Annotated in this window: 48 protein-coding genes and 2 pseudogenes (1 of these 50 running past the window's edge); 20 read left to right on the forward strand and 30 right to left on the reverse strand. The window is 72.3% G+C overall.

Going from position 1 to position 57059, the window contains the following annotated elements; genetic code table 11:
* Positions 1-62 precede the first annotated feature (62 nt).
* The 3 genes and pseudogenes from AB0903_RS20755 to AB0903_RS20765 all read right to left on the reverse strand — a co-directional run bounded on the left by AB0903_RS20755 (position 63) and on the right by AB0903_RS20765 (position 1832).
* Entirely contained in the window at positions 63-656 is a 594-nt protein-coding gene (locus tag AB0903_RS20755) for a TetR/AcrR family transcriptional regulator (RefSeq protein ID WP_366704805.1), read from the reverse strand.
* A 50-nt stretch (positions 657-706) separates the two neighbouring features.
* Positions 707-941, reverse strand: a pseudogene (locus AB0903_RS20760) (long-chain fatty acid--CoA ligase); the annotation flags it as partial.
* A 126-nt stretch (positions 942-1067) separates the two neighbouring features.
* The gene (locus AB0903_RS20765) at positions 1068-1832 is read right to left on the reverse strand and encodes an SDR family oxidoreductase (RefSeq protein ID WP_366704807.1); all 765 of its coding nucleotides are present in this window, start codon (positions 1830-1832) and stop codon (positions 1068-1070) included.
* A gap of 185 nt (positions 1833-2017) precedes the next feature.
* Between AB0903_RS20765 and AB0903_RS20770 the strand changes: the two genes are divergently transcribed.
* From AB0903_RS20770 to AB0903_RS20780, 3 genes are all read left to right on the forward strand, one after another.
* The gene (locus tag AB0903_RS20770) at positions 2018-3256 is read left to right on the forward strand and encodes a DUF1343 domain-containing protein (protein ID WP_366704809.1); all 1239 of its coding nucleotides are present in this window, start codon (positions 2018-2020) and stop codon (positions 3254-3256) included.
* A gap of 274 nt (positions 3257-3530) precedes the next feature.
* On the forward strand, positions 3531-4811 hold the full coding sequence (locus tag AB0903_RS20775; RefSeq protein WP_366704939.1) for a serine-threonine protein kinase: 1281 nt from the start codon (positions 3531-3533) through the stop codon (positions 4809-4811).
* A 101-nt stretch (positions 4812-4912) separates the two neighbouring features.
* Entirely contained in the window at positions 4913-5524 is a 612-nt protein-coding gene (locus AB0903_RS20780; RefSeq protein ID WP_366704811.1) for a hypothetical protein, read from the forward strand.
* Between the two features lie 681 nt (positions 5525-6205).
* On the opposite strand, the gene soxR is transcribed toward AB0903_RS20780, so the two are convergent.
* Positions 6206-6685 carry a redox-sensitive transcriptional activator SoxR gene (soxR, locus tag AB0903_RS20785; RefSeq protein WP_366704813.1) on the reverse strand — a complete coding sequence of 160 codons (480 nt, stop codon included), beginning with the start codon at positions 6683-6685 and terminating at the stop codon, positions 6206-6208.
* 100 nt (positions 6686-6785) lie between these two features.
* Between soxR and AB0903_RS20790 the strand changes: the two genes are divergently transcribed.
* Positions 6786-7247 carry a MaoC family dehydratase gene (locus AB0903_RS20790; protein ID WP_366704815.1) on the forward strand — a complete coding sequence of 154 codons (462 nt, stop codon included), beginning with the start codon at positions 6786-6788 and terminating at the stop codon, positions 7245-7247.
* Here the strand turns inward: AB0903_RS20790 and AB0903_RS20795 are convergent.
* A complete protein-coding gene (locus AB0903_RS20795) occupies positions 7235-7873 on the reverse strand; it encodes a TetR/AcrR family transcriptional regulator (RefSeq protein WP_366704817.1) in 639 nt (212 codons plus the stop codon). The genes AB0903_RS20790 and AB0903_RS20795 overlap by 13 nt on opposite strands.
* A 157-nt stretch (positions 7874-8030) precedes the next feature.
* The gene (locus AB0903_RS20800; RefSeq protein ID WP_366704819.1) at positions 8031-9182 is read right to left on the reverse strand and encodes an acyl-CoA dehydrogenase family protein; all 1152 of its coding nucleotides are present in this window, start codon (positions 9180-9182) and stop codon (positions 8031-8033) included.
* 62 nt (positions 9183-9244) lie between these two features.
* Here AB0903_RS20800 and AB0903_RS20805 point away from each other — a divergent pair, with 62 nt between their 5' ends.
* The 3 genes from AB0903_RS20805 to AB0903_RS20815 are packed head-to-tail and all read left to right on the forward strand — an operon-like array spanning position 9245 to position 11679.
* Positions 9245-9931 carry a TetR/AcrR family transcriptional regulator C-terminal domain-containing protein gene (locus tag AB0903_RS20805; protein WP_366704821.1) on the forward strand — a complete coding sequence of 229 codons (687 nt, stop codon included), beginning with the start codon at positions 9245-9247 and terminating at the stop codon, positions 9929-9931.
* 15 nt (positions 9932-9946) lie between these two features.
* Positions 9947-10648 (forward strand): helix-turn-helix domain-containing protein, encoded by a 702-nt coding sequence (locus AB0903_RS20810; RefSeq protein ID WP_366704823.1) that lies wholly within the window; start codon positions 9947-9949, stop codon positions 10646-10648.
* 32 nt (positions 10649-10680) lie between these two features.
* Positions 10681-11679 carry a DMT family transporter gene (locus AB0903_RS20815; RefSeq protein WP_366704825.1) on the forward strand — a complete coding sequence of 333 codons (999 nt, stop codon included), beginning with the start codon at positions 10681-10683 and terminating at the stop codon, positions 11677-11679.
* Here the strand turns inward: AB0903_RS20815 and AB0903_RS20820 are convergent.
* The 9 genes from AB0903_RS20820 to AB0903_RS20860 all read right to left on the reverse strand — a co-directional run bounded on the left by AB0903_RS20820 (position 11633) and on the right by AB0903_RS20860 (position 23191).
* Positions 11633-11887 carry a hypothetical protein gene (locus AB0903_RS20820; protein WP_366704827.1) on the reverse strand — a complete coding sequence of 85 codons (255 nt, stop codon included), beginning with the start codon at positions 11885-11887 and terminating at the stop codon, positions 11633-11635. The two genes, AB0903_RS20815 and AB0903_RS20820, sit on opposite strands and share 47 nt — an antisense overlap.
* 7 nt (positions 11888-11894) lie before the next feature.
* Complete coding sequence (locus tag AB0903_RS20825) at positions 11895-12974, reverse strand: Zn-dependent alcohol dehydrogenase (RefSeq protein ID WP_366704829.1); 1080 nt, start codon at positions 12972-12974, stop codon at positions 11895-11897.
* A gap of 41 nt (positions 12975-13015) precedes the next feature.
* On the reverse strand, positions 13016-14410 hold the full coding sequence (locus tag AB0903_RS20830; RefSeq protein WP_366704831.1) for an aldehyde dehydrogenase family protein: 1395 nt from the start codon (positions 14408-14410) through the stop codon (positions 13016-13018).
* A gap of 141 nt (positions 14411-14551) precedes the next feature.
* A complete protein-coding gene (locus AB0903_RS20835; protein ID WP_366704833.1) occupies positions 14552-15886 on the reverse strand; it encodes an ABC transporter ATP-binding protein in 1335 nt (444 codons plus the stop codon).
* Positions 15887-16139: 253 nt separating this feature from the next.
* Positions 16140-16982, reverse strand: a complete 843-nt coding sequence (locus AB0903_RS20840) for a class F sortase (RefSeq protein ID WP_366704835.1) — start codon at positions 16980-16982, stop codon at positions 16140-16142.
* A gap of 67 nt (positions 16983-17049) precedes the next feature.
* Positions 17050-17742, reverse strand: a complete 693-nt coding sequence (locus AB0903_RS20845; RefSeq protein ID WP_366704837.1) for a hypothetical protein — start codon at positions 17740-17742, stop codon at positions 17050-17052.
* An 835-nt stretch (positions 17743-18577) separates the two neighbouring features.
* Positions 18578-20032, reverse strand: coding sequence for a citrate:proton symporter (locus AB0903_RS20850; protein WP_366704839.1), 1455 nt, complete (start codon positions 20030-20032; stop codon positions 18578-18580).
* 134 nt (positions 20033-20166) lie between these two features.
* Positions 20167-22449, reverse strand: coding sequence for a molybdopterin oxidoreductase family protein (locus AB0903_RS20855; RefSeq protein WP_366704841.1), 2283 nt, complete (start codon positions 22447-22449; stop codon positions 20167-20169).
* A gap of 106 nt (positions 22450-22555) precedes the next feature.
* A complete protein-coding gene (locus AB0903_RS20860) occupies positions 22556-23191 on the reverse strand; it encodes a TetR/AcrR family transcriptional regulator (protein ID WP_366704842.1) in 636 nt (211 codons plus the stop codon).
* Positions 23192-23295: 104 nt separating this feature from the next.
* Between AB0903_RS20860 and hmgA the strand changes: the two genes are divergently transcribed.
* From hmgA to AB0903_RS20880, 4 genes are all read left to right on the forward strand, one after another.
* Positions 23296-24624, forward strand: a complete 1329-nt coding sequence (gene hmgA, locus AB0903_RS20865; protein WP_366704844.1) for a homogentisate 1,2-dioxygenase — start codon at positions 23296-23298, stop codon at positions 24622-24624.
* A gap of 27 nt (positions 24625-24651) precedes the next feature.
* Complete coding sequence (locus AB0903_RS20870) at positions 24652-25404, forward strand: GntR family transcriptional regulator (protein WP_366704846.1); 753 nt, start codon at positions 24652-24654, stop codon at positions 25402-25404.
* Positions 25405-25600: 196 nt separating this feature from the next.
* A complete protein-coding gene (locus AB0903_RS20875) occupies positions 25601-26791 on the forward strand; it encodes a type ISP restriction/modification enzyme (protein WP_366704848.1) in 1191 nt (396 codons plus the stop codon).
* 107 nt (positions 26792-26898) lie between these two features.
* Positions 26899-28101: a CaiB/BaiF CoA-transferase family protein gene (locus AB0903_RS20880; RefSeq protein ID WP_366704850.1), complete on the forward strand. Its 1203-nt coding sequence runs from the start codon at positions 26899-26901 to the stop codon at positions 28099-28101.
* Between the two features lie 82 nt (positions 28102-28183).
* Here the strand turns inward: AB0903_RS20880 and AB0903_RS20885 are convergent, their stop codons facing one another.
* Positions 28184-28447 carry a hypothetical protein gene (locus tag AB0903_RS20885; protein ID WP_366704852.1) on the reverse strand — a complete coding sequence of 88 codons (264 nt, stop codon included), beginning with the start codon at positions 28445-28447 and terminating at the stop codon, positions 28184-28186.
* 282 nt (positions 28448-28729) lie between these two features.
* On the opposite strand from AB0903_RS20885, the gene AB0903_RS20890 reads away from it, so the two are divergent.
* The gene (locus tag AB0903_RS20890) at positions 28730-29773 is read left to right on the forward strand and encodes a serine/threonine-protein kinase (protein ID WP_366704854.1); all 1044 of its coding nucleotides are present in this window, start codon (positions 28730-28732) and stop codon (positions 29771-29773) included.
* Positions 29774-29821: 48 nt separating this feature from the next.
* Here AB0903_RS20890 and AB0903_RS20895 read toward each other — a convergent pair whose 3' ends face one another.
* A complete protein-coding gene (locus AB0903_RS20895; RefSeq protein WP_366704856.1) occupies positions 29822-30631 on the reverse strand; it encodes an SGNH/GDSL hydrolase family protein in 810 nt (269 codons plus the stop codon).
* A 671-nt stretch (positions 30632-31302) separates the two neighbouring features.
* Between AB0903_RS20895 and AB0903_RS20900 the strand changes: the two genes are divergently transcribed.
* Positions 31303-32400 carry a DUF5925 domain-containing protein gene (locus tag AB0903_RS20900; RefSeq protein ID WP_366704941.1) on the forward strand — a complete coding sequence of 366 codons (1098 nt, stop codon included), beginning with the start codon at positions 31303-31305 and terminating at the stop codon, positions 32398-32400.
* Between the two features lie 283 nt (positions 32401-32683).
* Here the strand turns inward: AB0903_RS20900 and AB0903_RS20905 are convergent, their stop codons facing one another.
* Positions 32684-33070: a GntR family transcriptional regulator gene (locus AB0903_RS20905; RefSeq protein WP_366704858.1), complete on the reverse strand. Its 387-nt coding sequence runs from the start codon at positions 33068-33070 to the stop codon at positions 32684-32686.
* A gap of 71 nt (positions 33071-33141) precedes the next feature.
* Here AB0903_RS20905 and AB0903_RS20910 point away from each other — a divergent pair, with 71 nt between their 5' ends.
* The gene (locus AB0903_RS20910) at positions 33142-34062 is read left to right on the forward strand and encodes a GNAT family N-acetyltransferase (RefSeq protein WP_366704860.1); all 921 of its coding nucleotides are present in this window, start codon (positions 33142-33144) and stop codon (positions 34060-34062) included.
* Entirely contained in the window at positions 34043-34534 is a 492-nt protein-coding gene (locus tag AB0903_RS20915) for a DUF402 domain-containing protein (RefSeq protein ID WP_366704862.1), read from the forward strand. Before AB0903_RS20910 ends, AB0903_RS20915 begins: the two co-directional genes overlap by 20 nt.
* Positions 34535-34588: 54 nt before the next feature.
* Here the strand turns inward: AB0903_RS20915 and AB0903_RS20920 are convergent, their stop codons facing one another.
* The 3 genes from AB0903_RS20920 to AB0903_RS20930 are packed head-to-tail and all read right to left on the reverse strand — an operon-like array spanning position 34589 to position 37580.
* Positions 34589-36079 (reverse strand): tripartite tricarboxylate transporter permease, encoded by a 1491-nt coding sequence (locus AB0903_RS20920; RefSeq protein ID WP_366704864.1) that lies wholly within the window; start codon positions 36077-36079, stop codon positions 34589-34591.
* Complete coding sequence (locus AB0903_RS20925) at positions 36079-36600, reverse strand: tripartite tricarboxylate transporter TctB family protein (RefSeq protein ID WP_366704866.1); 522 nt, start codon at positions 36598-36600, stop codon at positions 36079-36081. Before AB0903_RS20925 ends, AB0903_RS20920 begins: the two co-directional genes overlap by 1 nt.
* Entirely contained in the window at positions 36597-37580 is a 984-nt protein-coding gene (locus AB0903_RS20930; protein ID WP_366704868.1) for a tripartite tricarboxylate transporter substrate binding protein, read from the reverse strand. Before AB0903_RS20930 ends, AB0903_RS20925 begins: the two co-directional genes overlap by 4 nt.
* A gap of 122 nt (positions 37581-37702) precedes the next feature.
* On the opposite strand from AB0903_RS20930, the gene AB0903_RS20935 reads away from it, so the two are divergent.
* Entirely contained in the window at positions 37703-38389 is a 687-nt protein-coding gene (locus tag AB0903_RS20935) for a response regulator (RefSeq protein ID WP_366704870.1), read from the forward strand.
* 13 nt (positions 38390-38402) lie between these two features.
* Here AB0903_RS20935 and AB0903_RS20940 read toward each other — a convergent pair whose 3' ends face one another.
* A complete protein-coding gene (locus tag AB0903_RS20940) occupies positions 38403-38750 on the reverse strand; it encodes a VOC family protein (protein WP_366704872.1) in 348 nt (115 codons plus the stop codon).
* Positions 38751-38979: 229 nt separating this feature from the next.
* Between AB0903_RS20940 and AB0903_RS20945 the strand changes: the two are divergent.
* Positions 38980-39620 (forward strand): annotated as a pseudogene (locus AB0903_RS20945) (NAD(P)H-dependent oxidoreductase).
* On the opposite strand, the gene AB0903_RS20950 reads toward AB0903_RS20945, so the two are convergent.
* A complete protein-coding gene (locus AB0903_RS20950) occupies positions 39593-39958 on the reverse strand; it encodes a DUF427 domain-containing protein (RefSeq protein ID WP_366704874.1) in 366 nt (121 codons plus the stop codon). The pseudogene AB0903_RS20945 and the gene AB0903_RS20950 sit on opposite strands and share 28 nt — an antisense overlap.
* Positions 39959-40608: 650 nt before the next feature.
* Here AB0903_RS20950 and AB0903_RS20955 point away from each other — a divergent pair.
* Positions 40609-41631 carry a lytic polysaccharide monooxygenase gene (locus AB0903_RS20955; RefSeq protein ID WP_366704876.1) on the forward strand — a complete coding sequence of 341 codons (1023 nt, stop codon included), beginning with the start codon at positions 40609-40611 and terminating at the stop codon, positions 41629-41631.
* 66 nt (positions 41632-41697) lie between these two features.
* On the opposite strand, the gene AB0903_RS20960 is transcribed toward AB0903_RS20955, so the two are convergent.
* The 3 genes from AB0903_RS20960 to AB0903_RS20970 form a co-directional block, all read right to left on the reverse strand.
* On the reverse strand, positions 41698-42567 hold the full coding sequence (locus AB0903_RS20960; protein ID WP_366704878.1) for an alpha/beta fold hydrolase: 870 nt from the start codon (positions 42565-42567) through the stop codon (positions 41698-41700).
* 200 nt (positions 42568-42767) lie between these two features.
* Positions 42768-43787, reverse strand: coding sequence for a hypothetical protein (locus AB0903_RS20965; RefSeq protein ID WP_366704880.1), 1020 nt, complete (start codon positions 43785-43787; stop codon positions 42768-42770).
* On the reverse strand, positions 43784-47218 hold the full coding sequence (locus AB0903_RS20970; protein ID WP_366704882.1) for a DNA polymerase III subunit alpha: 3435 nt from the start codon (positions 47216-47218) through the stop codon (positions 43784-43786). Before AB0903_RS20970 ends, AB0903_RS20965 begins: the two co-directional genes overlap by 4 nt.
* 246 nt (positions 47219-47464) lie before the next feature.
* Between AB0903_RS20970 and AB0903_RS20975 the strand changes: the two genes are divergently transcribed.
* On the forward strand, positions 47465-48532 hold the full coding sequence (locus tag AB0903_RS20975; RefSeq protein ID WP_366704884.1) for a DUF3533 domain-containing protein: 1068 nt from the start codon (positions 47465-47467) through the stop codon (positions 48530-48532).
* A 162-nt stretch (positions 48533-48694) separates the two neighbouring features.
* Positions 48695-49525, forward strand: a complete 831-nt coding sequence (locus AB0903_RS20980) for an alpha/beta hydrolase (RefSeq protein ID WP_366704886.1) — start codon at positions 48695-48697, stop codon at positions 49523-49525.
* A 110-nt stretch (positions 49526-49635) separates the two neighbouring features.
* Here AB0903_RS20980 and fxsT read toward each other — a convergent pair whose 3' ends face one another.
* The 4 genes from fxsT to fxsB form a co-directional block, all read right to left on the reverse strand.
* Complete coding sequence (gene fxsT, locus AB0903_RS20985; RefSeq protein WP_366704888.1) at positions 49636-53577, reverse strand: FxSxx-COOH system tetratricopeptide repeat protein; 3942 nt, start codon at positions 53575-53577, stop codon at positions 49636-49638.
* A complete protein-coding gene (locus AB0903_RS20990; RefSeq protein ID WP_366704890.1) occupies positions 53561-54898 on the reverse strand; it encodes a TIR-like protein FxsC in 1338 nt (445 codons plus the stop codon). Before AB0903_RS20990 ends, fxsT begins: the two co-directional genes overlap by 17 nt.
* 115 nt (positions 54899-55013) lie before the next feature.
* Positions 55014-55787 (reverse strand): AAC(3) family N-acetyltransferase, encoded by a 774-nt coding sequence (locus AB0903_RS20995; protein ID WP_366704892.1) that lies wholly within the window; start codon positions 55785-55787, stop codon positions 55014-55016.
* Positions 55780-57059, reverse strand: the 3' portion of a protein-coding gene (fxsB, locus tag AB0903_RS21000) for a radical SAM/SPASM protein FxsB, inactivated metallohydrolase extension form (protein WP_366704894.1). Its footprint extends 910 nt past the window's final position; 1280 of the gene's 2190 nt are visible here — the last part of the coding sequence; the start codon falls outside the window, past its right edge; its stop codon occupies positions 55780-55782. Before fxsB ends, AB0903_RS20995 begins: the two co-directional genes overlap by 8 nt.

Here is a 57059-nt window from a genome sequence, read left to right on the forward strand (position 1 = left end):
CAGCATCCGCGCGCCGTTCCCGGTGCCCGCCGCCAGCGCGAAGCCGATCGCGCCGGGGCCGGCTACGGCCGCAGCGACCGCAGGAGCAGGTCGGCCAGGTGGTCGGCGACCTGCTGCTTGGTCAGGGGGCCCTCGGGGCGGAACCACGTCGACAGGTGGTGGACCGAACCGAAGTGGTAGTCGACGACGAGGTCGGCCGGGGTGGCGGAGGAGAAGACGCCGCTCTCCTGCCCCTCCTCCACCAGCGCGCGGAAGCGCTCGTGGTACCTGCGGCGTTCGGCGCGTACCTGCTTGAGCTTCTCGGGGCTCAGATGGTGCATGGAGCGGAAGAAGATGTGGGCGTCGTCGAGGTTCTCGATGGTGGTGACGACGACGTCCGCCGCCGCGCCGCGCAGCCGGGCCTCCACCGGCTCGTCGGCGTCCGCGTAGGCGTCGAGCCGCTGCTGCTGGAGGCGCAGCACGCGGGCGTAGACCTCGTGGAGGAGGTCCTCCTTGGAGCCGAAGTAGTGGTACAGCGCCCCCTTGGTGACACCGGCCGCCTCCACGATCTCCTGCACCGACGTGCGGTCGTAGCCGCGTTCGGCGAAGAGCCGGGTGGCAGCGGCCAGCAGCCTCTGCGGCACGGGGGTGCCGCCCCCGTCCGTCGTCCTGGCCATTGCCGCCACCCGCCCTTCTTTCCGCATCTCCGTGCCGTTTCCGCTGCGTGTTACGCCGGGGAACGCAGTTCTCGCCCGAGGATCTTCCCACTTGTCGTCTTCGGCATCTCCGGCAGCACCTCGACTTCGCGCGGGTACTTGTGGGCGGCCGGCCGCTCGGCGCGGTACGCGCGGTGCTCGGCGGCAACGGCGCACACCCCGGGACGCGGGCTGACGAACGCCTTCACGCTCTCACCGCGGCAGGCACCCCGGGACGCCGGCGACGGGCGAGTGCCGGACGGGCGGGTCGCATGGGCCCGGGGGGCGCGGCGGCGGCGCGGAAGGCGTGCACCACGGGCGTCGGCCGGGTCGATCGGCGCCCGCAGGGCGTCGGCGAGGTGCGGGAGGCAGGGCCTAACGGTGGGATCGAGTTCACCGGCCGGTTCCCTCCCACTTCTGCTGGATGCGGTTCATGCCGACGAGCCACCGGTCGTTGTGTGTCGCGCGGGCCGCGTAGTACTCGGCGACCTCGGGGTGCGGAAGGACCAGGAAGCGGTCCTCGGCCATGGCTTCGAAAAGGGAGTCGGCCACGTCCTCCGGTTCGATGGCGGTCGGCGCGAGGACCAGTTCACCGGCCGTGCCGGCGGCGGTCAGCATGTCGGTGCGTACGCCCTGGGGGCAGATGGCGTGGACCTTGAGGCCGCGGTGCCGGTAGGTGAGGGAGAGCCACTCGGCGTAGGCGAGGGCGCCGTGCTTGGTGACGCTGTAGGGGGCCGCGCCGATCATCGTGAGCAGGCCGGCGGCGGAGACGGTGGAGACGAAGCGTCCGCTGCCGCGCTCGAGCCAGTCGGGCAGCAGGGCCCGGCTCGCGCGTACGTGCGCCATGACGTTGACGTCCCAGGCGGCGGCCCATACGTCCTCGTCGGCGAAGGCGTCCCCGCCGGAGGCGAGTCCGGCGTTGGCGCAGTAGACGTCGACGACGCCGCCGAGGGCTTCGCGTGCCTCGTCCACGATCCTGGAGGCGTCGCCCGGTACGGCGGTCGCGCCGATCTCGTCGGCGACGGCCCCGGCCTTGCCGGCGTCGATGTCGTTGACGACGACCCGGGCGCCCTCCGCGGCGAACCGGCGGGCCAGCGCGGCCCCGATGCCGCCGCCCGCGCCCGTGACCACGACTCCGGCGCCCTGCACCGTACTCATCGGCTCCGCCTCTTCCCGGCTCTCTCGTCCACCGGCCACCGTCAACCGGCCTGCGGGCAGACTAACCAGTCGGTATGTCGGGACGGAAGAGGGCGGCACCACCGGGTGCCGGGGTCGTTCCCCGGGGCCGACATGAGCGCTAGCGTGCAGTGGTCATGACACACGGCGTTCACGGAGGTACCTCTATGAGCCTGTCCAGACGGGGTTTGCTGGTGGCGGGCGGCGCGGCGGGCGCCCTGGCCGCCGTCCCCGCGTCCGCCGCGGCCCACACGGGCCGCGCCCGGGTCCGCACCGGTTTCGAACGCCTGGCCGCCGACGGGTACGCGGCGCTGTCCGGGCAGCGGGTCGGAGTCGTCACCAACCCGACGGGCATCGCCCGGGACGTGCGCCACATCGTGGACGTGATGCACGCCGACGACCGCGTGGACCTCGTCGCCGTCTTCGGTCCCGAGCACGGCTTCCGCGGCACCGCGCAGGCAGGCGGATCCGAGGGCCGCTACGACGACCCTGCGACCGGGCTGCCCGTCTACGACACGTACCTCAAGAGCGGGCAGCCGCTCGCCGACATCTTCACGGCCTCCGGCGTGGACACCGTCGTCTTCGACATCCAGGACGCGGGCGCCCGCTTCTACACGTACATCTGGACACTCTTCGACTGCATGCAGTCGGCGGCGCTCGCCGGCAAGCGCCTCGTCGTCCTCGACCGGCCGAACCCGGTGACCGGCCGGGCGGCGCTCGGGCCGGTGCTCGACAAGGCGTTCGCGACCTTCGTGGGCCGTGAGCCCGTCTCGCAGGCGCACGGCATGACGGTCGGCGAGCTGGCGCTGCTGTTCAACGGCGAGTTCCTCACCCGGCCCGTCGAACTCGGGATCGTGACGATGAAGGGCTGGCGGCGGCACGACTTCTTCGACGAGACGGGCCTGCCCTGGGTCCCGCCGAGCCCCAACATGCCCACACCGGAGACCGCGCTGGTCTACTCGGGCACCTGCCTGTTCGAGGGGACGAACCTCTCCGAGGGCCGCGGCACCACGCGCCCGTTCGAACTGCTGGGCGCGGAGGGGATCGGCCCGGCCTGGGCCCGGGCCGCGAACGCGCTCGACCTGCCGGGCGTCCGTCTCCGCGAGGCGTACTTCACGCCCACCTTCTCGAAGTTCCAGGGGAAGACGGTCGGCGGCGTCCAGCTCCACGTCCACGACCGCAGGTCCTACGACCCGGTGCGGACGGGCATCGCCCTCCTGGTGACCGCGAAGCGCAGCTGGAGCGGCTTCGCCTGGCGCTCCGACAACTGGATCGACAAGCTGACGGGCTCCGCCAAGGTGCGCACCCTGATCGACGCGGGCGCGGACACCGACGAGGTGGTGGGCGCGTGGCAGGAGGAGTTGACGGCCTTCCGGGCCGTACGGAAGCGGTACCTGCGCTACTGACCCCACCGCTTCCCGCGTGGCCCGCCGCCCGAGGGGCCTTCCGCGTACCGCTCGACGGGCCTCCCGCGCGTGGCCGGTACGTGCCCGGCCGCCGAGGGGCGCCGGTGGCGGCCGGCCGGCCGAACGGGAGGCGCTGCGGCTGGTCGGCTCGTACGACTGCCGGTCCCTCCGCATCCGCGTCGTCGCGGCCGGCCGTCTCCGACTCTCGCGGGGTATGGCTGTATCCCCCCTTGCGCAGGATGCTGGGACAGTGAACGCAAGGGGAGGGCGGGCCATGGCGGGGACGGGTGTTCGGCCGTACCGGGAGATCTGCTTCGACGCGGACGGTGATCCGGACGGCGGGCCGTACGACGTACCCGCCGGTCCGGAGCTCACGGATCTCGTGGTGTTCGCCCACGGCTGGAACAACTCCTCCGCCATCGCCCGCCGACTGCATCTGGCGTTCTTCGCGCCCTTCCCCGGACTCCTGGCGGCCGCGCCGGGCGTACGCGTCGGGTACGCCGGGGTGCTGTGGCCGTCGATGCGGTTCCCCGACGAGCCGTTCCCCGGCGCGGAGCCGCGGGGCGGGGAAGCACCGGCGACGGACCCGGGACTGGGCAAGACGACGCGGGACCTGCTCTCCTGCCTGTTCCCCGGCCACGGGGCGACGGTGGACCGGCTGGCGTGGCTCCTCACTGAACGACCTGACTCCCGGGGGGCGTTCGCCGAGTTCGGGATGCTGGCCCGGCAGCTGACCGCGGCCCCGCCCGGCGGGTTGGAGGCGGCCTTCGCGGAGGATCTGCCGCGGGACGAGCAGAGCCCGCCGGCCGTCCTGTACGAGGACACGCTCACGCTCTGCGGCCGGCTCGCGGCGGCCCTCGACCCGACGGCGCCCGACGGCGGCCGGCCCGCGGCCTGGCGCGGCGCGAAGGAACTGCTGCGCCAGGCGACGTACTACGCGATGAAGCGGCGCGCCGGCGCCATCGGCGAACTGGGTCTCGGCCCGCTGCTGGGCCGGCTGTCGCGGTCCGCGCCCCACCTGCGGGTGCATCTCGTCGGCCATGGCCACGGCGGGCGACTGGTCGCGTTCGCGCTGCGCGGGTTGCCCGAGGGGGCCCACAACGTGAAGTCGGTGACACTGCTCCAGGCGGCGTTCTCGCACTACGCGTTCGCCACCGGGCTCCCGCACGCCCCGCACCGCTGCGGTGCGCTCGGCGCGCTCCAGCACCGGGTGAGCGGGCCGGTGGTGGCATGCCATTCGCGGTACGACACCGCCCTCGGAGTGTTCTACCCGCTGGCGTCGAGCCTCGCCGGCGACCCGGCCGCCGCGGCCGACCGGCGTTGGTGGGCTATGGGCCATGGCGGGATCCGGGCCGTCGCGGGCACGCCACGGCTGACGCTGGCAGAGGCGCTGCGCGACGGACTGCCGCCGTCGGGCTGCGTCAATGTCGACGCCTGTGCCGTGGTGCGCCGCGGATGGCCGCCGACGGGCGCGCACGGCGACATCTGCCATGAAGAACTCGCCCGGGTGGTGCTGACCGCGGGCCGGATCGGGGGCCCCCGGCCGGGGTCGTGATCCGGTCGAAGCGGCACCTTCTTCTTTTCGATGGAGCCGAAACGGGCACTCCTACGTCCATTCTTCAACGCCGATGTACCAGCGACGGAGGTGGCAGGGCGATGGCCGGTTTCCGGAGTCTCGCGAGACAGGTGCGCGACCCACGGTGTGATCTGGCGCTACGGCGCTACTCACTGCGCAAATGCCTGGAACGGTTCGCCCCTTACGGGCACCGTGCCACATGGGACCACCTGTGCGGCAGGCACCGTATCGACCCGGAGGACAGGGCCCCGGATCCGGCGCGGCTGGTGGCCGCGCTCGAGGAACTGGAAGAGGCGCGGGCCGTCTGGCTCGCCTACGAGGACAACTTCGCGGACCGCCGCAAACGGGAGAAGCACAACGGCTTGCGGCGGCCCGGTCACATCGACGACTGGCACCGCAGGACCTGGGGCGGCAACGGGGTGGCCCGCTGCGACACACCGGCCGAGCACCCGTCCGCGCCCCTCGGCGAGGTGCTGCGCCGGCTGATCGCCGCGCTGGAGGCGGAGCCGGGGGACGCGTGCCCGGTGTGCGGTGGGACGCACATCGTGTGGCGCCGGGACCTGGAGCACGAACCGTGGACCGGCCCGGTCTGCACCGGCTGCGGGATCGTCGTCCCGCAGCCCGTGCTGACGCCGCAGGCCACAGCCGCGGCGAAGCACGCGGGGCGGCGCGAACTCGCGCCGGTGGCATGACGCCCGCGGGTTCCGGGCCAGGCGCCCGGAACCCGTCGGCCGGCCTCAAGTACCCGACGCCGCGGCCCACATGTGATCGGTCCGGCGCTTCTCGTACGGCAGGGACGGCAGTCCGGCCCTGAACACGGGCATCGGGGCGGCGCCGCCGGCACGCAGCCGCCGCGGCGCGTGCTCGGCAAGCCATGCCCAAAGTCCGCGAGGGTTCGTCCCGGGAGTGGTCGCACCACCCGGCACGTCGTCGGGCAGTGCCACGCCCGCTGTCCGCGACAGCGCCGTCCCCTCCGGCAGACGGCACCGGCCGCAACCCTTCTCAGCGGGGCCGGTCACCTCGGCGAAGACCCTGCGTACGCGCCCCACCGCCGCGTCAGTGGTGAAGAGGCCGTGGGTGCCACGTCTCGTCGGGTGGTCCGCTCGCGGCTCCCGCCGGCCGAAGGGCGCCACGTCGGCGGGATCGACGTCCGATGGGCCGACGGGATTCGGTGGCGCCACAGTTGGCGGCGATGCGAACCACCGCCGAGAAGCCCTGGGGTGTCGACGCTGCGGCGTATCCGAACCGCAAGGGCGGTACACAGTGCGAGGAGCCCGATCGTCACCGGGCGGGGTCCGGTGGGACGCGACCACGGAGGCGGGCCCGCCACGGGGGTGCGGACCCGCCTCGTCCTGTTCCGGTGCCGTCGTGCGTCAGGCGCCTTCGCTCTTGGAGCCCGGCCGCTCCGGCAGCAGTCGCGAGCCGGTGCGCTGCTCGCCGAAGACGTCGTCCGGGTTGGACAGGACGCAGTTCTCCAGGGAGAGGCAGCCGCAGCCGATGCAGTCGGTCAGATGGTCCCTGAGCCGGCCGAGCTGCTTGATCCGCTCGTCCAGCTCCCCGCGCCACGCCTCGGAGAGCCGGGCCCAGTCGTCGCGGTCGGGCGTCCGCTCCTCCGGCAGTTCCGCGAGGGCCTTCCTGATGGTGGCGAGGGGGATGCCGACCCGCTGGGCGGCGCGAACGAAGGCGACCCGGCGGAGCGTGTCCCTGCTGTAGCGGCGCTGGTTGCCGCTGGTGCGGCGGCTGGTGATCAGGCCCTTGGACTCGTAGAAGTGCAGGGCGGACACGGCGGCGCCGCTGCGCGCGGAGAGCTGGCCGACCGTGAGCTCGTGGATCTTCTCTGGAATCTGCGGCACCCCGCGAAGCCTACTGGTCCGTCGTTGACAGAACGGCGCCTGCCCAACCATGCTGAGCAAGCGCTTAGACATCAGTCGTCGAGAGGCAGGGGCCAGGGACATGGCAGAGCCGAGGATCTTCACCTCCCCCGAGGAGCTGCGCGCCGGGGTCGGCGAGCAGCTGGGACACAGCGACTGGCTGGAGGTCGACCAGAAGCGGATCGACCTCTTCGCCGACGCCACCGGTGACCACCAGTGGATCCATGTGGACCCCGAGCGCGCCGCGAGCGGCCCCTTCGGCACGACGATCGCCCACGGCTATCTGACGCTGTCGCTGCTGCCCGCGCTGGTGCCGCAGGTCCTGCGGGTCGAGGGCATGAAGATGGGCATCAACTACGGCACCGACAAGGTCCGTTTCCCCGCCCCCGTGCCCGTGGGCTCGCGGCTGCGCGCGACGGCCGTGCTGCGGGGCGTCGACGAGGTGGGAGGCGGCGTGCAGGTGACCGCCCTCGTCACGATCGAACGCGAGGGCGGCGACAAGCCGGTGTGCGTGGCGGAGTCGCTGTCCCGCTACTTCTTCTGAGCGCCCACCATCCGCAGGACGAGGTCGGCGTAGAGTGCGCCGACCTCGTCGGGCGTCCGGCGGCCCTGGGTGTTGAACCAGCGCGCCACGTCGATGCAGAGCGACAGCACCGCGACCGTGGTGCCGGGCACGTCGGGCACGTCGAACTCGCCCGTCTCGACCCCTTCACTGAGGATGCGGCGCACCACGGCGTCACTCTGCCTGCGCAGTCCGAAGATCTCGGTGCGGTGCGCTTCGCTGAGCGCGTCGAGCTCGTACTGCACGACACGGGCGGTGGTGTGCCGGCCGGCGTGCCAGCGGACGAACGAGCGTACGGCGTCGGCGAGCCGCTCGGTGGGCGTGCCGGCGCCGTCGTACGCGGCGCCCAGGATCTCGAGGGCCTTGTCGTGCCCGATCCGGCTGATCCGGTGGAGCAGCTCTTCCTTCGTCTTGTAGTGGATGTAGAGCGCGGCCGGGCTCATGCCGGCGCGGCCGGCGATGTCCCGGGTGGTGGTGGCGTGGTAACCGCGCTCGGCGAAAGCCTCGACGGCGGCGACGAGCAGTTTCCTCGCCGCGTCCGGAGTCACCTCGTCCCAGGACTGCACCTCGCCGGGCGCCCCGTCCGCCGTCTCGTCCGCCGCACTCATCGCTCGTTCGCCCCTTCCGTGGCACAGGACGAACACCATACCCCGAAGGTGAGCAAGCGCTTAGAGCTTGTCCATGGCATGCGAGGCGCCCGAGGGCGGCTCCGGGCCGGACGGGTGGGGCACACGACCGGCCTCGGAACACGGCGCGCGACCGCCCTCAGAACGCGGAAACCCCGGTCAGCGCGCGTCCGATGATCAGCTTCTGGATCTGGCTGGTGCCCTCGTAGAGGGTCATCACACGGGCGTCGCGCAGCAGCTTGCCGACGGGATACTCGTCGATGTAGCCGTAGCCGCCGAAGACCTGGAGGGCGTTGTTGGCGGCGCGCACGGCCGCCTCCGAGGCGAACAGCTTCGCCTTGGACGCGGCGGTGGCGAACTCCTCTTCCCGGTCGATCAGATCGGCGACGCTCCAGGTCAGCAGCCGGGCCGCGTCCACGTCGACGGCGATGTCGCTGATCAGCTCCTGGACCAGCTGGTAGTGCGCGATGGACCTGCCGAACTGCTCGCGCTCCCTCGCGTAGCCGACGGCGGCCTCCAGGGCCGCCTGCGCGATGCCGACGCACCCTGCCGCGACGGACATCCGGCCCTTGGCGAGGGCGGACATGGCGATAAAGAAGCCCTTGCCCTCGGGGCCGAGCAGGGCCGAGCCCGGGACCCGGACGTCTTCGAGCACCAACTCGGCGGTGGCCTGGCCGCGCAACCCGAGCTTGCCGTGGATCGTGCGGCGGCCGAGGCCGGGGCTGTCGGTGGGGACGAGGAAGGCGGAGACGCCCTTGCGGCCGGGAGCGTCGCCGGTCCGGGCGAACAGGAGCACCACGTCGGCCCAGGTGCCGTTGGTGATGAACATCTTGGAGCCGTTGATCACCCAGTCGGCGCCGTCACGGACGGCCCTGGTGGCGAGGCTGCCCGCGTCCGACCCGGTGCCGGGCTCGGTGAGACCGAAGCAGCCGAGCGCGTCGCCCGCGGTGAGCCGCGGCAGCCAGTGACGCTTCTGCTCCTCGGTGCCGTACGACGCGATCGTCTTGGTGACCAGGCCCAGCGAGACCGAGACGATACCGCGCACCGAGGAGTCGCCACGGCCGAGCTCCTCCGTGACGAGGCAGTACGAGAGGTGGTCGCCGCCGGAGCCGCCGTACTCCTCTTCGACGGTGAGCCCGAGGAAGCCGAGGTCGCCCAGTTTCTTCACGATGGCCCGGTCGACGTTCTCGGCACGGTCCCACTCGACGACGTGCGGGGTGATCTCGCGGTCGACGAAGTCCCTCGCCAGCCGGCGGACGGCGGTCCGCTCCTCACCGAGCTCCAGGTCCATGCGAGGCACCCACCTTTAACTATCACTGCTAGTTTCTTTTTCCCGGGCCTACTATGTGCCGCATGGCCCGACCGCGCAAGCCCCTCCTCAGCAGAGACCGCATCGTCGCGACGGCGAGCGCGCTCGTGGACGCCGAGGGACTCGACGCCGTCTCCACCCGCCGGCTCGCCGCCGAACTGGGCGTCAGCGGCCCGTCGCTCTACAACCACTTCCGCAACAAGGACGAGATCCTCGACGCCGTCGCCGACGCGGTCAGCGCCCGTGTCGACCTGTCGATGTTCGACGAGGACGACGGCCGCGACTGGCGCACCGCCCTGCACGACTGGGCCGTCTCCTACCGCGCCGCTCTGAGCGCCCACCCCAACACCGTCCCGGTGCTCGCCCGCGGCCCGGGCCGCCGCCCGGCCGGCCTGAAGGTCGCCGACGCCGTGTTCGGCGCGATGGTCCGCGCCGGCTGGCCCCCCGCCCACGCCACCCGCATCGGCGCGCTGATGCGCTACTTCATCACCGGCTCCGCCCTCGGCTCCTTCGCCCGCGGCTTCGTCGACGACGCCACGGCCTACGACCCGGCCGACTACCCGCACCTGGGCCAGGCCCACCTGCTCGCGCAGCGGCAGGAGCGGGTCGACGAGGGCGCGTTCGAGACCGGCCTGCGGGCCCTGCTCGACGGGCTGGCACTGCAGTACGAGGCGGTCGGGCAGAACGCCGCCCCGCACGGCACCCTTCGGCACGCGCCGAAGGGTGGCTGACGCATCCTGGGAGGCATGACCTCCTCCCGTGATCTCGCCGCCTTCGCGGCGCTGCTCGCCGACGAGACCCGGGCGGGCTTCGCACTCGCGCTGCTCGACGGGCGCGCCTGGACCGCCGGGGAACTCGCGCGGCACGCCGGGGTCGCCGCGTCCACCGCGAGCGAACACCTCGGCAAACTGGTGTCGGGCGGACTTCTCTCACAGGAACGGCAGGGCAGGCACCGGTATGTGCGGCTCGCCGACGAGCGGGTGGCGCAGCTGGTCGAGGAGGTGGCCGCGTACGCCGGACCGCCGGGACCGGCCCGGCCGCCGCGGTCGCTGCGCGAGTCGACCGCGGCCGCCGCGATGGCCCGCGGCCGCACCTGCTACGACCATCTGGCCGGGCGGCTCGGCATCACCGTCACCCGGGCCATGACCACCCGCGGCCTGCTGCGCCAGGACACCGGCTTCGCGCTCACCGAGGCGGGCACGGGCTGGTTCGCCGAGCTGGGCGTCCCGCTCGACGGGGCGGGGCGGCGGCCGCTGGCCCGTGGCTGCCTCGACTGGACCGAACGCCGGCCGCACCTCGCCGGCCTGGCGGGCGCACGGCTGTGCCGGCACGCGCTGGACAGCGGGTGGTGCGTACGCATCGGATCCGAACGGGCGGTGAAGGTGACCCCGGACGGCGAGCAGGCGCTGCACACGCTGCTCGGCATCGACCCGGCGATATTGCGGTGAGTGCCGACCGGTCCGCGCCGTACGGTCCTGCCATGACGAAGCGAAACCGCCACCCCGAGTGGCCCGCGCTGGTGGCCGCCGGCGTGACCGTCGTGCTGTGGGCCTCGGCCTTCGTGTCCATCCGCAGCGCCGGCGAGGCGTACTCCCCCGGCGCGCTCGCCCTCGGCCGGCTGCTCGCGGGATCGCTCGCTCTCGCCTGCGTGTTGCTGATCCGTCGCGAGGGCCTGCCGCCGCGCGCCGCGTGGCCCGGGATCGCCGTGTCCGGACTGCTCTGGTTCGGCGTCTACATGGTGGTCCTCAACTGGGGCGAGCAGCAGGTCGACGCGGGTACGGCGGCGATGGTGGTGAACATCGGCCCGGTCCTCATCGCCCTGCTCGGCGCCCGGCTGCTCGGCGAGGTCCTGCCGCCCCGGCTGGTGGCGGGCATGGCCGTCTCGTTCGCCGGGGCGGTGGTGGTCGGCTGGTCGATGTCCGGGGACGGCGGGGCCTCTGCGCTGGGGGTCCTGCTGTGCCTGGTGGCCGCGGTGGGGTACGCGGGCGGCGTGGTGGCGCAGAAGCCGGCGCTGGCGCACGGCAGCGCCCTCCAGGTGACGACGTTCGGGTGCCTGGTGGGCACGGTGGCGTGTCTGCCGTTCGCGGGGCAGCTCGTCGGCCAGGCCGCGAACGCATCCGTGTCCGCGACGCTCAACATGGTCTACCTGGGCGTCTTCCCGACCGCGCTGGCCTTCACGACCTGGGCGTACGCGCTGGCCCGTACGACGGCCGGCCGCATGGGCGCGACCACGTACGCCGTGCCCGCGCTGGTGGTGCTGATGTCGTGGCTGGCCCTGGACGAGGTCCCGGGGCCGCTGACCCTGGCGGGCGGCGCGCTGTGCCTGGCCGGTGTCGCCGTCTCGCGCTCCCGGGCCCGCTCCCGGCCGCGGTCGGTGGGCGCGGCCGGGAGCGGGGAGCACAGCAAGGGCAACACGGGGAGCGGGGAGGCCGTCAGCCCTCCGCGGACGCCTTCGCGGCCCGGGACGCCAGGATCCTGATCGGGACGGGGGCGACCACTGCCGGCCCGATGGTGCGGGCCGACAACGCCATCGAGATCCCGGTCGCCTCCGACGGCAGGACCATGAGGAACGGCGCCGGGCCGCCACCGAGGACGGCGGCGGCCCGACAGCCGAGGGACGCCCGGTGCGGGGCGTCTCCATGGTGGCCTGCGGCGCCGGGCAGGACGAGCCCGGCCCCGCAGGTCACCGCAGGGTCAGAACACCACCAGCGCCCGCCCGCCCTTGCCCGCCAGCATGTTCTCGAACGCGGCCGGGATGCCCTCCAGGGCGATCCGTTCCGTGACGAGCGCACTCACGTCCAGCCTGCCCGCGCGGATGTGGTCCGCGAGGACCGGGAGATCGGCGGCCGGGTCGGAGTTGCCGTAGACACAGCCCGACAGGGTGCGGCCCCAGTGGAAGAGTTCCAGCGCGTGGAACGTGACCTGCTGGTCCTTGCCGCCGATGCCGACGACCACCGTGCGGCCGCCGCGGCGGGTGGAGTCCCACGCGGCGCGGATCGTCGCTGCGCGGCCGACGCACTCGACGGCCACGTCCGCGCCCCGCTTGCCGGTCAGTGCCCGGATCTCCCTCGCCGTGGTGTCGGAGGCGACGACGTACTCGGTGGCACCGGCCCGTCGGGCGAGTTCCTCCTTCTCGGGGGAGACGTCGACGGCGATCACGGGGCCCGCGCCCGCGATGCGGGCCGACTGGAGGGTGGCGAGCCCGACCCCTCCGGCGCCGAAGACCACGACGGACTCGCCCTCGCGCACCCGCGCGGCGTTGTGGACGGCGCCGTAGCCGGTGAGGACGGCGCAGCCGAGCAGGGCGGCGTCGGTGAGGGGAACGCCGTCGGGGACGGGCAGGACGCAGTTCGCGGCGACGACCGTCTCGTCGGCGAACGCCGCGACGTTCAGGCCGGGATGCAGGTCGGTGCCGTCCGCCGCCGCCGCGTGCACCCGGCCCGCACCGGTCAGCGCGTCGGCGCACAGCCACACCTCGCCGATCCCGCAGGCGTGGCAGCTGCCGCAGGAGGGCGCCCAGTTGAGGACGACCTTGTCGCCGGGCGCGACATGGGTGACACCGTCGCCGACGGAGACGACCGTACCGGCGCCCTCGTGGCCGAGTACGGCGGGGACGGGCACCCGCATGGTGCCGTTGGACAGGGACAGGTCGGAGTGGCACACCCCGGCGGCGGCGAGCCTGACGCGGACCTGGCCCGGGCCGGGCTCCGGCAGGGAGATCTCCGCGATCTCCAGGGGAGCGCCGACGGCGGGCAGGACGGCTGCACGGACCACGATGGTTTCCTTACCGCTCAGAGCTGGGGACGGGAGAGCTGTCAGAACTGGAGGGACTTGGTCTGGAGGTACTCGGCCAGACCGTGCGGACCGAGCTCGCGGCCGACGCCGGACTGCTTGTAGCCCCCGAACGGCGCCAGCGGGTTGAAGCGGCCGCCGTTGACGTCGACCTGGCCGGTGTCCATCCGGCGCGCGAAGGCGACGGCCTCTGCGTCGTCGCCCGCCCACACTGCGCCGGCGAGCCCGTAGACGGTGCCGTTGGCGATGGCGAGGGCATCCTCCTCGTCGTCGTACTTCATGAGCGAGAGGACCGGCCCGAAGATCTCCTCCTGGGCGATGGTCATGTCGGCCGTGACGTCGGCGAAGACGGTGGGGCTGACGTAGTAGCCGCTCTCCAGCGGCGCGTCGGGGCCGCCGGCGACGAGCCGGGCGCCCTCGGCGATCCCCTTGGCGATGTAGCCCCGGACCCGCTCCTGCTGCTTGGCGTTGACGAGCGGGCCGACCCGCTCGCCGGGGACGTACTTGGCGACGGCGGCCGCGGCGAGCTCCACGGCCTCGTCGTACCGGTCGCGGTGGACGAGCATCCGGGTCCAGGCACTGCACGTCTGGCCGGAGTTGGACATCACGTTGGCGACACCGACGTTCACCGCCTTCGCGAGGTCGGCACTCGGCAGGATCACATTGGCGGACTTGCCGCCGAGTTCGAGCGCGACGCGCTTGATCGCGCCGCCCGCCGTCGCGCCGATCCGCCGGCCGACGGCGGTGGAGCCGGTGAAGGACACCAGGTCGACGCCCTCGTGCTCGGCGAGTGCCTGGCCGGCCACCGGCCCGAGCCCGGTGACGAGGTTGAACACGCCCGCCGGGACGCCCGCGGCGCCGACGGCCTCGGCGAAGAGCTGCGCGGTCAGCGGGGTGTCCTCCGCGGGCTTGAGCACGACGGTGCAGCCCGTCGCCAGTGCGGGGGCGACCTTGGCGACGATCTGGTGCAGGGGGTAGTTCCACGGGGTGATCGCGCCGACGACACCGACCGGCTCCATCAGCACGGTGGAGTTGCCGATCTTCTCCTCGAAGGCGTACGAGCCGGCGAGTTCCGCGTAGGACCCGGCGACCATGACGGGCAGGCCGGCATGGACCGAGCGGGCCAGGGCGGGCGGGGCGCCGAGTTCCGCGGTGACCGTCTCCGCGATCTCCTCCGTCCGCCGTCCGAGCTCGTCGCGGAGGGCCGCGAGGCACCGGGCCCGCTCGGCGGGCGCCGTCGCCGCCCAGACGGGGAAGGCGGCACGGGCGGCGCGTACGGCGGCGTCGACATCCTCCGCCGTGCCGGCCGGGACATGCGCGATGATCTGCTCGTCCGCCGGATTGACGACCGCTATCGTGTCCGGTGCCGCGGCCGGCCGCCACTGGCCGCCGATGTACATACCGTCGTGGGCCTTCATCGCTCTCCTCCACGCCTGGGGTACCGTCCGCCCCCAAACTAGCGCCGTTAGTTTTATGGCGCCAGAGGCTCCCGGCGTGCCGCCCGCCACTGTCCCGGCGGGCGCGGGGTCTCGATCCGCCGGGCACACCCGGCCGGGGGCTCAGGCGTCGAGACCCGGCAGGTCCACGGGGGCCGGGCAGATGCGGCGGCCCTGGTTGTCGAAGACGTAGAGGTGGGCGAGGTCGACGAGGAGCGGCACCTGTGCGCCGGCGCGCAGCCGGAGGTCCGGGCCGCTGCGGACGACGAGGTCGCTCGGGTCGGCCGTCCGCCGCTCGTGAACAGCGGCCGGGTCCGGTGGGTCGAGTACCGCGACCGGCCCCGCGACCTGTGCGATCGCGCGGTCCTTCAGCCGGGTCAGCACTCCCGGGCCGACGTTTCCGCGCCGGCGTACGGCCGACTGAGGGCGCCGCGGCGACTCCAGCTCGGCGACCACGGCGGGCCGGGAGCCGGTGCTGAAATGCACCAGCGTCTCGTGCCCCTGGTACTCGGCGTGTTCGACGATCCCGGTGAGCGCGACCTCCCCCGGGCGGGCCTGACTGGGCGGCGCGACCCGGACGGCCTCCGACCGCAGGCCCACGATGATCTGCCGTCCCTGCTGGATGCGGAGCAACTGGTGGTCGGGGCTGAGGGGCTCGGGCAGCGGCAGCCGCTGGCGACCCAGATCGATGGACATCCTGCCGTCCAGCGGCGCGTGGACGACGGCCTGGAGCAGGTTGATCCGGGGCGTGCCGATGAACGCGGCGACGAAGACGTTCGCCGGCAGGGCGTAGGTGTCACGGGGGGTGCCGACCTGCTGGAGCACTCCGCCGCGCATCACCGCGACCCGGTCGCCCAAGGACATCGCCTCCGCCTGGTCGTGGGTGACGTAGACGGTCGTGACGCCCAACTCGGCGGTGAGACGCGCTATTTCGGCCCGCAGATGGTTGCGCAGTTTGGCGTCGAGGTTGGAGAGCGGCTCGTCCATCAGGAAGACGGAGGGCCGCCTCGAGATGGCCCGGCCCATCGCCACGCGCTGGCGTTCGCCCCCGGAGAGCTGTGCGGGGAAGCGGTCGAGGAGGTCCTCGATGCCGAGCATCCTGGCGGTGGCCTCGACCCGGGGGTTGCGGTCGGCCCTCGGGTTCTCCAGCTTCAGCGGAAAACCGATGTTGTCCCGGTTGGTCATGCTGGGGTAGAGCGCGAAGTTCTGGAAGACCATGGCCATGTCGCGTTCCCGTGGCGGGATGTCGTTGGCGTACTCGCCGTCCAGCAGCAGCTCGCCCTCCGTGATGTCCTCCAGTCCGGCGATCATCCGCAGCACGGTCGACTTGCCGCAGCCCGAGGGGCCCAGCAGGACGAGGAACTCCCCCGGTGCGACACCGAGGGAGAAGCGGTCGACGGCACGGGGAGCACGGCCGTATCTCTTGCTGACGTTGTGCAGAGCGATGGCGCGAGTCATAGGGTCCCGCCCGGGAGGAGAAGGGGCAGCTGCGTCGCCAGAAGCTAGCCCACCGCGTGCCGTCAGGGAATGGATCGCGCACGGCGGAAGATGCGCTTGTTACACATGTGTCCACCATCCGAGACCGGCCATCGGGCTGCCCGGGGCCCTGTCCCGTGCGAGGCGCCCGGCCCGCGCGCCTCGCACCCACGCCCGGGAACCGCCGCGGGACCGCCGGGACACGCCCCGGCCGACCCCGCGTACCACTCGGCGGTCAGACCTGTCTCACGTCCGTGAGGTGCGCGAAGACGACGACGTTGGCGGCGTACCCCGTCTTCTTGTCGAAACTGCCGCCGCAGGTCAGCAGCCGCAGTTCGGGCCGGCCGGTGTGGCCGTACACCTCGGCGTCGGGGAACTCCTTCTTCTTGTAGGTGCGCACCTTGTCGACGGTGAACACGGCCGTGCGCCGGTCCGCGCGTACGACGTCGACCCTGTCGCCCGGCTTCAGTGCGTTGAGGTTGAGGAAGATGGCGGGGCCGGTCTTGGTGTCGCGGTGTCCGACCAGCAGGGAGGTGCCCCTCTCCCCGGGCGCGGGGCCGTCGCGGTACCAGCCGACGATGCGCGGGTCGTCGACCGGGGGCGCCGTGAGCCGGCCGTGGCGGTCGAGACCGAGCCCCATGACGGGCGACTCGATGGTGATGGCCCGGATCGACAGCTTCTTCGCCGGCGAGCGCGGCAGGGCGGGCGCCGTACCCCGGCCCACCGCACCCTTCTTCGCAACCGATGCCGGCTCGGGGGCCGGCGTCGCGGCGGCCTGCTTCCCGGCGACCGGCGTGGGCGCCGTACCCGCGGTGCGCGTGGTGAGCGGCGGCAGGTCGATGACGTTCGAGCCGCCGCGACCTGCCGTGCCGACGTGGCGGGGAGCGCCGGGGTCCCCGGGGGCGCTGCCGCCCCCTGCCTTGCCGTCCTTCGTGTCGGCCCCGTCGCCGGCGGCGGTCCCGTCGGCGACCGGCTCGCCGACCGCGAGCGGTCTGTCCGCCGCGACGGTGACCTGCGACGCGTCCGGGGGCGGGTCCTCGCACCCCCGGACGACGCCGGTGACCAGGGTGGCCGTCACGCTGAGCGTGATGGTCAGACGACAGGCGCGGCTGGGTCCGCGTCGACGGCGGCGGCGACGGCGGACGTTACGCGGCGCCATGGGCGCGGCGGCGGGCCCGTCGGACGACGACCAGTCCGGCCAGTCCGGCGGCACCGGCGACGAGCGCGGTGCTCATACCGGCGGAGGAGCCGTCGTCCCCGCCCGCACCGCCGTCGTCCGCCATGCCGCCGCCGCCCGCGGGCACGGCGCCGTGCGGCGAGCCCTTGCCGCTCTTGGACCAGTCCGTGCTGTTCTGGTCGTCCTGGATCTTGTCCTTCTCCTGGCCCTTGGCGCCGTGCTTGTCACCGTACTTGTCGCAGTCGACGGTGAAGACCTTCTGCTTGGTCTCGGGCGGCGGGCCCGGGATCGTCCAGGTGAGCAGGTAGTCGCCGTCGGGAAGCGCGTACTCCTCGGTGTGGCCACGTCCCGCGATGAGCGCGATGGAGTCGTTCAGCGTCGGCCCGGAGGCCGTCGGTGGCTGCGGGGTGATGGTCCACTCGAGCAGTTCGACGCTCTCGAAGTTGAACGCGCTGAGGCTGAACCTGCAGACGCCCTTGATGTCGTCCCGGGTGTCCCAGTGCGGGACGCCGGCCTTGTGGATCTTGAGGTCGCCGCTGTCGCCGGGCTGGGCGAACGCCGCCGGCGCCCCCGCCAGCGTCACGCCGGCGTAGGCCAGAACGGCGAGGGCGGCGGCCCCCGTGCGGACACGGCGGGGGCGGAGAGTTGCGGTCCTGCTCATGCGAGGCTCCTTCAAGCCGATGCGATTGTCATACTGATCACGCGATCGCCTGACTAGATGTCACGGATTCGGCAGGAAGAAGCGTCAAAACGCTGAGAAGCCGTCAGAAATGCCCCCACTAGCGGACACGATGTGTATGCCGACCGGGCGACTGGCCTCGGCAGCGCCGCGGGCCGCCGTCCTCGGCCGCGCCCGGCACCCCTTCGACAGGTGCGCGCCCCGTTAGCACCCTCCACACGACGGCCGCGCCCGGCACGAGGAGCACCGCGCCCGGTGTCGTGAAGGGTGCGGACGTACGGCGCCCCGGTGGCCGGCCCGGCGGGGGCGGGCACGGCCGTGTGGCCCTGGACGGCGCTCCGCCGGGCGCAGGGGGCAGCGCCCGAACGCGCCCGGTTCGTAGCCGCCTGCCCCACCGTCGTCAGGGGCGGCGGCTGTCCGGCGTCCAGGCGGAAGCCGAGCGCCGCCGGCATCGGCGCGAGCCCCCACAGCGGCGCGATGCACGGCCACCTTCGCCGCCCGGCCGCCCGGCTCGCCACCGGCACCCTCCGTCCGGCGCTCGACACGCCACAGCGAGGTCGGGACAAGGCACCGCGACGGCAGTGGAGGCGACGAGCGCCAGAGCGCTCGTACGGGCCACACCCTCATCCATCAGCGCCGGGGGCCCGTTCGCCTCGCTCACCGCACCACGCCGCCGTGACAAAGAGCGAGCCCGGCCGGTCCGTTGTACACGCAGCCGCCGGCGATCAGTGCGACGCCCGCGGGCAGCGCGGCGCACACCGCCCCCCGCCCGAAGCAGGAGGCGGTGGCCAGGCGCGGCAGCCGCAGCCGGCCCATGTCAGATGATGCCGAAGAGGATCCCGGCTCCCAGCACCACCAGGCAGGTGAGAGCGGCCCACTTCACGGTGAACCCGGTGTGGTCGCCGAACTCGACCTTGGCCATGCCGACGAGGACGTAGACCGCGGGCACGAGCGGGCTGGACATGTGCAGGGGCTGGCCGACGAGCGAGGCGCGGGCGATCTCCAGGGGCGAGACACCGTGCGCGGCGCCCGCTTCCGCGAGGACCGGCAGGACACCGAAGTAGAAGCCGTCGTTCGACATGAAGTACGTGAGCGGCAGGCTCAGTACGCCGGTCACGATCGCCATGTGCGGGCCCATGCCCTCAGGGATGGCGCCGACGAGCCAGTCCGCCATGTGCTCGACCATGCCGGTGCCGGTGAGGACGCCGGTGAAGACGGCGGCGGCGAAGACCATGCCGGAGACGTTGAGGACGTTGTCCGCGTGCGCCGCGACACGGGCCTTCTGGTCGGCCATGTTCGGGAAGTTGACGGTCAGGGCAAGGGCCGCGCCGAGCAGGAAGAGGACCGGGATCGGCATCAGTTCCGTGATCATGGCGGTGAGCAGGGCGAGAGTGAGACCGGCGTTGAACCAGTAGAGCTTCGGGCGCAGGGTGGGCCGGTCCGGGTCGAGACCCTGCAAGCCGTTGTCGTCGTGCGGGAGTCGGCCGTCCGCCCGCGAGGCCGGGGGGACCTCGCGCGGGGCGTCGGCGTCCGGGCCGGGCCAGGAGGCCGTGGCGGGGCCGGCGTCCGAACCGCCGGTCGCCGTGCGCCCGTCGGCGCCGCCGGTCTTGACGAGCACCGTCCCGGGCTCCGGCTCCAGAACCTCGTCGAGGGTGAGGTACCCGAGGCGCTTGCGCTCGCGCCGGCCGAGGACGCAGGCGAGGAGGAGCACGAAGAGGAGTCCGACCCCGAGCGCCGGGATCATCGGCACGAAGATGTCCGCGGCGTCCAGCTCGAGCGCGGTGGCCGCTCGGGCGGTGGGGCCGCCCCAGGGCAGGGTGTTCATGACGCCGTTCGCGGTGGCGGCGATACCGGTCAGCACCACCAGGCTCATCTTCAGGCGCTTGTAGAGCGGATACAGCGCCGAGACGGTGATCATGAAGGTGGTGGAGCCGTCGCCGTCGAGCGAGACGATGGCGGCGAGGAGCGCCGTGCCGATCACGATGCGCAGCGGATCGGCCCTGCAGAAGCGCAGGATGCCGCGCACGATCGGGTCGAAGAGACCGACGTCGATCATCACACCGAAGTAGACGATGGCGAACATCAGCATCGCGGCGGTGGGCGCGAGGGTGCCCACGCCGTCGATGACGTAGTCCCCGAGTTGTGCGCCCTGCCCGACGGCGACGCAGAAGAGTGCGGGGATCAGGACCAGCGCCGCGATCGGCGACATCTTCTTCGTCATGATCAGGACCAGGAAGGTCGCGATCATGGCGAAGCCGAGGATTGTCAGCATGGGGACACCTAACGTTCATCCTTGAACGGCCACCGGCGGAAGCGGTCACCGGGGTGCGGTCCGGATGACGTTAGGTGTCGTCATCTGCTGTCAACAAGGTGTCGCCGTGTGAGCAATACGAGCAAAACTCCAGGTCATCGACTTGGCGTCACATCCACCGGGATGGCGTTGAGCACGGCGGTGCCGGACAGGGGGTCCAGCCGGGAGCCGTCCAGCAGCTGGTTCACGTTGACTCCGGGGCGCTCGGCGGCCACCGACAGACGGGTGCCGGGGCGGCTGTGGCCCCAGCCGTGCGGCAGGCTCACCACACCGGGGCGTACGGCGTCGGTGATCTCCACGGGGGCCTCGACGCGTCCGCCGTCCGCGGTGACACTCGCCGTGGCTCCGTCCTCGAGCCCGAGCCGGGCGGCGTCGTCCGGGTGGACGTGGAGGGTGCAGCGGTTGGAACCGCCGTTGAGCGCGGGCACGTTGTGGAGCCAGCTGTTGTTGGACCGCAGATGGCGGCGGCCGACCAGGACGAGTCCCTCCGGGCGGGCGTCGAGAGCGGCGCGCAGCCGGGGCAGATCGTCGGCGACGGGTGCGGGCAGCAGCTCGACGCGTCCGCTGCGGGTCCTGAGGATCTGCGGGATCCGGGGCTCCAGCGGGCCGAGGTCGACGCCGTGCGGATGGTCGAGCAGCGTGTCGAGTGTGAGGTCGTACGGGCCGAGGCGCAGCATCATGTCCAGGCGGCGCTCGGGTCCGGTGCGTCCCGTGAGACTGCGGGCGACCTCCTCGACGGTCTGGCCGTGCACCGGGGAGTGCGGGTCCGCGACCGCCTTGGCGAGAGCCCCCTGGACGACCATGTCGTCGACCGCGGACGGCTCGGCGCCGTGCATCCCGGACACGGCGAGGATCAGCCGCGCGTGGATCTCGCACTCGTCCATCAGCCCGGCCTCCAGCGGCACGGCGGCGGGGCTGTACCGGGCCTGGTTGCGGACGGCCAACGCGTTGAAGGCGAAGTCGAAGTGGGCGCTCTGCGCGGGCGGCGGCGGGGGCAGCACCACGTCCGCGTGGCGGGACGTCTCGTTGAGGTACGGGTCGATGCTGACCATCAGGTCGAGGCCGGCCAGGGCGCGGTCGAGGCGGTCGCCGTCCGGGGCGGAGAGCACCGGATTGGCCGCGATGGCGATCAGGGCGCGGATCCGCCCCTCACCGGGCGTCTCGATCTCCTCCGCGAGGGCGGCGATCGGCAGTTCGCCCTTGGCTTCCGGGTGCCCACTCACCCGGCTGCTCCAGCGGCCCAGCGCGAATCCCTTGCCGGGGACGGCCGGACGCGGGGCGCGCTCGGTGGCGGAGAACGGGAAGAGGGCGCCGCCGGGCCGGTCGAGGTTGCCCGTCAGGACGTTGAGGACGTCGACGAGCCAGCTGGCGAGCGTGCCGTGTTCGACGGTGCAGCTGCCGATGCGCCCGTAGACGGCGGCGGTGGGTGCGGCGGCGAGCTCGCGGGCGATCGTACGGATCTCCTCCGCATCCATGTCGCAGGCCGGCGCGACGGCTTCGGGCGTGAAGTCCTTGACGGCCGCCTCCACTTCGGCGACCTGCTCGACATGGCCGGCGAGCGCCCCGAGGTCGGTGAGCCCCTCCTCGAACAGCACCTGGGTGAGGGCGGCGAGCAGCAGCGCGTCGGTGCCCGGACGGATCGCGACGTGCCGGTCGGCGAGCCGGGCGGTACGCGTACGACGCGGGTCGACGACGGTGAGGGTGCCGCCGCGGCGGCGGAGCGCCTTGAGCTTGCCGGGGAAGTCGGGCGCGGTGCACAGGCTGCCGTTGGACTCCAGCGGGTTGGCCCCGAGCATCAGCAGATGGTCCGTGCGGTCCAGGTCCGGTACGGGGATCGCGACGGCGCTGCCGAAGAGCAGACCGCTGGAGACGTGCTTGGGCATCTGGTCGAGGGTGGAGGCGGAGAAGACGTTGCGGGTGCGCAGCGCGGCCAGGAGGACGGGCGGGTAGAGGCCGCCGGCCATGGTGTGGACGTTGGGGTTGCCGAGCACGACGCCGACGCTGTTCGGTCCGTGTTCCTCGATCAGCGGCCTGATCCGGGCGGCGATCAGGCCGAACGCCTCGTCCCAGGTGGCGTCGCGCAGCTCGCCGTTCTCCCGGACGAGAGGGGTGCGCAGCCGGTCGGGGTCGGCGTCGAGTTCGCCGAAGGACGCGCCCTTGGGGCAGATGAAGCCCTGGCTGAAGACGTCGTCACGGTCGCCCTTGGCGCGGGTGACCCGCGTGCCCTCGACGGTGAGGGTGAGCCCGCAGGTGGCCTCGCACAGCGGACAGACGCGCAGCGCGGTGCGCGTCCGCGCGCCGGGCGGGGAGGCCGCGGGCGCCTCGGCGTCGCCGGGCGGGGATGTCGTCGTACGGGTGCTGGGTACGGTGCGGGACATGAGCCCTCCCGGGGCGGCGGCAGCGGCAACGGCGATGTGCCGGGCCACCGAGCATACCGACCGGTAGGCATGCCGGGAAGCCCCGCCGTCCCCGCCCGTGGACCGATCACCGGCGGTCGAGGATCCGCGCCAGGTAGGCGTGCAGCAGCTCGCGTGTCTCGCGCACGATCCCCTCGTCCCCCGACGCCCGCACCCGGAAAGCCAGCTGGAGCAGCGCGTCGGCCGCCTCCACCGACACCAGGACCACCCGGCGCAGCTCATCGTCCGCCGCGCGGCCCAGGTGCGCGGCGAGCAGGCCCGCGAGCCGCCCGGCCACTTCGAGATTGGCCCCGGCGGCAGGGGACCCGACCGGGATCTGCGAGCCGAAGTCGACCAGCGCGAACCCCGGCACGGAGCGCTTCATGGCCAGGTACTCGTCGAGCACGACGTCCACCGCGCCGCGCCAGTCGTCGGCCCGCACCCCCGGGAGGCGTGCGGCGATCCGTTCGGCGTATTCGTCCAGGTTGCGGCGTGCGAGGGCGTCGACCAGTGCGCGCTTGTTGCCGAAGAAGCGGTAGACGGAGCCGATCGGCACCCCGGCCCTGGCCGCGACGGCGCGGGTGGACAGCTGTTCGTAGCCCTCCTCGTCGAGCAGCTCCGCACAGGCGGCCAGGATCCGGGCGAGCCGGTCCGCGCTGCGCCGCTGGACGGGCACGCGGCGCAGATGCGCGGCGGGAGGGAGCGGGGGAAGGGCCTGGGACACGCCGCCCATCATGCCGCTCCGTTGCCGTGCGGGGGGTGGACCTGCAATCCTACAGCTATCCATAGGAATGGATTCAGTGAATCCTTCAGCACCAGGAGCGGGCGATGAGCGGCACCGAGCAGGCGCGGAAGATGGTCGAGGGGCTGACCGATCGGTCGTTCTCCCCCGGCTTCGGCAATGAGCACGGTTCGGAGGCGGAGCCCGGCGCACTCCCGAAGGGCCGCAACTCGCCCCAGCGCGCCCCCCACGGCCTCTATGCGGAACAGCTCAGCGGCTCGGCCTTCACCGAGCCCCGCGCCCAGAACCGCCGCTCCTGGCTCTACCGGATCCGCCCCTCGGCCGCGCACCCTCCCTTCGTCCGCGTCGACAACGGCCATGTCCGCAGCGCCCCCTTCACCGAGACCGTGCCCGACCCCAACCGGCTGCGCTGGAACCCGCTGCCCGAGCCCGCGGCCGGTACCGACTGGCTGGCCGGGCTGTGGACCCTCGGCGGCAACGGCGACGTCACCCAGCGCACCGGTATGGCCGTGCACCTCTACCACGCCAATACGTCGATGGCGGACCGGGTGTTCAGCGACTCCGACGGCGAACTGCTGATCGTTCCCGAGAGCGGCGGTCTGCTCCTGGTGACCGAATTCGGGCTGCTGCCCGCCCGCCCCGGCGAGGTCGCCCTCATCCCCCGCGGCGTCCGCTTCCGTGTCGAGCTCCTGGACGCGACCGCCCGCGGCTACGTCTGCGAGAACTACGGGCAGCCCTTCCAGCTCCCCGACCTCGGCCCGATCGGCGCCAACGGCCTGGCCAGTGCACGCGACTTCCTGGCACCCGTCGCCGCCTACGAGGACGTCGAGCGCCCGGTGGAGGTGGTCAACAAGTTCTGCGGGAACCTGTGGGCGGCGACGTACGACCACTCTCCGCTCGACGTGGTCGCCTGGCACGGCAGCCATGTCCCGTACGTCTACGACCTGCGCCGCTTCAATGTGCTGGGCTCGATCTCGTACGACCACCCCGATCCCTCGATCTTCACGGTGCTGACCTCGCCCTCCGACACTCCCGGCCTCGCCGGTGTCGACTTCGTCGTCTTCGCACCGCGCTGGCTCGTCGGCGAGGACACCTTCCGTCCGCCGTATTTCCACCGCAACGTGATGAGCGAGTACATGGGCCTCATCGAAGGCGCGTACGACGCCAAGGCCGAAGGGTTCGTGCCGGGCGGCGGCTCGCTGCACAACATGATGTCGGCGCACGGCCCCGACCGGGAGACGTTCGACCGGGCGAGCGCCGCCGAGCTCAAGCCCCAGAAGATCGACGACGGGCTGGCCTTCATGTTCGAGACGCGCTGGCCGGTGACCGCGACCGGGCAGGCGGCGAACGCCGACCACCTGCAGAAGGGGTACGACGACGTATGGCAGGGTCTGGAGCGCCACTTCAGGCCGTAGTGGAGAGATGCCGTGTACGGAGATGCCGTGACCTCCTTCGCCCCTGACTCGCTGGTCCTGAACCGCAAGCTGCCGCTCTGGTACCAGGTTTCGCAGTCGCTGCGCGCCTCGATACTCGGCCGGCCCCCCGAGACCTCGCTGCGGTTGCCCACCGAGGAACAGCTGGCCCAGCACTACGGTGTGAGCGTCCTGACCATGCGCCAAGCGCTCAAGGAGCTGGAGGAGGAGGGCCTGATCAGCCGGCACCGGCGGCGCGGCACCTTCATCGAGCCGGGAGCACGGCGGGGCGCGCCCCGCCGGCTCCTCGGCTCCATCGACGCGATCGTCGCCCAGCAGTCCGGCGAGCGCACCACCATCCTCGACCACGGCCCCGAGCCCGTGCCCGGGGAGATCACGGAGCACTTCCCGGACGCCGCGGAGATCGTGATGTACCGGCGGCTGCGCTGCGACGGCGACACCGGGGAGCCCACCAACTGGGCGGAGAACGCCGTGCACCCTGACATCGCCGCCGACCTGGACATCACGGACCTGGAACGCTGGCCGATGACCAAGGTCCTGAGGGACTCGCTCGGCGTCCGGATCAGCCGCATCACGGACACCGTGGAGGCCAGGCTCGCGGACCCGCGGACCGCCGAGCTGCTGCGGGTGCCACTGCTGAGCCCGATCCTCCACTACACCGGCGTGACGTACGACGACTCCGGCCGGGTCGTGGACGTGGCCCGCATCCGCTACCGCGGGGACCGGTTCTCCTTCTCCGTCACCCTGGACGCCGCGGACTGAGGCCCTCCCGGCAAGCCTCACCCTGTCGCGCCACCCGGCACGCAGGCTCGCCGCGTCGGCCAGAAGCCCTGGTGGCTCCGCCACAAGGACGTCCGGCCGCCTCGCGATCGCACGCACCGCACAACGCTCCCGACGGGCAGGCATCGCCGGTCGCGGCACTGGACGGCCTGCCGTCAGCCTGCCGACGGCCATTAGCATGCGGACGGTGACTGCTCTCACCGAGGACGTGCCACTGCTCGACGACCTCATGCCCTGGTCCGTGGCACCATTGCGGCTCGGCAGGAGCTGGGTGATGGCCCCGGACGCCGCTTCCCTGCGGGCCCGTTGGGACGCCCTGACACGGGCCGAGAGTGACGGGCGCGATGCGCTGTTCCGCCCGACCCGGCTGCGTGGACTGCACAGCGCGGTGGCCCAGCTGCCGAACCAGCCGGCCGGCACGGGGCGGCTGGCCCGCGAGAACGGGCCCTGCCCGGAGCCGGTGCGGGTCCTGCACGGCGCGTTCGACGAGCAGTGGCTGATACCGGACCACCGGCTGATCGACGTGGCACGGCCCGAGCTGTGGCGGGTACGGGACGACCACCAGTTGTTCGTCGTCGAGGCGGGCACGGCCGTGGTGGTGTCCGGGCTGCTGCCGGTCGGCCGTACGCCCGCGGGCCGCCCGGGCCGGATCCGGCCGCTGTACCGCCGGCCGGGCGGCCGCGAGCCCAACCTCGCGCCCGGCCTCGCCGAACTGCTGGCCGAGACGTACGGGCATGAGGTCGGCGCGGGGGATTTCGCCGCGTGGGTGGTGGCCGCGGTGGAACACACCCCGGCGGGGTACGCGGTGCCGCTGGTCGCGGACGCGGACGCCTGGGCCCGCGGGGTCGCCCTGGGGCGCGAGCTGATCCGCGTCATGCTGCGCGGCGCACGGGGCGGCGAACGCCCGCGGCTGCCGGGCGGCCGGCGCCCCTACGTCCGGGCGGCGCTGCCCGCGAGCCCGGCGTCGATCGGCCACGTCCCGGAGGACGAGACCCTCGTCATCGGCGACACCGGCCGTGTCTCGCCCGTGCCCGCGGGGGCCTGGGACTTCGAGGTGGGCGGGGCGCGGGTGCTGGAACTCTGGTTCGAGGAGCGCACAGCCCCGGCGGAGCCGGGGACTCTGGACGCGGTGCGACCGGCGGGCTGGCCGCAGTCCTGGACGTCGGAGCTACTGGAACTGGTCACCGTGCTGGCACTGCTCGCGGAACTCGAGCCGGAGCGAGCGGCGTTGGCCAGGGCCGGCGACCGGCTCCCGGCCGCTGCGCTGCGCTCGGCGGGCGTCCTGCCGCCACCGGTCAGGTCGCGCCGCCCGGCGTCGGTCCTGGACCACGCGGAGGAAGGCCCGGAGGGACAGTTCGCGCTGCTTTGAATCCTCCCCGCCCTGTGCCGCTCATGGTGCGCCGGTGAACGCGGCCCTGAGCCCGCGCACCACCGGGGTGGTGACAAAGGTGCTGCGTACACGATATGCACGGCTGCATGAGCCATGAGCCACAGCCACTCCCCCTGGACGGCATCACCGTCGTCGCCGTCGAGCAGGCGGTCTCCGCCCCGTTCGCCACCCGCCAGCTGGCCGACCTCGGTGCCCGCGTGATCAAGGTGGAGCGTCCCGACGGCGGGGACTTCGCCCGCGGCTACGACACCGCCGCCCGCGGACTGGCCTCGCACTTCGTGTGGTGCAACCGCGGCAAGGAGTCCATCGCGGTGGACCTGAAGGACCCGCGGGGCCTCGACATCGTGCACCGACTCGTCGCCGGCGCCGACGTGTTCGTCCAGAATCTCGCGCAGGGCGCGGCCTCCCGGCTCGGGCTGGACGCCGCGGCCCTGTGCGCCAAGCACCCGCGGCTGGTCGCCGTCGACATCTCCGGCTACGGATCGACGGGCCCGTACGCGCACAAGCGTGCGTACGACATGCTCGTGCAGTGCGAGGCCGGACTCGTCTCCGTGACGGGCACGCCCGCGGAGCCGGTGAAGGCCGGCGTCCCGGCGGCCGACATCGCCGCCGCGATGTACGCCTTCTCCGGCGTGCTGGCGGCCCTTTTGCGGCGGGGCACCACCGGGCGCGGCGGGCCGGTGGAGATCTCCATGCTGGAGTCGCTGGCCGAGTGGATGGGTCATCCGCTGCACCACGCGATGCATGGGGGCGAACCCCCGGCGCGCACCGGCCTCGCGCACGCCGTCATCGCACCGTACGACGCCTACGCCACCGCGGACGGCGGTCAGGTGCTGCTGTCGGTGCAGAACGACCGGGAGTGGCGGCGGCTCACCGAACAGGTCCTGGAGCGCCCGGAGTTGGGGACGGACCCCGCGTTCGCCACCAACACGGCCCGCACGGCGAACCGGGAGCGGACGGACGCGGCGGTGGCCAAGGCGCTGGCGGGGCTGGGGACAGGGGAGGCGGTCGCCCGGCTCGAGGCGGCGGGCATCGCCTGCGCGCGACTCAACAGCATGACCGACGTGGCGACCCATCCACAGCTCGAGGCGCGGGACCGGTGGCGCGAGGTCGGGTCACCGGCCGGACCGCTCCGAGCGATGCTGCCCCCGATCACCCTGCCGGGCGGGGAACCGGCTCGGATGAGGGATGTGCCCGGCCTGGGCGAGCACACCGACGCTCTGCTGCGGGCCCTGGGGATGACGGATCAAGCTGCGGAGGTACTGCGCCGGGACGGTGTGGTCGCCTGAGCGGGGCAGGCGTGTCGTCCCGACGCCGGGTGGCCATGGGTGGCGGGCCGGGGAGCCGTGGGTGGCGGGGCCGGGCGCCGGGTCAGCCGCGGCTGCCGAACAGTGAGCGGCGCAGCCGGCGCAGCGGCGCGAGGAGCGACACGCGCGCGCTCCTGCTCCTGCGGCTGTGCGTCACATCACGCGCGGTCAGTTCACGCATCAGGAGCGTCGCCTCGGCCGCCTCGCGCTGCGGGACGGCAGGGCCGCCGAGCACCGAGAGGTGGCGGTCGAGACGCGAGCTGGTCGCACCGCTCCCGCAGGTGATGGCAGGCACTCGCGCCCTGCTGCGCACTGTTATCTGATCCATGTCACTCCCCACCCGTACGAGGCACCCGGCCCGGGCAGGTTAACCCTATCGCCCCGCCGGGACACCCGTGTATCCCGCCTGCATGATTCACCGCGCCCGTACGCGGGTTGACCGTTACTCTCCGAATGCGACTGTTTCCAGGGCGAGTTGGACAGCGTGTATGTGGTTTCCGGCCGCCATCGTACTGATGGCCAATCAACGTCGCTACATGCGAGAGGAGTTGAGCTAGCTTGGAACGGTTTCCACCGTGCTGCGGCACTGGTTGCGGACAGGGGGCCCGCCATGAGCGACGTACCGGCAACGCCGGGAACCGAACGGCCGATCGCGGGCCGCTACCGCCTGCTGAGCCCGCTGGACGAGGACGACGGCGGCATCCTGTGGCGGGCCCGCGACGAGGTCCTGGGGCGCGAGGTGGCGGTCAGGGAGGTCAGGGCACCGGCGGCGCTCCCGGCCGGTGACGTCCGCCGGCTGTACGCACACCTGGAGAACGCCGCCCGTGCCGCCGGCCGCGTCTCGCACCGCAACGCGGTCGCCGTCCACGACGTGGTCACCGATGACGGCCGGCCGTGGATCGTGAGCGAACTGGTACGCGGGCTCACTCTCGCGGACGTCCTCGACGCCGAGGGACCGCTACCGCCGCGCCGCGCCGCCCACGTCGGGGCGGAGGTGCTGGCCGCGCTGCGTGCCGCGCACGCCGCAGGCGTGCTGCACCGGGACGTGAACCCGTCGAACGTACTGATGGCCAACGACGGCCGGGTGATGGTCACCGACTTCGGTACGGTGACGGATCACGACTCCCCCGAGTTCGGTGCACCGGAGACGGTCGCGGGCCGTGACCCGGGCCCGGAATCGGATCTGTGGTCGCTGGGTGCGCTGTTGCACGCCGCACTGGAGGGGCGCTCCGCGTTCGGCGCCGGACCCGGGCCCGGCGCGCCCCCGGAGCCCGGTCGGGAGCAGGAGGTACCGGCCGGGGCCGAAGCCCTCGCTTCGGTGATCAGCGGTCTGCTGCACCGCAACCCGGCGGACCGTCTCGACGCGGCGGAGGCCGAGCACCAGCTGCGGCTCGCGAGCGCGGGCGGTGGCGGCGGGCTACGCACGGACACGTCTGCCGTCGCGTCCGCACCGCGGAGCCGGCCGGACACGGTGGTCGAGCCGGACACCGTGTCCCCGCCCGAGGCCGCCTCCCGTCCGGACACGCCCATGACCTCGGGGGCGGACCCGCAGTCCGACGCCTCGAAGCGGGCGACGACGGTCCTGGTGGCGGGGGTGGCGCTGCTGCTGCTCTGCGTCGTGGCCCTGGTCTGGGTGGTGGCGGGCGGCGTATGAGTGGAGGACCGTGACCGGCCCGCGGCGGCGGGCCGGTCACGGCTGCGCTCAGGCGTTGGAGTCGAACACGGGCAGGTAGCCGCCGGACTGGCCCGCCGCGGTCGGGTGGTACGACTCTCCGATGTTGAGCCAGTTGACGCTGTGCAGCCAGGAAGAGCCGGAGCAGATCTCATGGCCGGTGAACGTCCCGACGACGCTCGCGAAGGTGTAGCCGTGGTCGGCCGCACGCTTGGCGGTCGCCGTGTTGAGATAGTCCGCGGCGTCGTTGATGGCCCGCCGCTCGTTCTCGCTGAGGCCGGCGAGACAGTTGCCGTTCAGCTTGTAGAAGCGGGGATAGCCGAGGACGACGACCCTGGCGGCGGGAGCCTTGGCGCTGATCGCCGAGTACACCTCGTCGAGCTTGCCGGGCAGCGTCGTGTCGACGTACCCCTTCGCCTGTTCGATCCGGTTGAGGCAGATGGCCTCCGACTGGAGCACGCAGGTGGTCATGACGTCGGCGAAGCCGGCGTCGTTGCCGCCGACGGTGATGGAGACGAGGTCGGTGGCGGAGTTGAGAGGACCGAGTTGAGTCGTCGTCACGTCACTCGTACGAGCGCCTGAGCAAGCGGTGAACGCGAACGACGAGGGTGAATTGGCGTTGGCCCAGAGCTTCGGATAGGCCCGGGTGCTGCGCTTGCAGCTACCGCTCGCGCTGTCGTAGCTGCCTGCTCCCACGCCTGAGGAGTAGGAGTCGCCGAGGGCCACGTAGTCCATGGACTGGGCGGTGGCGTCGGCCTGCGCCGTGCCCGCTCCGGTGAGAGCGAGGACGGCGCCGAGGAGGAGTGAGGATGAGAGTGCCGCGGCTCGGGACAGTTTCATGGAACCTCCCTTTAGCAGGGTTTCTGCCTCAACTTTCGTAGCACCGGACGAAGTTATCTGGAAGTGTCCATGCCAAGAATTGTTACCGACGAGTCAGTGGGGCGCCTGGGCCGTTACCGGGGCAAGAGCCTGATCAGCTGTCAAAAGGATGGAGGCGCGGGGCTCCAGGAGCCGGGAGCGGCACCTGTCTCGTTCGCCTACGCGTACGGCACTCGGACCACCGGGTGCGCGAGGCCGTCCGTACAACCGGCTTCGCACAGGCACTCGCCGCCGGCACGGCGCACGTGACGCGGCACCAGGGCCCGAACGCGCTGCGGCGGCTGACGGCGCGGCACGGCACGGGGCCGGCCGAGTTCGAACGGCTACTCGAGGGGCACGCCCTCGCCGTCGTCGCCGTCGTCGCCGACTTCGCCAAGGATCCGGTCCCGCACCGAGGGCTACGCCGTGGTGCGCCGGACCCGCCGGGCCGCCGCACTCGCCCGCCGCCCCTGGCGCACGACCGAGCGGGACGGGCAGGAACGGCCGCCGCACTCGCCCGGCGCCACTCACCCACGCCGCCGCACGTACGGCGGCGGCACGAACCGCGGCAGCACGGACTGCGGCAGCACGGACGGCCGCCGCACCGGCAAAAGGCGATGCGACGGCCGGTGGCGTACCGGATCATGGGCGGCATGTCTGCCAACCCCAAGGACGCACTGCCGATCCGGCTCAACGTCGACGACAGCGACTCGCCCTCCGACGTCATCGACGCGCTGTTCCTCGGCCGCTTCGCGACGGGCGAGCAGCCGTACTCGCACAGCTCCTCGATCGACCGCGTCAGGCCCGGTGCGACCATGCTGCCGCCCGGAGCGTCCGTGCTGCGTTCGGCGCGCGACGACGACCGCAGCGCCACACTCGCCGAGGGCGACGGATGGACGCTGCTGATCTCCCGCTGGAACCGCGGCGCGGACGTCACCGTCACGGCGGTCACCTCCGACGTCGCAGAGAGGATCCTCAAAGGGGCGACCGACGGTGCGGCGGACGAACCCGAACCGGAACCCTCGAACGTGACCATGGGCTTCTGGTACGTCTCACCACGCCGCGGCCCGCACCGCACGACACGGCAGATCGCGGCCGGCACCTGGGAAGAGGTCCGGCCCAACTACACGGCGCCGGTCGCCGACGCGATGGACCGGCTGATGAAGGTCACGCCCGACGACATCGCGGGCCGGCTGCTGCTCCTCCACGGCCCGCCCGGCACGGGCAAGACGTCCGCCCTGCGCACCCTGGCGCGCTCATGGCGCGACTGGTGCCAGGTGGACTGCGTCCTCGACCCGGAGCGCCTGTTCAACGACGTCGGCTATCTGATGGACATCGCGATCGGCGAGGACGAGGGCACGTCCAAGGGCCGCTGGCGGCTGCTCCTGCTGGAGGACTGCGACGAACTGATCCGCGGCGAGGCGAAGCACACGGCAGGCCAGGCGCTGTCCCGCCTTCTCAACCTCACGGACGGTTTGCTGGGCCAGGGACGCAACGTCCTGGTGGGTGTCACCACCAACGAGGACCTGGAACGCCTCCACCCGGCGGTCGTCCGCCCGGGCCGCTGCCTCGCCCGCATCGAGGTCGGCCCGCTGACCCGGCCGGAGGCGGTGTCGTGGCTCGGCACGGAACAGGGCGTGGGTCGCGAGGGCGCGACGCTGGCGGAGCTCTACGCGCTGCGCCGGGGCACCCCGGCAGCCTCCGTCCCGGCCCAACCGGGCGGCGACGCGGACGCGGGCCTGTACCTCTGACGCCGAGACGTGGGCGTCCGCTGCGCGGAGCCGTACTTCCGCCCGCCCCTTCCCGAAGCCGAGGCAAGCACCCGTCCCCGGTACCGCGCTCCGCGCGGTGTCCTCGAACGCCGCGGGACTGCACATGCAGCCCCACCGGCGTTCGAGGGACGGGGGTGCGGGGGCGGAGCCCCCGGATACACCGCGCGGAGCGCGGTGAACGGGTCCGGGCGCGGCCCGGTTACGGGAAGGGACGAGTGGGAGATGGGACGAGTAGAGGAACAGCCTGCTGCAGGCGCCCCCGTCAGACCTCGCCCCCGCCCCCGTAAACCGCTCGTACCGCGTCCTCCACCACCCCCACCGCCGCCTCCCGCGACAGCCCCAGCCGCCGTACCCGCGCCGCGTACACCGCCGCCGCCTCCGCCGCCTCGCGCGCCGCCGCGTCACCCGCCGCCGCCACGAACGTGCCGTTGCGGCCCCTCGTCTCGATCACGCCGTCGGCCTCGAGCGCCCGGTACGCCTTGGCCACGGTGTTCGCCGCGAGGCCCAGTCGCTCCGCGAGACCGCGGACGGTCGGCAGCCGGTGTCCGACCGGCAGCGCCCCCGAGCGTGCCTGCTCGGAGATCTGCGCACGGAGTTGCTCGTACGGTGCGCCGGACGCTTCGGCATCGATGTTGATGTTCAAGGTCACGGGGTGATTCTCCACCAGGGGGCGGAAATTCGGAGGCGACGCCGCCTCCCCCGCGCGTAGCGTGCCTGGCCATGACTGTGATCGTCCGTGACTTCCGCCCCGAGGACGCCGAGACCGTGACCCGGGTCCGGCGTGCGTGCATGCCCTTCGAGGTGACGACACCCGCGTCCCTCCTCTTCGGGTTCGAGACCGCCAACCCCGCCAAGAAGTACCGGCTGTTGGTGGCTGAGCGAGAGGGGGAGCTGATCGGCACGGCACATGCCGGGATCGCGTACGACTCATCCGAGCCCGGCCAGTCCTTCGTCACCCCGCATGTCCATCCGGAGCACCGGGGTCACGGCGCGGGGGGCCTGCTGCTGCGGGTCGCCGAGGAGCATCTCGCCGCGGCGGGCGCGACGAACGTGTACGCGTGGGTGCTGGACGGCGCGGAGAGCATCGCGTTCGCCGAGAAGCGCGGCTACCGGCCCACCCGTTCCGCGCACTTCCAGCGCCTCGATCTGGCGAACGGCCCGCTCCCCGGGCTCCCCACCCTGCCACCGGGCGCCGAGCTGCGTACCGCCGCGGACTTCGAGTCCGACCCGCGGCCGATGTTCGAGGCGGACGCGGAGGCGACGTCGGACGAGCCGAGTGACATCAGCACCGATTTCGACGACTACGAGGACTGGATCGCCCACACCTGGAACGACCCGCTGCTCGACCGGCGTCTGTCCACGGTCGTCGTGGTCGACGGCAAGGTCGCGGCCTGCACGGCCGCGCTCACGGACGGCGGTACCCGCTATCTGTCCGGGATGACGGGCACCCTGCGGGCCCACCGCGGCAAGGGCCTGGCGAAGCTGGCCAAGACCGACTCGCTGCACCGGGCCCGCGCGGCGGGCTACACGGACGCCTTCACGAGCAACGACGCCGGCAACGGTCCGATGCTGGCGATCAACAGGTGGTTCGGGTACGAGATCTGCGCGACGGAGGTCCGCCATGTCCGCGCGCTCGGTTGACGTACGGCTCGTCAAGGCGGGCGCGACGAAGATCCGCTACCGGGCCGAGCTGCTCGGCGACGACGGTACGCGTCTCGTCGTCCGCGCGCCCTGGGCGGGCTCTGGCGTACGGGACTTCGGGTTCGTACGCTTCGAACCGGGCGATGTGTTCACCGAGCACTACTGGCGGGACCACTGGTACTCGGTCAAGGAGGTCCGCACGAGTGACGGCACACTCAAGGGCTGGTACTGCGACATCACCCGCCCCGCCGTACTGGCCGAGGGCGGCGACGAACTGAGCGTCGAGGACCTGGACCTCGACCTGTGGGTGTCGGCGGACGGCACGGAGATCCTGCGGCTGGACGAGGACGAGTTCGAGGAGAGCGGCCTCGCCGTCCGCGACCCCGAGGCCGCCGTGGAAGCGGTCCGCGCCCTGGACGAGCTGGAACGGCGCGCCCGGAGCGGGCGCTTCACGCGGTTGCTGGACCAATGACACGCTGAGGGGCGGACCACCGCGGCGGCCCGCCCCTCACCTCGTCGCGCCGGATCAGGCCGCCCGGCGCCGTACGACAAGCCTTCTCAGCCACGGCCAGGCCAGCAGCACCACGATCACCGCGTACACGGTCACCGAGAAGGGCGTGTTGACGAGCCCGGCGGCACTGCCGTCGCTGATCTGGAGCGCACGCCGCAGCTGCTGCTCGGCCGCCGGGCCGAGGATGACACCGATGACGGCGGGCAGCACGGGGAGCCCGTAGCGCCGCATACCGAAACCGATCAGACCGATGATCAGCAGGATCACCAGGTCGATCGCCTCGCCGCCCACCGCGTACGCGCCGACCGCCGCGAAGAACAGGATTCCGGCGTAGAGGTACGGCCGGGGGATGCGCAGCAGCTTCGCCCACAGCGGCGCGAGCGGCAGGTTCAGCGCGAGCAGCAGCACCATGCCGACGAACAGGGAGGCGATCAGGCCCCACACCAGGTCGGGTTCGCGTTCGAAGAGCAGCGGTCCTGGCTGGATTCCGTACTGCTGGAAGGCTGCCAGCATGACCGCCGCGACGGCGGTCGTGGGCAGTCCGAGCGTGAGCATCGAGACGAGGGTGCCGGCGGCGGACGCGGAGGCCGCGGACTCCGGCCCGGCCACGCCCTCGATGGCACCCTTGCCGAACTCGTCCTTGTGCTTGGAGAGCCGCTTCTCCGTGACGTACGACAGGAAGGTGGGGATCTCCGCGCCGCCCGCCGGGATCGCGCCGAACGGGAAGCCGATGACCGGCCCGCGCAGCCACGGCTTCCAGGTGCGCCTGACGTCGGACTTCGCCAGCCACGGCCGGCCGACGGGTATCGCGTCGCCGCTGTTGCGCCGCAGATGGGCGGCGACCCACAGGGCCTCGCCGATGGCGAAGAGTCCGACCGCGACGATGACGACGTCGATGCCGTCCGCGAGTTGGAGCGACCCGAAGGTCAGCCGCTGCTGGCCGGTCATCCGGTCGAGGCCGACCAGTCCGAGGGTGAGCCCGATCAGCAACGAGGCGAGGCCCCTGATCCGTGAGGAGCCGAGCACGGAGGTGACGGCGATGAAGGCCAGCACCATGATCGCGAAGTAGTCGGGGGCGCCGATGTCGACGGCCAGCTCGGCCACCGTCGGGGCGAGCACGACCAGCAGGATCGTGCCGATCACGCCGCCCGCGAAGTGACCGCCCGCCGCGGCTGCCAGCGCCTGCGCACCGCGGCCCGCCTTGGCCATCGGATTGCCCTCGATCGCGGCGACCACCGCCGCGCTCTCGCCGGGGGTGTTGAGCAGGATGGAGGTGGTGGAGCCGCCGAACATGGCCCCGTAGTAGATCCCGGCGAACATGATGAACGCCCCGGTCGGCTCCAGGCCGTACGTCACCGGCAGCAGCAGCGCGACCGCCATGGCCGGGCCGATGCCGGGCAGGACGCCGATGGCCGTGCCGAGCAGGACGCCTGTCGCCGCCCAGAGCAGGTTGATCGGGGTGAGCGCCGTGCCGAAGCCGTCGAGAAGGGAGGTGAGGGAATCCATCAGAGCACTCCCATCAGCGGGCCACCGGGGAGCGGGACGCCGAGCAGGTTGTTGAAGACGAAGTAGGTGACGAGGGAGAGGACGGCGGCGATCAGCGGGTCGCGGTCGATGCGCCGGCTGCCGAGCGCATACGCGGAGCCCCAGAAGAGCAGCGCGCCGGAGAGCGGGAAGCCGAGCGGCCCGATCAGAACCGCGCCCGCCAGGAACACCCCGGCGAGCAGCAGGACCGTACGCCAGTCGCTCGGCTCGGACAGGTCGATGTCCTCGCCGCCCTCGGCCTCGCCCCGGCCGCCTCGCAGCACGTCGACCGCCAGGAGCACGGCGACGACGAGCAGGCCGGTGCCGACGGCGATCGGGACGGTCCGGGGACCGACGGGCCCGCGCTGGGTGATGTCGACGTCCATGGTGAGCGCGTCGGTGAGGACGAGGAGGCCGATGACGAGGAGCAGCAGGCCGACACCGAGCTCGGAGTGTTCACGCAGCCAGGAGCGCCGGCCGCCGGTGGTCTCTGTCGTGCTCACAGGCCCAGCTCCTTCAGCACCTGGTCCACTTTTGCGTCCTGTTCCGTGAGGAAATCGCCGAACCTGTCTCCGGTGAGGAAGGCGTCGTCCCAGCGGTTCTTCTTCATGGAGTCCCGCCATTCCTGCGAGTCGTGCAGCTTGGTGACGAGACCGACGAGCTTGTCGCGCTCGGCGGCGGACAGGCCGGGCGGTGCGACGATGCCGCGCCAGTTGGTGAACTCGGTGTCCAGGCCGGCCTCGCGCAGGGTGGGCGCGTCCAGACCGGGTACGCGCTTCGGTCCGGTCACGGCCAGCAGCCGCAGCTCGCCCGATTTGATCTGGTCGAGGTACTCGCCGACGCCCGAGACACCGAAGGCGACCTTGTTGCCGAGGATGGAGGCGAGCAGTTCGCCGCCGCCGTCGAAGGGGATGTAGTTGACGGACTTGGGGGCGATGCCCGCCGCCTGCGCCATGAGCATGGGCGCCAGATGGTCGGGCCCGCCGGGCGAGGAGCCGCCGCCGACGGGCAGCTTGCCGGGGTTCTTCTTCCAGGCCGCGATCAGCTGGTCGATGGTCCGGTACGGGGAGTCCTTGGACACGACCACGATGTCCTGCTCCTCGGTGAGCCGGGCGATCGGGGTGGTGTCGGCGAGCGTCTTGGGCGACTTGTTGGTGTGTACGGCTCCGACGACGCCGAGGCCCATGGACATGGCCAGCCTGCCGTTGCCGTGCTCGCCGACGAGCCGGGCCAGACCGACGGTGCCGCCGGCGCCGGGCAGATTGAAGACCTCGATGTTGTGGGTGAGCCCTGCGTCCTCGGCGTTCTTCGCGGCCGTGCGGGCGGTGATGTCGTAGCCGCCGCCAGGTGTGTTGGGGACCATGAACCGCAGACCGGGGATCTGCGTCCCGGTTTCGGCGCCGCTGCCCGTGGTGAGCAGCGGCGGCCCCACGAGCACCAGCAGCGCGGCCCCGAGCAGGGCAATGGGGGTGCGCATGCGCAACTGATCGCCTCTCGTCGCAGAAGTGTGAAGTGGCCCACATGTTGCCTGCGCGTTAAGAAGCTGTCTCTCTTCCGGAATCAACGGACGTTGTGGTCCTTGCGGTCGCGGCCTAGCGTGTCGGCGTGACGAAGGTGCTGGTGGTGGACGACGACTTCATGGTCGCGAAGCTGCACAGCCGCTATGTGTCCCAGGCGGAGGGCTTCACGGTCGTCGGGGTGGCCCACAGCGGCGCACAGGCGCTGCGCGCCGCCGAGCGGCAGCGGCCCGATCTCGTGCTGCTCGACGTGTATCTGCCCGACATGGACGGGATCGCCGTGCTGCGTGAGCTGCGGGCGGCGGAGTCCGTCGACCGGGACCGCCCGCCGGTGGACGTCCTGTTCATCACGGCCGCCCGCGACGCCTCCGTCGTCCGTTCCGCGCTGCGCGCGGGCGCGCTGCACTATCTGATCAAGCCCTTCAACCAAGCCGCGCTGCACGAGCAGCTCCGGCACGTGGCGTCGCTGCGCTCTCGCCTCGACCGGCTCGACGAGGCACGCCAGGAGGATGTCGACCAGATCTTCGGTCCCCGCCCGCCGGGCTCCCGCGAACTCCCCAAGGGCCTCGCGCCCCACACGGCGGAGCTGGTCGAGCGCATCCTGCGCGAACATCCGGGTGACCTGTCGGCCTCCGAGTGCGCGGAGGCGGGCTCGCTGTCACGGGTGAGCGCGCGGCGCTACCTGGAGTACTTCGCGGAGACGGGCCGCGCCGAGGTGACCCTGCGCTACGGCGGCACGGGCCGCCCGGAGCGCCGCTACCGCCGCATCGGCTGACGGGCCGCCCGGGTCAGGAAGGCGGCTGGTGGAACCCGAACGGGGAGCCCTGGTCGTCGTGGCAGAGCCGGAAGCGTCCGAAGCGGGCGACCGTCTCCTCGTCACCTCCCACGTCGGCGTCGTCGACGCTGCCGCCGAGCTCACGCACCCGGGCGACGGCGGCCCGCATGTCGTCGACCTTGAAGAAGAGACACGGACTCGGTCCCGCGTCTCCTCCGGGGATGTTCGGCGTCCGAATCGAGTAGCCGCCGCCCTCGGTCGTCCCGGCGTCGAAGGTCCAGCCGAACAGACCGCGGTGGAAGGTGCGGGCCTGCCCGGCGTCGGCGACGCCCAGCCCGAAGAACGAGATCTCCCCGGTCACGCCATCTCCCGACGTCCGTGGAACCCGTGCGGTCCCACCGTACGGCGGGCACCAGGCGGCCGCATACGGCCGCGCGCCCGCCCCCGTGCGACGTGCCGCACGGGTGGTCCGGGCACCGGGAGTACCCCTGGGGGTAAGGAGGTTGGAAGCGGCGAACCCAGTGATCACCTGGGCGACGGCCGGTGTCACCTCTCCGCGCCGTCCTCCAGGGCCCGAGACCGGAGCAGACATGACCACCGACACGGTGACCACCGACAGCGGGACCACCGACACGGCACATGACACAGACCGTTCGTTCCTCTTCGTCCTCGGCAGTTCCCGCCCTGCCGGCAACACCGAGATCGTGCCGCCGCCGAGCAGTTGCCGGCCGGTGTCCCGCGGCGCTGGGTGGATCTGAACCGGCTCCCGTTGCCGGATTTCCAGGACGGGCGCCACGAGACCGGCGACCGGCCGGCCGTGGAGAACGAGGAGACGCTTCGGCAGGCCACTGTGGAGGCCACCGACATCGTTCTCGCCTCGCCCCTGTACTGGTACACGCTCTCCGCGCAGACCAAGCGCCACCTCGACTACTGGTCGGGCTGGCTGACGGTGCCCGAATCGGACTTCAAGCAGCGGATGTCGGGCCGGACCCTGTGGGGCGTCACCGTCATGGCGGACGAGGACGACAGCGTCGCCGACGGGCTGGCGGCCACGCTCAACCACACGGCGGCCTATCTGGGGATGAGCTTCGGCGGGCTGCTGCTCGGCAACGGCTCCCGTCCCGGTCAGGTGCGGCAGGACGAGCGGGCGCTCGTCCGTGCCAAGACCTTCTTCCGGCGCGAGGCCCCGCTCGCCCGGTTCCCCTACGAGGACACCACTTCGGTCTCGTAGAAGCAGTAGTGGCCGGCGATGGCGGCCACGTCGGGCTTCGGATCGGGATAGGCCCACACCAGATCGTCAGCGCCGGGCAGCGACCAGTAGGAGGCATCGCCCTTGAACGGACAGTGGGTACGGGTGGCGGAGGGGGTCAGGAGGTCGGTGCGTACGTCGTCGGCCGGCAGGTAGTACCGGACCGGGCAGCCGGTCTCGCGCAGCACCAGCGGCCGCCGGCTCTCGGCGAGCACCCGCCCGCCCCGTACGGCCCGGACATGCTCGTCGGCGGTTTCGACGCTGATCCGGTGGCCCCTGCCGGGTCCTTGGGCAGCCGTGTGCGGTGAAGGTGAGGTCATACCCGGGATCAGCGCCCGAGCGTGGCCCGATGTTCCCGCCCACCGCCCACCGCCCACCGCCGAAAGACGCGCACCGCCGAGGTGGATGGTGCCGGGCGCTGAGCACGGCACGGTCCGGCTCCCAAGGCGCCCGCACCGGACGGACCCTGCCGCCGTGGGCTTCCCGGTGGGCAGCCGACAGGCCCGGGTGGATCCCACCGGGACCGCACGCATCCGGCATCGGGCCGCGTCCGGCCACCGGCCATCTCCCGCCGGGCGTTCGTCCGTCGCGCCCCGGCCTCCTTGCCGGCGGCGCCCTCTTCACCGACGCCGTCACCGGCTTCCCACGCCTGCCGGTTGCCCTCTTCGGTACGTTCCGCCCGGACACAGACCGCTCCTCGCGCTTTCCCGACGCGGCCGGCCCGGCTTGTCGAGCCCGTGCCCCGGCATCGACGACCGCTCTTCCTCAGCCCCTTCTTAGCGTTGCCTTAAAGGGACCATAAGGATGCCCGTCACCCGTCCCCAGCAGGGGATTTCGGGGTGGTGAGCGGCTAGCTTGCGTAAGCCCGGGACCGGTTCGGGCAGTCGGTGCCGAAGTCCGCGGGGGGCTGCGCCGCCCGTTCGAGCCGGATCCCCGTGTCCCCCATAGCCGCTTGAAGGAGAACGTCCCCATGACCGCTCGCCGCAAGGTCACCACGGTCGCCGCCCTCGGTCTCGCGCCGCTCGCGCTCGCCGGTCTGGGCGCCGTACCGGCGTCCGCGCACGGTTCGATGACGGACCCGGTCAGCCGGATCTCGGCGTGCTTCGCCGAGGGGCCGAAGAGCCCGGACTCGGCGGCGTGCAAGGCGCTCGTCGCGGCGGGCGGGACGCAGCCGCTGTACGACTGGAACGAGGTGAACATCGCCAATGCTGCCGGGAACCACCGGCAGTTGATCCCCGACGGCAAGCTGTGCAGTGCCGGCCGTGACAAGTACAAGGGGCTGGACCTGCCCCGCGCCGACTGGCCGTCGTCCCCGATGGCGTCCGGGAACCACACCTTCCGCTACAAGGCGACCGCACCGCACAAGGGCTCGTTCGAGCTGTACCTCACCAAGGACGGTTACGACCCGACCCGGCCGCTCAAGTGGTCGGACCTGGAGGAGAAGCCGTTCGCCAAGGTCACGGACCCGAAGCTGGAGAACGGGGCGTACGTCTTCGACGGCATCGTGCCGAACAAGTCCGGCCGGCACCTGGTCTACTCGGTCTGGCAGCGCTCCGACTCCCCCGAGGCGTTCTACACCTGCTCCGACGTGGTCTTCGGCAAGGACAACGGGGGCGGCGGGGCGGCCCCGGAGGCGAGTGCCCCCTCGGACAAGGACATCGAGGACGGCGCGGACAAGTCGACGGTCGACCACGGCGGTCACGGCGGTGACAGCGGTGACGGCGGTCATGACCACGGCGAGCAGGCGGGTACGGGCACGGAGGCCGACCAGGACGCCGACCGGAACGCGCCCGAAGTGAAGGGCGCCGAGGAGCCCGCGGCCGTCCCGCAGGCCCCGGAGACGTCCGGTGAGAACCTCGCGGAGACGGGCGGGGACAGCAGCACCACCTACATGGCGGTCGGCGGCGCGGCCGCCCTGGCGGTCGGCGGCGCGGCGCTGTTCGGTCTCGGCCGCCGCGGGGTGGCACCGGCAGGTGGGCGGCACGGCCGCTGAGTGAGGCCGACGCGAAGGCCGGTCTCCGCTCACGGGAGCGGAGACCGGCCCGGTGCGTGCCCGCGGTCAGCCGAAGACGGAGGCGCAGGTGGTGGGTTTGGCGTGTGCCGGGTCGAGGGCGTTGACGACCTCGTGGTAGGCGATCAGGTCGAAGACGCCGATGGCGACGTGCTCCGAGAAGTCGACGGGGCAGAGATCCTGGAGCAGGACGTTGCGGACGTTCGGCCCGCTGAGGTACTGCGTCCGCCAGGGGGTGACCACCTCGTCGTAACGGGTGGCGATGACCGTGTACTTCACTCCGGGCACGGTGTCGCCGCCCGCGTTGAGCTTGGTGAGGAAGTCGGATCCGGCGACCTGGTCGGCGAGGGCCGGGGTGTGCGTGCCGAGCAGATCCGCCGCGCCGGGGAAGTACGGCAGCAGCCGGGTGAGACCGTTCAGGGTGGTGCCGTGGTTGCTGGGCGCGATGCCCACCAGGGCGTTCACCTTGGCCGCTCCGCCCAGGAACTTGAGGTAGTAGCGCGGCATCATGCCGCCCTGGGAGTGGCCGACGATGTCGGCCTTGGAGGCACCGGTGGCGGCGAGGACCCGGTCGACGTACCCGGAGAGCTGTTCCGCCGACTTGTCGATGGGGCCGAGGCCGTGGAAGAAGGGCACGTTCGGAAGCTGCCCGTAGTCGAGGGAGAAGACACAGTATCCGCGCTTCGCCAGGTAGGGGGCGAGGACGAGCCAGTTGTCGACCGAGTTCCCGAGGGTTCCGTGGACGAGGACGACGGGGCGGGGATGGGCGGCGGAGGGTTTGCAGTCGTAGTTGTTCCAGCCACTGCTGGGGGCGGCGGTGGTGGACGCGGCGGTGGCGGTGGCGGCAGGGGTCAGAGCGACGGCCACTGCGAGCATGAGGGCTGACAGCGGTCTGAGCGCACGTTTCCAAGGCAGCATCGGGCGATCTCCTTGCGGCTCAAGGGAGTTCGATGGCTGGATTTGCTGTGCTCACGACAACTTACGAGTGGGTAACCATCACTGGGAAGTTACGCGTCGGTAAAAACTGACTTTTCTTCAGACTTACGAAACGACATGTAGCGCAGGTCAGGGCCGTCCCGAGTCCGTTCGGAACCGGCCCGGAAAGGCCCGGATCCGCCTCAGGCCGCCAGCGACCCCGGCACGACGGCCCGTGGGCCGAACTTCGCCCGAGCCCGGTCCGCCACTTCCTCGAGCCTGCGCGCCCGCTCGTCGGCAGGGTCGAACGTCAGCTGCCGCGCGGCCCGTTCGGCAGCCGTCATGTCCTCGGCCCGCAGCGACAGACCCCGCACCCTGGCCCGCTGGAGCCCGAGCGCCTCGTGAAGCGCGTACGCGACGTCGGCGAGTGCCGCCGAGTGGGCGGTCGGCTCACGCAGGGTGCGGGTACGGGTGGTCGTGGACCGGTCGGCGTAGCGCACGGTGAGCGTCAGGGACCGGCACACCTGGCGCTCGCCCCGCATCCGTGACCCCAGCTCCTCGGCGAGCGAGAGCAGCGCCCGCCGGTGCTCCACCTGGTCCAACTCGTCGATTCCAAAGGTGCGTTCGGCGGCCATGGAGCGCGAGAGGGCGTTCGGGACGACCGCCGTACGGTCGATGCCGCGCGCCAGCTCCCACACCTCGCGCCCGGCCCGGGTGCCCAGGATCCGCTGGACCACGGCGAGCGGCACGCCGGCGAGCCGGCCGACGGAGTCGAGCCCGTACGCGCACAGGGTGCGGGCGGTCACCGGACCCACCCCGTCGAGCACGCCGACCGGCTTGCCGGCCAGGAAGGCCGCGCACTCCTCCTCCGTCACCACCAGGGTCGTACCGGGTGCGGCCTCCCGTGCCGCCATCCTGGCGAGCATGGGTACGGGGCCGGCGCCGATCACGCAGTCCACGCCGCAGTGGGCGAGCGCCCGCACCCGCAGCAGCGCGGCGAGTTCGACCGCGTCCCGTCCGAAGTACCGCTGCGCGCCCCGGACGTCGAGGAGCGCCCCGTCCGGCGGCAGGGCCTGCACGACGGGGCTGATGCCCTCGGCCAGGGTGAGCAGCGCGGGCAGCGCCGCCTCGCCGCCTCCTGCCCCGAGCGCGGGCAGCGCCGCCTCGCCGCCTCCCGTTCCACGTGCGGGCGGCGCGAGCAGGAAACGTGCGCAGAGGATCATCCGGCGCTCCCCGGGCTCTGGTGCCACAGCTTCCTTCCGCTCGCGGCGCCTTCTCCGGCGGGCCGGAGGTCGGCCCACGGGTTGAGCTCGTATCCGGTCGGCAGCTGGATACGGCGGCCGCTGTCGGAGCTCTCGCCGTCCTGCCGCACCGGCGCCGCCAGCCGGGCGGCGACCGCGTCGAGGCCGCCGGTGCGCCGGAGTTCCACCAGCTCCGCCAGGTTCCAGGCGGCCGAGCCGACCACACTGAGGCTGCGCGGTCCGCGCCGCTGCACCACTCCGCGCACCAGCAGCAGCCAGGAGTGGAAGACGGTGTGGGCGCAGGCGGCGTGGCTGTCGTCGAAGAAGGCGAGGTCGACCAGGCCGGTGCCGTCGTCGAGCGTGGTGAAGATGACCCTCCTGCCGGAACGGATCGGCGGTGTCTGGGTGGCCGCCTTGGCGCCCGCGACGAGCACCGTCGCCCCGTGCGGCGCACCGCGGAGCCGCTGCGCGGAGAGCACGCCCAGCTCGGCCAGGAAGGCATGGTGATCGGCCATCAGGTGACGGGAGGCGTCCATGCCGAGCACACCCAGCTCGGCGCTGAGGCGTTCCGCGTCACCCAGGTCGGGCAGCCCGACGGGGGCGGTCCGCTGCCCCTGGGCGAGGGGGAGCCCGCCGTCGTAGGACGCGGCGCCGCGCCGGGAGCGGTGCAGTTCGGCGAGGTGCAGCAGCAGGTCGCGGCGGTTGGCGCCGAAGGCGTCGAGCGCGCCGACCTGGGCGAGCCGCTCGGCGACCGGTCGCGAGGGGCAGGCCCGCTGCCAGAAGTCCAGCAGCGAGGAGTACGGCTGCCCGGCTTCGATACGGGTGGCCTCCGCCTCGCTGATGCCGTGTACGTCCGAGAGCGCGAGCCGCAGTCCCCACTTGCCGGAATCCGACTCACCCATCTGATCAGACACCAGTTCGATTCGATGGGCGACCGCGGACCGGTTCACGTCCAGCGGCAGCACCGGCACCCCGCGCCGCCGTGCGTCCGCGAGCAGCAGCCGCTTCGGGTACATGCCGGGGTCGTGGGTGAGCAGCCCGGCATAGAAGGCCGCCGGGTGGTGCGCCTTGAGCCAGGCCGACTGGTACGTCGGCACGGCGAACGCGACCGCGTGCGCCTTGCAGAAGCCGTACGAACCGAATGCCTCGACGATCTGCCAGGTGCGGCCGATCACCTCGGGCGCGTATCCCTTCGCCCCGGCGCTCTGCGCGAACCAGACCTTGATCCTGCCCTGCGACTCCGGGTCGGACAGGCCGCGCCGCACCCGGTCGGCCTCGGCCCGGCCGCAACCGGTCATGATGTCCAGGATCTCGATGATCTGCTCATGGAAGACGACCACCCCGTACGTCTGGTTCAGCGGCCCTTCCAGGTGGGGATGCGGATAACGGGCGGGCGCGCGGCCGTGCCTGGCCTCGATGAACGGCCGCACCATGTCGGCCGCGACCGGGCCCGGCCGGAACAGCGAGATGTCGACGACCAGGTCGCCGAAGGTCTCCGGCTGCAGCCGCCCCACCAGATCGCGCTGGCCGGGCGACTCGATCTGGAAGCAGCCCAGCGTCTGGGCCGACTTGATGAGCCGGTAGGTGTCCGGGTCGCCCGGCGGGACGGCGTCGAGGTCGACCTCCTCGCCGCTCGCCCTGCGCACCTCGGCGACCGCGTGCGCCATCGCCGACTGCATCCGCACCCCGAGGACGTCGAGCTTGAGCAGCCCCAGCTCCTCCACGTCGTCCTTGTCGAACTGCGACATGGGGAATCCCTCGCCGCTGGTGGGCACCACCGGTGTACGGGTGAGCAGCGAGGCGTCGGACAGCAGCACGCCGCACGGGTGCATGGCGACCCCGCGGGGCAGCGCGTCCAGCGCCTCGACCAGCTCCCAGAGCCTGCCGTGCTCCTCTCCCGCCACGCCGCGCAGTTCCGGCAGCTCCTCCAGGGCCGCGCGGGCGTCACGGGCCCGGATGTGCGGGAAGGACTTGGCGATCCTGTCGATCTCGGCCGGGTCCATGGACAGGGCCGCACCCACGTCCCGTACCGCATGGCGCACCCGGTAGGTCTCGGGCATGGCGACGGTCGCGACCCGCTCCTCGCCGAAGCGGCCGATGATCGACCGGTAGACCTCGAGCCGGCGGGCGGACTCCACGTCGATGTCGATGTCGGGCAGCACCCGGCGCCGCTTGGACAGGAAGCGCTCCATCAGCAGGCCGTGCTCGACCGGGTCGGCGTGCGCGATGCCGAGAAGGTGGTTGACCAGGGAACCGGCCCCGGAGCCGCGCGCCGCGACCCGGATGCCCATGCCCTTCACGTCGTCCACCACTTGGGCGACCGTCAGGAAGTAGGAGGCGAAGCCGTGGTGGGCGATGATGTCCAGCTCGTGGTGCATCCGCTCCCAGTACTCGCGCCGGCCGTCGTAGCCGCGCAGCACCATCCCGGCGGCCGCCCGGGAGGCCAGTACCCGCTGCGCCGTGCGGTACTCGGCGCCGACGAGGGCCGGCTCCGGGAAGTGGACGCTGCCGATCCCGAGGTCGTCGTCGGGATCGACCAGGCACTCGGCGGCCGTCTCCTCCGTCATGGCCAGCAGTCGGTGCGCGGTGTCCCGCCGGAAGCCCGCGGCCTCGGCGACCCGCTCCGCGAGACGGGCCATCGCGGCCGGGTCCTTGAGCCAGCGCTCGCCGCTGTCGAGACCTTTGCGCGGGTCGATCGGTACCAGGCGGCGGGCCGCGTCGAGGACGTCGGCGACCGGGCCCCGGCCGGGGTCGGCGTACCGGACGGCGTTGGTCAGCACCGCCCGTACGCCCTGCTCGGCGGCGAGGCCGAGGGTGCGGGCGGCGTGCCGCAGCGAACCTGCTCCGGTGCCGGTGCGGCCGTGGTGCACGACTTCCAGACGCAGCCGGTCGCCGTACCGGTCCCGCCAGGGGGCGAGCAGTTTGGCGGCACGGTCCGGGCGGCCGGCGGCCAGGGCGCCGCCCACCTCGGAGGACGGGCCGAGCAGCACGGTCAGCCCGTCGCCGTGGTTGTCGTCCCAGGGCAGCAGCGGGCTGCGCGGGTCACTCGCGTGGGCAGCGGTGATCATCCGGCACAGCGCGGTCCAGCCGTCGCGGTCCCGGGCGAGGAAGACGTTCCGGGGCGCGGACTCGTCGACGAACGCTCCACCGCGCACCGGTGTACGGCGCCGCTCGGCAGGCCCGTCCTGCCGCTCCCTCTCCCCCACGGCGAGGTCGGCCCCGAACAGCGGCCGCACGCCCTCCTTGGCACAGGCCGAGGCGAAGCGGACCGCCCCGGCGAAGGTGTCCCGGTCGGTCAGCGCGAGGGCGTCCATGCCGCGCTCGGCGGCGGACGCGGCCAGCCGCTCCGGGTGGGAGGCCCCGTATCTCAGGGAGAACCCGGAAACGGTGTGCAGATGCGTGAAGCCTGACATCCGCACCTCCTGGATCAGTCGTTCTCACCTCCCCCACCTCCACCATAGACCAGTTTCGAACATACGTACGACACATTCTCGCCACCCGGCCCCCCGGCCCGGACGGGGGGCCGCGGCCGTGGCGGGACGGCCGGCAGGGCCGGTCGCGACAGCGGAATCACGGACGGCACGGCCATGGGGTACGGGCCGTGACCCATTCGGCCCGTACCACCTGCGCCGGACACGGACGCGGTCGAGCGTTGGGCCATGGCACAGACATACGACGGACGACGCAGGGGTTTCCTCGGCGAGGTGACGGACGCGGTGAGCCTGCGGGCCGCGGCCCTGGTCCTCGGGGTGCTGGCGCTCCAGCTCGGCTTCATCACGTCGTACATCGGCGCTTTCCACCAGCCGGAGCCGGACAGGATCCCGCTGGCCGTCACGTCACCCGACACCCAGGCCGCCGACGAGGCCCTCTACCGGCTCGACCGGCTGCCGGGCGCCCCCCTCGAACCGCGCACCGTCGCCGACGAGGCGGCGGCCCGGCGGCAGATCATGGAACGGGAGGTCGACGGGGCGCTCGTCATCGATCCGCGGGGCACCACCGACCGGCTGCTGGTCGCGGGCGGTGCGGGCGGGGCACTCGCGCAGGCGCTCACCGAGGTCGTCTCCAAGGCCGAACAGTCGCAGGGCCGTGAGGTACGGGTGGTCGACGTCGTCCCCGGCGCCGCGGGCGACGCGCGGGGGCTCTCCTCGTTCTATCTGGTGGTCGGCTGGTGCGTGGGCGGCTATCTGTGCGCGGCGATCCTGGCGATCAGTGCGGGCGCCCGGCCGGCCAACACGAACCGCGCCGTCATCCGGCTCGGCGCACTGCTGCTGTACTCGATCGCCGCGGGACTGCTCGGCACGGTCATCGCGGGCCCCGTGCTGGGCGCACTGCCCGGCAGCGTCTGGGCCCTGTGGGGGCTCGGCACGCTGGTCGTCTTCGCGGTCGGCGCGGTGACGCTGGCGCTGCAGGGGCTGGCGGGCGTCATCGGCATCGGGCTGGCGATCCTGCTGGTGGTGGTCCTCGGCAATCCGAGCGCGGGCGGCGCGTATCCGTACCCGCTGCTGCCGCCGTTCTGGCAGGCGATCGGCCCGGCGCTGCCACCGGGTGCGGGCACGTACGCGGCGCGCTCGATCGCGTACTTCCGGGGGAACGGGGTGGGCGGGCCGACGCTGGTGCTCGCGGCGTGGGCGGTGGGGGGTGTGGTGGTCACGCTGGCCTGCGCGGTGGTGCGGGCCCGGTCGTACCGGGACGGGATTCACACAGCGGGCCCGTCTCCTGATGGGTAATCACCCGACGGACGGGGAAGCTCATGATGTCTGCACAGGACACGTACGCCAGGCTGTACGTGAGGTACTTCAGGCAGCTACACGGCCATGCCCGAGGGCGTGTCCGGCGAAGGGGGCGTTCGGGTGCGACGTCGGGTGCGCGTGTCGGACGGACGGCATCTGATGGTGGAGCGACTGGGCGATCCACGCGGCAAACCGGTCTTCCTGCTGCACGGCACACCGGGCAGCAGACTCGGCCCCGCGCCGCGCGGCATGGTGCTCTATCAGCGCGGCACCCAGCTCATCGCCTACGACCGGCCTGGGTACGGCGGTTCCGACCGCCTCGCGGGCCGCAGCATCGCCGATGTCACCCAGGACGTACGGGCGATCGCCGACGAGTTGGGGCTGGAGCGCTTCGCCGTCGTGGGCCGTTCCGGCGGCGCTCCGCACGCGCTCGCGTGCGCGGCGCTGATGCCCGACCGGGTCACCCGTACCGCCGCGCTGGTGACCCTCGCACCCAGGGACGCGGACGGTCTCGACTGGTTCGAGGGCATGGCCACGTCGAACGTCACCGAGTACACCAGCGCCCTGACCGACCCGGCCGGTCTCGTGGAACGGTTCACCGTGCGCTCAGCCGAGATCAGACAGGACCCGGTGCGGCTGCTCAACGATCTGCGCAGGGAGCTCACCGAATCCGACCGCATGGTGGTGTCCGACGCCGGTCTGAGGTCCATGCTGCTGCGCAACTACCAGGAGGCGCTGCGCACTTCGGCGTACGGGTGGATCGACGACGCGCTCGCGTTCTGCAGCCCGTGGGGCTTCGACCCGGCGGACATCCGGGGACCGGTGATGCTGTGGCACGGGGAGAAGGACGTCTTCTCCCCGGTGGGCCACTCCCGCTGGCTCGCCCAGCGCATCCCGGGCGCGACGGCTGTCCTGGAGCCGGCCGCCGCGCACTTCGACGCCTTCCACGCGCTGCCCCGCGTCCTCACCTGGCTGCTCGAGGACGCCTGAGCCGTCGGAAGGCGACGGAGCCGGTCGAGAGCACGCCCGGGCACGTTGAGAACACTCGGGCCCAATTCGCGAACATCCGGGCGCTCGACCGCACCGAGGCCGCTCGCGGCTCACACCGCCAGCGGCTCCAGGTCGCGGTAGACGCGGCGTTCGTCCTTCGCGATCCGGGTCAGCGCGTGCTCCTCGCCCAGCAGCCGCTGCAGCTGCTCCACCACCTCGGCCCGCGTCTGCGCCGCCTCGTCCTTGCGCCCGAGCAGGCCGAGCGTGACGGACATGTTGGAGGCGATGGCGAGCACCTCGGGGTGGTGTGCGCCGAGCCCGTCGCGCAGCCGGGTCACGGTCCGCTGCTCGATCTCCAGTGCCTCGTCGCAGAGTCCCAGGTCGGCGAGGGCGTTGGCGAGGTTGATCGTGCCGTACAGGGCGTGCGGATGGTTCTCGCCCAGCACCTCCCGCATCGTGGCGACGACCTCCCGCAGCAGCCGCTCCGCGGACTCGGGCATCCCGCAGCCCCACTCGTAGATCCCGAGGTTGTTGATCGCGGCCAATGAGTACGGGTGCCGTTCGCCCGGCACCTGCCGGTACTGGTCGACGACCTCCTGAGCCAGGTCCCGGGCCGCCACCGGCTCCCCCGCCGCGAAAAGATCGGCCGCCATGTTCAGGTCGCAGGCCAGCGAATCCGGATTGGCGGACGTGTACTTGGCGCGGTATCGGTTGCGGGTCGCCGTCGTCAGCCGCCGGGCGTCCTCCAGCCGGCCGGCCCTGCGCAGCGACACCGCGAGGCTCTTGGCCGCGGCCAGGGTGCCCGGGAACGTCCGGCCCAGCTGCTCCTTGTAGACGTCGTAGGTACGGCTGAGAACCGCCACGGAGTCCTCGTACCGTCCGACCTCCCTGAGGTCGCGGGCGAGGTTCATCGCGGAGTTCAGCGTGTACGGGTGCTCCGGGCCGAGCACCTCGCTGCGCCGGTCGAAGACCTCCTGGTCGATCTCGCGGGCCCGGGCGTACTGCCCGACCATGCGCAGGTTCAGCGCCAGGTTGTTGGCCGCGGCCAGAGTGCGCGGGTGGGATTCGTGGAAGATCTGGCTGAACCCCTCGTGTGCCTCGGTCGCCAGCTCCATGGCCCTCCCGTACTCGCCGAGCGTGCCGAGGTCCATCGCCAGACCGCTGGTGGTCATGTACGTGTGCGGATGCGTGGGGCCGAGCACCGCGCGCTGCCGCTCCAGGGTCACCTCGTCGAGGTTCCTGGCCTCCATGTAACGGCCTTGGGAGCGGAGGATGTTGGAGAGGTGGAAGCGCAGGTACAGATACTGCAGGTCGTTGTTGCCCAGCCTGTCCTTCCATTCCTCGCGCAGGTCGCTGGCGAGGGCGTAGGCGGTCTTCCAGTCACCGCGCTTCCACAGGTAGCGCACCCGGTCGATCAGCAGCCGGCGCGTCTCCGGCTCCTTGCAGTATCTGGCCTCCGAGGGGCCGAGGTGCGGCCAGATGGTGTTGAACCGCGGCCAGGTGTCGGGGTTGTCTATCGGCTCGTCGTCGTCGGGCCTGGCGCCGGCGAGGATGCGGTGGACGGCGTGCCGCGCGTCCATCTGCTCCTGCTCGCTGAGCTGCGCCCGGATGACGGCCTGCACCAGCCGGTGCACCTGGATGGAGTTGGAGACCTGGTCGACCTTGGCGAGGGCGAACCTGCCGATCTCCCTGATGACTCTGCCGAGGACCAGCTTCTCCTGGAGGGAGGCGTCGTACGGCTTGAGGGCGTCGATCATCTCCTTGCTGTAGAGGAGGTTCGCGGAGATCGGCTCGGGAGCGAAGAAGGCGCACAGCTGGAGCAGCCTGACGGCCGCGGGCGAGCGTTCCTTGAGCCGCTGGATGGACACGTTCCAGGTGGCGGCGACCGGCTCCGGGTATCCGACGGGCTGGTTGAGCGCGAGGACGCTCGCGGCCTGCTCGCGCAGCTGTTCCAGGTAGGCGCTGACCGGTGTGGCGGTCTCCGCGATCCAGGCCGCGGCCTGTTCGACGGCGAGGGGCAGGTCTCCCACGGCGGTGGCGACCTGGTCGGCGTCCTCCACGCTCAGTCCGCGGGCGCGCCGCTGGATGTGCTCGATGGACTCATCGCGCAGGAAGACGTCGACGGGCAGCGCGTCGCCGTACTGCGACCAGCTCTGGTTCCTCGAGGTGACCAGCACGTGCCCGGGTCCGCCGGCGGGGAAGTACCGCTTCAGCTGCTCGGGGTCGTCCGCGTTGTCGAAGACCAGCAGCCAGCGTTTCGACGGCACTCCGCGCCGCAGCAGGTCCATGGCCTCCTGGGAGGCGGCGGCCATGTCCTCACCGCCCTGCGCGCCGAGGCGGACGGCCAGTTCGGCGAGTCCGGCGATCACGTCGTCGGGCTGCTCTGCGGAGATCCACCAGACCAGGTCGTAGTCGGCCATGAAGCGGTGGACGTATTCGAGGGCCACCTGGGTCTTGCCGACGCCGCCGAGACCGTAGAGGGTCTGCGGCTGCGGCAGCACCGCGGCCACGGACATGCCGCCGCCGAGCTGGTCCCGCATCCGCTCCAGGACCACGGAGCGGCCGGTGAACCCGGGGTTGCGGGGCGGCGCGTTCCAGATCTTCGGCACCGTTCCGGGGAACCGGGGGCCGGGCGAGGAGGGCTCCGGGAGCTGCACCGGGCGGTCGAGGGCGCGCAGCAGCGCACCGGTGGCGTGCGTCTCGTCGAGCCGGAACAGGTCGACGGGGTTGCGGTCGATGTACGGGGTGGTCAGCCGGACGTCGCCGACGCGGACCGGCAGCAGATGCCGTCGGCCACCGCCGGGGTCCTCGGCGGCGGCGCGCTGGAAGACTTCGACGGCGCGTGCGGACTTGAGGTACGCGCTGGACAGCAGCACCACCGTGCGTGCCGCGTTCGAAGCGGCGGCCGCGTCGATCTCCACCGGGTCGCCTTCGGCGGACACGTCACGCGGCACGACCCGGAAGCCGGCCCGGCTGAGTACGTACTCGACCCAGTCTGCCCACATGCGGTTCTCGGCGACGTAGCTGAGGAAGAGGTCGGCGGGCAGCGCCGGGCGGCGGCGGGTGAAGGCGTCCCTGATGCGCAGCCGGACGTCCTCGTTGACCGGCGGCATCGAGGCGATCTGCCCGTCGGTGACGACGGCGGCGAGCCGTTCGAAGGCGGAGAGCAGCGAGCTGGTGAGCCCGGCCTCGTCGCCGAAGGTCGCGAGCGTCTCCTCGTAGGCGTAGTACGGCCGGTAGGGGATCTCCACCGCGCCCCAGTAGGCGGCGCCCTCCTCCGCGGTGAGGCCGCTGGGGAACCGGTCGAACTTCAGGCGTGCGAGGGCCCGTCCGGCGTCGGCCTTCTCCTTCTCGCCCTCGTCGATGCGCATCGGCACGGGGAGGATCTTGATGCCCCGGCCGCCGTACCGTTCGTCGATCTGCCGGGCGACCGACGCGGCGCCGTCGATCGACTGGTCGCTGAGCGTGAAGCAGTCGACGAGGACGTCGGGCAGATGGACGGTGCAGATGTCGGCGATGTCGCTGAGACCGGTGCGGCTGTCGATGAGGACGTAGTCGTAGTTGGCCTTCATGTCGTCGCGCAGTGCGTCGAAGAAGTGCCCGCCGCCGAGGCGGTCGTAGAAGTTGTCCCAGTCGAAGGTGGAGACGGTGGCCGAGTACTCGCGGTTCTGCTTGCCCGCGGAGACGAAGTCGAGCGTGCCGCCCCGGGGGAATTCCCAGCCGAGGTTCTCCGGGGTGAGGGAGACGGCGTGCGGCTGTATGCGCGCGTAGTCCCGGTGCCAGTCGGGGCGGCGCGGCTCGGGATTGGTCGCGGCCCAGGCGAACTCGGTGATCAGGTCGATGACGCCGGTGGTGGCCCCGAGTGTGGACGGGTCGAGGAAGGGGTGGAAGAAGCGGTGCAGGCCGGGCGCTTCCAGGTCCCAGTCGACCGCCAGAACCCGCTTGCCGTTCGCGGCGAGTATCCATGCCACGTTGGCCATGGCCATGGTGCGCCCGGTACCTCCTTTGTACGAGTAGAAGGTGACGATGCGCCCGTCACGACTGGCTGTCATCCGTGTCCTCCGCATCAGGGGCGATGTCACGCACGTTCGGGATGTACTGGGTGGTGCCGTACTCGGCCATCGGGCCGCGCAGCCGGGGCCGTTCGCCGTGGCTGCCGCCGCCCGGCGGGGCCGGCGGGAAGACGTCGGCGTGGCGCAGGTACTCCTGGGCGGCCGCCTCCGCCACCTGGGGCAGCAGCTGCCCGAATGCCTCCATGGTGTACACCCCCCTGGCCGCCGCCTGGCAGGCCGCACGGCCGTGGCCCATGTGGTGCGGCATGGTGCGTTCCAGCTTCTCGATCAGCGCGGCCTCCGACGCGCGGCTGCTGTCGGGGTCGTCGCGGTTCCAGGGGACGACGACGCTGACCCAGGGGCGCGGCTGCGCGTCGAAGGCGGCGAGCTTGCGCCGCCGTTCCTCGTTCTCCAGGGCCCAGCGGTCGACGAGCAGGATCTCCGGGCGGGTCGGCGGCCGGCCTGCGGCCGTCAGGGGTTCGTGGTCGAACGAGGAGACGGTCGGCTGGTAGTTGAGAGAGCGCACCAGGTCCTGGGCGATGGACGCCAACGGGCGTGCGGAGTCCGGGTGGTACGGGTTCCAGTCCTGGGACTGCTTGCCGTAGAAGTCGGCCGACCGGCCGGGCGGCAGGTCGTGGCTGGTGGGTGCGGCGACGGTGATGTGCATGGGCCGCGGGCCGACGCTGAGCCGGCCGAAGGCACTGGGCGCCTGACGGAACTCGACCGGGCTGCCGGGCGCGAGCCGGGTGGTGTCGGCGACGCTCACGATCCGTTTCGCGAGTTCGTAGACTGCCGCCTCGTACTCCTCCGCGAATATCCGGAGCTTGATCAACCCGTAGAGGCCGTCGGTCACATAGCGGTCACCGAAGGCGCGGTGGTTGAACTGCAGCCGCTCCGCGGGGCCCGGCAACTGCTCGGGCGGCATCGGCACCCATAACGCCGGGACGATCGCCTCCGCGGGGCGGTTGCTCTTCGCATGGTGGTAGATGGCCCGCTGGGCGAAGGCGTACCACTCCTTGCCGCACATCTCGCTGGCGAAGTAGCGCGGGGAGAAGAGCGGGACGAAGACCCGGCAACTGGCCAGCACTTCCCCCAGCCGCTCCGACCAGCCCTCCCCCGAACGTATCTCCCGGTCCATGAAACCGGCCGGAGAGCCGGCCGGGAGATCGGTCATGGCCATCACATGGCCGACCAGGTCGCGGAACAGCCGCTCGACCCACATGTCGGGGTCCGGGCCTCCCGCCCCGTACCGCGGTGTGTGCGCGTAGCTCAAGAAGAAGTACGGCCGATGGTCCGCCGTCCGCTGCGCTGAATCCGACACACGACCCCCGTCCTGCGTGAACACCCGGCCTGACACCCGGCATCAGTGAAAGACGCGAGCGAATTAATCATTCCGGAGCGTGCCATGCTCCATCCCCCCGCCGTTCGGTCAATCATCACCGCTTTTCGGTCATCCAACCCTTCGCGTGGTCGACCGCTTTCCTGATCGAGAAGAGTCTTGCGGTTCTTCCACCGAGTTGTCCGCTTCGTTCCACCTCGCGGGAAAAGGCAGCACCGACCGCCTCGAAATCACTGTCGTCCAGCACCACGTCCGTGTACTCGGTCCATTCGGAACCGCCCTCCGCCCCCCTCACCACACAACGGTAGGTCCGCAGCGCGGATGCGACCCGGTACTCGGCAAGATGGAACGCGGTGCATTTGGCGAAGCCCACATTGATCATCAGCACCTGGGCCCCGGCACGGTAGAGCGCGCCGAGCGGTGAGCGTTCGCCGAGATGGCAGTCCAGAGGGTGGTCCGCGAGCAGTTCGGCCGCCCGCCGGCCGATCGCCGCGAACGACGTCTGCGGATGCGCGCTGCGCCGGGCTCCCGGCGCGGTCCGTACGGACTCGGCCAGCCGGCCCATCCCCTGACTGGGCGTGGCGGCCGGGTCGAAGGCCGGCATGTCCGCCCGGAAGGCCGCCGCCTGCTCGGGTGTCAGTCCGCGCACCCGGGCCTGATACGCGAAGGAGGTGTCGGAGTTCTCCTCGGTGAAGGCCGGTACCACCAGCGTGCCGTCGGGGCCGAGGATCTCCAGCAGCGCATCGCGCACCGACCGTGCGCCGAGTCCGGTGGCGTGCAGCGACGCGTGGACGAGCAGGGTCATACCGCTGCGCACCCCCAGGGTCCGCAGCGCCTCGACAAGATCGCGGTCACCCGGCGCTTCACCCACCGGCCGCCTCCGCGTACAGGGCTGCGATCAGGCGCTTGCCGCTGAGGGTGGGTTCCGGCGCGTCCCGCAGGGTCTTGAGGGCGAGGAGGGCGTGTGCGGCGGCCGCCGGATCGAGGGGGGCGAGCACGACACGTTCGTACGCCCCGGCCAGCAGCCGCGAGGCGGGCAGCGGTTCGTCCTGCCAGGGGGCGGGGTGCAGCCAGGCGCCGTCCTCCGCGAGGAGGTCCGTGACTTCGCCGACGGCGCGGAGTTCGGCCCGGGCGAAGCCCCGCAGCAGGGCGGCCGCCAGTTCAAAGGGCGGGCCGTGCAGGCCGAGGCCGAGCGCGCCGTAGGCGTGCCGCCCGACAGCGGCCCCGGTGCCTTGCAGGGGCGTCAGGGTGGTGAGGGAGTTCGCGAGTACGGCGGCCCGTCCGGGCGCGGTTTCCCGCAGTACGGCCCAGGCGGCCGCGAGCGACCCGGTGTCCCCTGCGGGGCGCACCGGCTCGCCGAAGCAGTCCCGGTACGGGTCGAGGTCGTCGAGCACGAGCTGGGGCCAGCCGTCGAGTACGGGCCGGTGCAGGGGCCGCCAGCCGGCCCCGGGCTCATCCGGATGGACGCGTAACGTCCCGCGCCCCGGGACACGGACGACCAGCCGGTCCGGGGTGCCGCCCACCTCCGCCTCGCACGGCCCGCCGTCGTCGGACACCCGCAGTTCGCCCAGGGTGGGCAGGAAGAGCGTGCCGGTGGGGCAGCGGACCCGTACGGAGACGCCGAGCCCGCTCCGCACGGCAGCGGCGGCCACATACGACTCCAGGCGCAGAGCGAGCGGGACGGCGCCGGGGCGCTGTCCCCGCAGCGCCTCCAGGCAGGCGTGGAGCCAGGTGCGGGTGTACGGGTGGGCGTAGATCTCGTCCAGGCCGAGTGAGGTCTCGTCGATCGCGGAGGCCAGCTCCCAGGCGACCGACCACCGTTCGCCCCCGCGGCCGTCGAGTTCCTCGTTGAGCCCGGCGAGGGCGTAGCGGGTGAGGTCCTGCTGGAGGATGAGCAGCGCCTCCGGGTCGGTGACGGCCGGGGAGGCGGCGGCGTGCGCCGTGCGCCGCTCGATACCGAGGATCAGCGCCTTGAGGTCGTCGCAGTACACCGAGGTGTTGTCGAAGCCGGAGCCGGTCGCGTACCGGTGGGTGTAGAGCCCGCCGCCGCAGGACCGGACGACCGGGCACTGGCGGCAGGTGGGGCTGACGCCCTCCAGCCCCAGTTGGCGGGCCATGACGCCGGGGTGGCGGGCCACCTCGT

This window comes from Streptomyces sp. NPDC048389 (assembly GCF_040706335.1).
Taxonomy (GTDB): Bacteria; Actinomycetota; Actinomycetes; order Streptomycetales; family Streptomycetaceae; genus Streptomyces.

Bases quoted from the DNA above. Each gene is read 5' to 3' on its own strand.
- AB0903_RS20830 (WP_366704831.1), bottom strand. From the start codon at position 14,410: ATGAAGGCCCACGACGGTATGTACATCGGCGGCCAGTGGCGGCCGGCC.
- AB0903_RS20775 (WP_366704939.1), top strand. From the start codon at position 3,531: ATGGCGGGGACGGGTGTTCGGCCGTACCGGGAGATCTGCTTCGACGCG.
- AB0903_RS20910 (WP_366704860.1), top strand. From the start codon at position 33,142: ATGACTGTGATCGTCCGTGACTTCCGCCCCGAGGACGCCGAGACCGTG.
- AB0903_RS20835 (WP_366704833.1), bottom strand. From the start codon at position 15,886: ATGACTCGCGCCATCGCTCTGCACAACGTCAGCAAGAGATACGGCCGT.
- AB0903_RS20970 (WP_366704882.1), bottom strand. From the start codon at position 47,218: ATGTCAGGCTTCACGCATCTGCACACCGTTTCCGGGTTCTCCCTGAGA.
- AB0903_RS20915 (WP_366704862.1), top strand. From the start codon at position 34,043: ATGTCCGCGCGCTCGGTTGACGTACGGCTCGTCAAGGCGGGCGCGACG.
- AB0903_RS20800 (WP_366704819.1), bottom strand. From the start codon at position 9,182: ATGGACCTGGAGCTCGGTGAGGAGCGGACCGCCGTCCGCCGGCTGGCG.
- AB0903_RS20885 (WP_366704852.1), bottom strand. From the start codon at position 28,447: ATGGATCAGATAACAGTGCGCAGCAGGGCGCGAGTGCCTGCCATCACC.
- AB0903_RS20850 (WP_366704839.1), bottom strand. From the start codon at position 20,032: ATGCTGACAATCCTCGGCTTCGCCATGATCGCGACCTTCCTGGTCCTG.
- AB0903_RS20755 (WP_366704805.1), bottom strand. From the start codon at position 656: ATGGCCAGGACGACGGACGGGGGCGGCACCCCCGTGCCGCAGAGGCTG.
- AB0903_RS20890 (WP_366704854.1), top strand. From the start codon at position 28,730: ATGAGCGACGTACCGGCAACGCCGGGAACCGAACGGCCGATCGCGGGC.
- AB0903_RS20880 (WP_366704850.1), top strand. From the start codon at position 26,899: ATGAGCCATGAGCCACAGCCACTCCCCCTGGACGGCATCACCGTCGTC.
- fxsT (WP_366704888.1), bottom strand. From the start codon at position 53,577: ATGACAGCCAGTCGTGACGGGCGCATCGTCACCTTCTACTCGTACAAA.
- AB0903_RS20845 (WP_366704837.1), bottom strand. From the start codon at position 17,742: ATGAGCAGGACCGCAACTCTCCGCCCCCGCCGTGTCCGCACGGGGGCC.
- AB0903_RS20875 (WP_366704848.1), top strand. From the start codon at position 25,601: ATGCGGACGGTGACTGCTCTCACCGAGGACGTGCCACTGCTCGACGAC.
- AB0903_RS20765 (WP_366704807.1), bottom strand. From the start codon at position 1,832: ATGAGTACGGTGCAGGGCGCCGGAGTCGTGGTCACGGGCGCGGGCGGC.
- AB0903_RS20815 (WP_366704825.1), top strand. From the start codon at position 10,681: ATGACGAAGCGAAACCGCCACCCCGAGTGGCCCGCGCTGGTGGCCGCC.
- AB0903_RS20790 (WP_366704815.1), top strand. From the start codon at position 6,786: ATGGCAGAGCCGAGGATCTTCACCTCCCCCGAGGAGCTGCGCGCCGGG.
- AB0903_RS20920 (WP_366704864.1), bottom strand. From the start codon at position 36,079: ATGGATTCCCTCACCTCCCTTCTCGACGGCTTCGGCACGGCGCTCACC.
- AB0903_RS20805 (WP_366704821.1), top strand. From the start codon at position 9,245: ATGGCCCGACCGCGCAAGCCCCTCCTCAGCAGAGACCGCATCGTCGCG.
- AB0903_RS20780 (WP_366704811.1), top strand. From the start codon at position 4,913: ATGGCCGGTTTCCGGAGTCTCGCGAGACAGGTGCGCGACCCACGGTGT.
- AB0903_RS20900 (WP_366704941.1), top strand. From the start codon at position 31,303: ATGTCTGCCAACCCCAAGGACGCACTGCCGATCCGGCTCAACGTCGAC.
- AB0903_RS20770 (WP_366704809.1), top strand. From the start codon at position 2,018: ATGAGCCTGTCCAGACGGGGTTTGCTGGTGGCGGGCGGCGCGGCGGGC.
- AB0903_RS20965 (WP_366704880.1), bottom strand. From the start codon at position 43,787: ATGATCCTCTGCGCACGTTTCCTGCTCGCGCCGCCCGCACGTGGAACG.
- AB0903_RS20795 (WP_366704817.1), bottom strand. From the start codon at position 7,873: ATGAGTGCGGCGGACGAGACGGCGGACGGGGCGCCCGGCGAGGTGCAG.
- AB0903_RS20975 (WP_366704884.1), top strand. From the start codon at position 47,465: ATGGCACAGACATACGACGGACGACGCAGGGGTTTCCTCGGCGAGGTG.
- AB0903_RS20855 (WP_366704841.1), bottom strand. From the start codon at position 22,449: ATGTCCCGCACCGTACCCAGCACCCGTACGACGACATCCCCGCCCGGC.
- AB0903_RS20980 (WP_366704886.1), top strand. From the start codon at position 48,695: ATGGTGGAGCGACTGGGCGATCCACGCGGCAAACCGGTCTTCCTGCTG.
- hmgA (WP_366704844.1), top strand. From the start codon at position 23,296: ATGAGCGGCACCGAGCAGGCGCGGAAGATGGTCGAGGGGCTGACCGAT.
- AB0903_RS20895 (WP_366704856.1), bottom strand. From the start codon at position 30,631: ATGAAACTGTCCCGAGCCGCGGCACTCTCATCCTCACTCCTCCTCGGC.
- AB0903_RS20955 (WP_366704876.1), top strand. From the start codon at position 40,609: ATGACCGCTCGCCGCAAGGTCACCACGGTCGCCGCCCTCGGTCTCGCG.
- AB0903_RS20810 (WP_366704823.1), top strand. From the start codon at position 9,947: ATGACCTCCTCCCGTGATCTCGCCGCCTTCGCGGCGCTGCTCGCCGAC.
- AB0903_RS20950 (WP_366704874.1), bottom strand. From the start codon at position 39,958: ATGACCTCACCTTCACCGCACACGGCTGCCCAAGGACCCGGCAGGGGC.
- AB0903_RS20960 (WP_366704878.1), bottom strand. From the start codon at position 42,567: ATGCTGCCTTGGAAACGTGCGCTCAGACCGCTGTCAGCCCTCATGCTC.